This window comes from Streptomyces sp. NPDC050625 (assembly GCF_040654755.1).
Taxonomy (GTDB): domain Bacteria; phylum Actinomycetota; class Actinomycetes; order Streptomycetales; family Streptomycetaceae; genus Streptomyces.
Window position 1 is genome coordinate 57672 of the sequence record NZ_JBFAIQ010000021.1, and the last position, 56276, is coordinate 113947.

The following is a 56276-nucleotide window of genomic DNA, read 5'->3' on the forward strand; positions in this document are numbered from 1 at the left end:
GACCCCCGGATCGAGAACGTCCGCGAGCGCCTCTACGCGCCCGACAACCGCGGCTGGGTCCGCGCCCGCCTCACCGAGGCCTTCCTCACCCGGGACCGCGCCACCTGGCTGGCCGAACTGGCCGAGGCCGGGTGCCCGGTCAGCCCGGTCGGCGACCGGGACGACTGGCTGGACCATCCCCAGGTCGCGGCGCTGAACCAGCGTCTGGAACTCGACGATCCCCTGGTCGGCCCGGCCGTGGTCACCGGCGTCGGCGCCGACCTCTCGCGCGGCGCCCTCCGCAGTCACACCGCCCGGCAGTTCGCCGACGACGCCGTGTGGGCACCTCGCAGGTGCGAACAGCCCGAGCCGGTATACCCCGCAGGCACCGGCCCGCTGGCCGGCATCACCGTCGCCGACCTGGGCACCGTGCTGGCCGGCCCGTACGCGGGCATGCTGCTGGCCGCGCTCGGCGCCAATGTGCTCAAGGTGGAGACGGTCAAGGGCGACGAGCTGCGGCTGCGCGGCTACGGCATCGCCCGCGGGCAGCGCGGTCTGGGTATCGACCTGCGCCACCCCGACGGCTACGCCGCCTTCCTCCGTGTCGTCGCGAGCAGCGACGTCGTCCTGGACAACTACCGCCCCGGCGTCCTCGACCGTCTCAAGATCGACGACGCCACCCTCCGAAGCGTCAATCCGGAACTCGTGACGACGTCCATCACCGGCTACGGCGCGACCGGCCCACTCGGTGGCCACCCCGGCTACGACCCGGTGGTCCAGGCCCTGGCCGGGATCATGAAGGCCCAGGGCGGCCCCGACGAGCCGGTCTTCTCGACCCTGGCGATCAACGACGTCACCGTCGCCTGCCTTGCCGCCCTGGGTACTTGCGCCGCGCTCTACCAAAGGTCCGTCGGGCGGGGCGGGCAGCACGTCAGCACGTCGCTGGCCACCGCCGCGACCTTCATGCAGAGCGGCGAGCTCGTCCGCTACGCCGGCCGCCCCCCGGCCGAGACCGGCGGCCGCGACTTCCCCGGCCCGAGCCCGGCCTCCCGCTTCTACGCCTGCGCCGACGGCTGGGTCCGTGTCCACCGCATCAGCGATGAGCTCATCCCGAGGCTCGCCACTCTCACCTCGGACGAAGTGGTCAAGCTCGTCACCGAGGCCGGCGGCGCCGCCACCCGCGCCCGCGACTTCCGTGAGGTCGTGAGCGACCCGCAACTCCTCGGCGACGGCCATGTCGCCGAACTCGTCTGGCCCGACGGCAACTCGACGTTCCTGCCCCACCGTCTCGCCACGTTCAGCGCCCACGCACCGTACGAAGTCATGCGCGCGACCGGGCACGGCGAGTACTCCCGCGAACTGCTGGCCGAGGCCGGGCTGGAACCGCAGGAGATCGATCACCTGATCGACGCCGGAGCGGTCGTCGTAGGCGAGCCGATGCACTCTGTCGTGGGCGTCGGCTACCGCTGAGCGGGCACGGAGACGGTGGCGGTGCCCGGCGCCGAGACGACGCCGTCGCCGTCCTCCACCCACACCTCGAGATCGGCGAACACCCGCTCGGTCCCGGGCCGCACCGCGAGCACCCGCGCCTTCACGTCGAACACGGCGTTGCGGAGCGTCGGCGCCCGGAACCGCAGCGCCACCGCCTCGATCCTGCCCTCCGGCGGCAGCCACTCGCGCAGCAGCCGGTGCACATAGGACCACTGCAACCGGCCCATGATGATCGCGCCCGGGTAGCCCGCCGCGCGACCGGCATCGTCGTCCATGTGGATCGGGACGAACTCGTCGTTGACGGCGGCGAACCGGTTCCACTCCGGGAAGCCGCTGCTCCGCGGCCCGGCGGCCACCTCCTGGCCCACGCTGAACATCGCCGTCTCCCTCAGTAGCGAATGGCGGTCTGGTGCTCGACCTGCACGCGCTCGCCGTCCTGGTTGGTCCACACCGACTCGGTGACCGAGACGAGCATCGGGCCCATCCGGCCGGTCTTCTCGGCGTACGAGACCAGCCGGGTCTCGGAGCGGATCACGTCTCCCGGCCGGATCGGGACCCCGTAGCTCACCTCGGTGCCGCCGTTCACCTGGTTGTGCAGACCGGGACCGGCGATACCGATCGCCTTCTCCATCCGGTCGGTGTCCCTCAACTCCGGCACGACAAGCGGCTCCCGTTGCGACGCCACCGTCCACGCGAACGGATTGAACTCCTCGGGTGCGACGATGCCGCCCGGCGTCGTCTCGTCGCAGAACCGGCGCGGTGGCGGGTCGGGGTAGTGCACCGCGATCGCCCAGCGGCGGATGTCCGAGGCTGCGACCGGGTAGGAGACCTTCCAGTCGATGACGGACCCGACGGCGGCCGCCATCTCCGAGCTGACCAGGCTCATGACTACCGGTCCCGGTGATCGCTACGTCCGGCGACCTTGGGATGGGCGTACGGGTGGGCGGCGACGACGGTCGGCGGCTGCTCGGCCAGCAGTCCCGCGGTGGCCCGCCGGTAGGCCTCGACCACACGGTCCTCTTCCGCGTAGTCGAACGGGTCGACCAGATTCCCGGCGGCGCCCTCGTCCGGCGGATTGTCGAGGTACCAGCGCACGGTCTCGGCCAGCGCCCGGGCCGCCGGCACCGGCTCGACGTAACCGAGCAGGTCGGCTGCCTTGTGGCTGTTCACCAAGAGGTGGGCGTCGTGGGAGATCGGGAACAGCCCCCGCCCCGGGCCGGCCAGCTCGAACGGCATCGACACGGGCTGCAGCGAGCCGCCCGCCGCCGCCGCGCAGATCTCGACCCACTGCCGCACGGTGAACTGGTCCCGGTCGCCGACGTTGAAGATCTCCCCCGCCGCGGCCTCGGGCCGGTCGACCGCGGCCAGCAGGTGGGCCGCCGCGTTGACCGCCGCACAGCGCGTGGTGATGGTCAGCCCGGCGTCGGGGACGATGATCCGGTCCCGGCCGTCGCGCACCCGGCGCACCACCGACCACTCTCGTGGGTAGACCTGCCGCGGGCCGTAGATCGTGGGATAGCGGAACAGCGAGGCGCGGAAGGCGCCTTCGGCGTGCAACGCCATGACGTGCTGCTCGGTGGCCCTCACCTTGCGGGCGAACCCTTCGCCGGTGGTCTCCTCCACCGGCTCGGCCCGTCCGACGTCGGCCGTTTCTTCCCGGGCGAGCACCGGCATCCCGTGCGGCTGGAGCCGCCCCGGCTCGTGGTACCCGGCGTAGACGGGCAGGCCGCTGACGGCGACCAGGTCCCCGCAGCGCCCGGCCAGGGCGTCGGCCACCAGGCGCAGCCGGCCGTAGGTCGCGACAACGACGTCGAACGACCGCCCCGCCAGCGCTTCGTCCAGCGGCTCACGGAAGTGGGGGTCGGCGTGGACGTGCTCGTAGCCGTCCAGTTCGGGCGCCTCGTGGGTGCCGCGGTGCAGCAGGGTGACGGCGTACCCGCGCTCGGCCAGCCCGGCGGCGACGTGCGGGCCGGTGGGGCCGCTGCCGCCGACCAGCAGCGCGGTTTTCGCTTCCATTCTTGCAGCATAACTTAACTAAGACATAACTTGAACTGTATTGTGGCGCAGGCCTTCGACGGAGAGGACCAGCCGATGCGGATCGACCTCCAGGAACCGGGACTGTGGCGGGCCGACGGCTCGCCCTACGAGCAGTTCGCGTGGCTGCGGGAGAACGACCCGGTGCACTGGCACCGGGAGCGCGGTGAGGGCCCGGGGTACTGGGCGCTCACCCGGTACGCGGACATCAAGGCGCTGGAGACGGACTCCGAGACCTGGTCCTCGGCCGGGTCCACACTGATCGAGGACTACGAACCGGTCGGCCGTGACGGTTACCGGCTGCTGATCAACTCCGACCCGCCGGCCCACACGGTACGGCGGAGATTCGTCGGCCAGGAGCTCACCCCGATCGCGGTGAAGTCACAGGCCGCACACGTGGAGGACGTGGTGACCGACGTCCTCGACGAGGTGATCGAGCGGGGCGAGTGCGACCTCGTACCGGACATCTCCGGCCGCTTGGCCAGCTTCGTGATCGCCGACCTGCTCGGAATCCCTCGCAAGGACGCCCTGGAGCTGTTCTTCGCGGCCGAGATCCTGGTCCGCGGCTTCAGCGTCCACGAGAGCCCCGGGCTGGAGGCGGCGCAGACCGTGGCCCGGTTCGGCGCCGAACTCTGGGCGGACCGCTCCAGGAACCACACCCCGGACGTCCTCGGCCGCCTGGCCCACGGTGAGGTCGACGGGAAGCCCATGGACGAGGAGCAGTTCACCCTCGACTTCTTCCATCTGATCACCGCGGGAAGCGACACGTCCCGCAACGTCGTGTCGACCGGGATGATGGCGCTGTTCGCGCACACCGCCCAGCACCAAAAGCTCATCGACGACCCGTCGCTGGTACCTGGCGCGGTCGAGGAGATGCTGCGCTGGAACCCGCCGATCGTCTACCAACGCCGCACCGCCACCAAGGACACCGTGCTGGGCGGTCAGGAGATGCCCAAGGGCGCGAAGGCGGCGGGCTACTACGGAGCCGGCAACCGGGACCCACGGGTGTTCGAGAACCCTGAGACGTTCGACGTGACCCGCCGTCACAACCCGCACCTGACCTTCGGCGCCGGACGGCACTTCTGCCTCGGCTCGCACCTGGCCCGGCTGGAGCTCGTCACCATGTTCACCGGCCTGGTGACTCGGTTGCCGGACCTCGAGCCGACCGGCCCGGCCGTGTGGCACCCGCTGGAACACGCACCGACCGTGGTCGGGCCGGCCTCACTGCCGGTGCGGTTCACCCCGGGCCGGAAGGTCGGCGTCGCAGCCCGATGAGAACGGCCGGCCTCACAGCCCGGTGGGGCCGGCCGCCTCGACGGCACGGAACGACGCCCGGACCTCGTCGAGAAAGATGTCCGGCTCCTCCAGCGCGGCGAAGTGCCCGCCGCGGTCGGCCTTCGCGTAGTACCGCAGCTCGGGGAACCGAAGCCGGGCCCAGCGCTCGGAGGCGCCCAGGATCTCGGCCGGGAAGACCGAGTAACCGGCCGGGACCGTGACGGCCGAGTGGTCCGCCACCGCGGCGTTGGTGCTCTCCCAGTACAGACGGGCGGAAGAGGCCCCGAGATTGCCGAACCAGTAGAGCCCGATGTTGTCCAGGATCCGGTCGCGGGCGACGGCGTCTTCCGGGAGCCCGGAGTTGTCGGTCCAGCCGTGGAACTTCTCGACGATCCACGCCGCCTGCCCGATCGGGGTGTCGGCCAAGGCGTAGCCGATGGTCTGCGGCTTGCTCGACTGCAATATCGAGTAGGCCACCTCCTGCGACCACAGCTTGTGGGCCTTGGCCACGTAGCCGTGCTCTTCCTCGGTCAGCTCGCCGAACCCGGCCAGCTCGGCCGTCGGGTCGGCCCCGGAGACCCAGAAATTCAGGTGGATCGCCCGGACCTGCTCCGGGTGCTGCTTCGCCAGCGCCAGCGAGACGACGAACCCCATGTCACCGCCCTGGGCGTAGAACCGCTCGTAACCCAGCCGGCGCATCAGCTCGACCCAGGCCGTGGCGATCCGCTGGGCACCCCAGCCCGGCCCGGACGGCTTCCCGCTGAAACCGAACCCCGGCAGCGACGGGACGACGACGTGGAACGCGTCGGCCGGGTCGCCGCCGAACCGCTCCGGGTCCGCCAGTGGCTCGGCCACCTCCAGGAACTCCAGGTAGGAGCCGGGCCAGCCGTGGGTGAGGATCAGCGGACGGGCCGTGGGGACCGGCGAGGGCAGGTGGGCGAAGTGGATGTCGAGCCCGTCGATCGACGTCTTGTACTGGGGCAGCCGCTGCAGCCGCGAGTTGGCGGCGGTCCAGTCGTACCCGTCGGCCCAGTAGCCGACGAGGTCGCGCAGGTAGTCCTCCGGGACGCCCTGCTCCCAGCCGGCCACGGTCTGCGGCTCGGGCCAGCGCGCACCGGCCACGCGGCGCCGCAGATCCGCGACCGCCTCGGCGTCGAACTCCGGCGTGAACGGTCTGATCTCCATCAGCTCACCTGCTCGGTCGGTCGGACGATCACTTCGTTGACCGCCATCCGGGGCGGCCGGGTGACGACGAATTCGACGGCGCCCGCGATGTCGTCGACGTCGAGGTAGGGCGCCGGCGCCTCGCGGGTGTCCCGCCCGGCCCGGCGCGAGGCGAGCACCGCCGCCTCGGTGCGCACCGCACCGGGCAGGATCGTGCCGACCCGCACATGACGGGCGGTGACCTCCTGTCGCAGCGACTCGCTGAACGCCAGGACCGCCGCCTTGGTCGCGGCGTACACCCCCGCCCCGGCCTGCACCCGCCGCCCGGCGATCGAGGCGACCGACACGAGGTCGGCCACGCCTCGCGGCCCGCGCGCGGCGTCCAGCAGGTGCGGCAGTGCGGCCCAGGACAGGGCCATCGTCGCTTCGAGGTTGAGGTCGACCATCCGGGCCCAGTCCCCCCGGTCGGCCCCGACGATCGGCCCGACCCGGGCCTCGCCGGCGTTGTTGACCAGGACGTCGAGGCGGCCGCACTCGTCGATGACCCGCCGGACCACGTCATCGGCCGCCCCGGTCACGGTGAGGTCGGCCGGGACGCAGACGGCGCCGTCCGGGATCAGGGCCGCCACCTCGGCCAAGGCGTCAGGTCGCCGCGCGACCAGGGCGACCCGTGCCCCGGCCGTGGCCAACCGGAGCGCGATGGCCGCCCCGATTCCGGTCGAGGCCCCGCTGACGACGGCGACGCTGCCGCTCAGGCTGCCCATCACCACGACGGCCTCAACCCGCCAGCTCCTGCTTCTTGTCGACGTTGATCTGTGGGTCGAGGATCCCTTCGTTCATCGCCTTGATCAGCAGGGCGACGTGCTGCGAGTAGAACCGGGCCAGCCGCAGACCGGTGGCCATGAACCACAGCTTCTGGTGGCCGGAGTGGCGGAGCGTCGTCCGCAGCTCGCCGCGGTCGTCGACGTTCCACACCGTCGCCAGCTGATCGGTCACCTCGTCGCCGACGACAGGTCGGACGACCTCGCGCATGTTGCTGTAGCCGGTGCAGAACACGACCACGTCGGCGGCTTCCTCGGTGCCGTCGCGGTAGATCACACCGTGCGGGGTGAACCGTTCGATCTCGCCCGGCTGGATCCGGATGTCGCCGTCGATGATGAGGCGGCAGTTGCCCTTGTCGATGTAGACGGCGCCGCCGCCACGGGTGGTCAGATGCGCCTGCCCGGCGTCGCCCGGCCCGAGGGTGGTGCGGAAGCCGGCCTTCTCCAACCCGGCGATCAGATCGGCGTCGAGCTCGGCGATCCGACGGGTGACCGTCGGCGCGAGCTGCAGGCCGAGGGCAAGCGGGCTGGCCGCCGAGAGCAGGTCGGCGGTGGAGATCTCCGGGCCGTTCTCGTTGTAGAGAGCGCCGAACAGCAGCTTCAGCCCGTTGCGCTGAGAGAACACCAGCACCGGGCTGCGCTGCACCATCGTGATGGAGGCGGCCTCGTTCTCGTAGGCGTCCTGGGCGATGTCGTGCGCGCTCGCCCCGGCCCCGACGACGACCACGCGCTTCCCGCGCACCGATTCCCCGCCGGGGTGCTCGCTGGAGTGGGCGATCGTCCCCTCGAACAGCTCCTCGCCGTCGACCTCGGGGCGATGGGGGATGCCGTCCTTGCCGGTGGCGAACACGAGGTGCTGGGGGCGCAGCGTGCGACGCTCGCCGTCGTGGTCGAGCTCGACGGTCCAGCGGGCCTCGGCCTCGTCGTAGCTCGCGGAGTGGACGGTGGTGCTGGTCCACAGGTCCAGGTCGAGGAGGTTGACGTATGCCTCCATCCAGTCGGCGAGCATCTCCTTGGGCGTGAACAGCGGCCACGTCTTCGGGTAGGGCAGGTACGGGAACTCGGTGGACCATTTGAAGTCGTGCAGCTGCAGGCCGTTGTAGCGCAGCCGCCAGTTGTCACCGGCGCGCGCATAGCGGTCGACCAGGAGTGTCGGGACCCCGAGCCGGCCCAGCCGCGCGGCCAGGAACAGTCCGGAGTGGCCGGCTCCTACGATCAGGACGCTCGGGTCGGCGTCTCGGTACTGCCGTCGTTCGGCCCGGAGGTCGGTCAGCGACCGTCGGGCGCCGGGAGTGGACGGCGAGTTGTTGGCCTCGCTGGCGGCGTCGTCGACGGAGACCGCCGGCTCGGGGAAGTCGCGCAGCCCCTCCAGGCTGGTCGAGACAACCCACGAGCGCCACTCGCCGTCCGCCTCACGGACCAGGCGGATCACGCCGCGGCCGACCGACACACGAGTGGTGAAGTGGTAGATCGCCTCGATGTAGCGGCCGTTGAAGGCGACCGGCCACGTTTCGTCCAGTCTCAGGTCGCCGAAGCCGGTCTCGTCCAGGGCGGTGGCGAGCTGCTCGACGATGTCGTCGGCGCCGTGCATGCCGACCAGGTCCCAGGTGAGCGCGTAGATGTCGCGCCACCACGGGTCGGCCGACAGCAGTCCATGGACACCGGGGAGATCGCGCTCGGTCAAGGCGCGGTCCAGAGCGGTCAGCCACCGCTCGGCCACGGCGCGGTGGTCCACCGCCTCCTCGGTGATGACCGGACCGGTCTCGAGCTGGGTCATCGTCCCTCGTCCTCCTGGTTCAGCCGGGCGCGGAACCTCCGGACCTCATCGGGCGACGGCAGCGCGATGAGCTCCACCTGAGTGCCGTCGGGGTCCTCGCAGAGGAAGAGCGTCACCGGGCCGTAGTTCTTGACGATGGTCGTGGTGGGGTCGGAATAGACCTCGTAGCCCATCCGGACCAGCCGGGCGTGGATGACGCCGATGTGCTCGGCGTCGACCGGGAAGGACAGCTGGCCCATCCCGAAATCGCCGGGGCGCTTGGGGCGCCCCTCGTCGTTCTGGGGCAGGTCCCACTTCACCAGCTCGAGCTGGCCCACCCGGGAGTCACCCTGCACGAACACCGTGGTGCCGGTCGTGCCCTCGGGCAGTCGCATCAGCGCCGGCGTCAGGTCGCTGGTCGGCTTCTCCAGTGTCTTGCGCATGCCGAGGCCCTCGACGTAGAAGCGCAGCGACGCCTCCAGATCGCGGACACCGATGGCAACGTGGTTGAGGCTCCGGACCCCGACGCGGGTCTCCTCGGTCGCTGCGCTCACAGCACGAACCCCTCGTCCTTGAAGGGACCGTCGCGCCATTCGAGGGCGGCCTTCAGCCCGTCGCGCGCGGCCTTGGTCTGGAACTCGCCCGCTCCCGGCCGGAACGAGCGCGCGATGGCGTACCAGGGCACGACACTCTGCAGCGCGGCTCGGAACCCCATCGCCTCGTAGCTCTGGTTGAGGCTGAGCTTGTTGGCGGCGAGCATCGCCGGGTGCAGTTGCGCCATCGGCCGCAGCTCACGCATCACCTGCTCGTCCAGCTCCTCGGCCGGAAAGCTCTTGGCGATCCAGCCCATTTCCTCGGCCCGCTTCCCGGTGACCGAATTGCCGGTCAGCTGCAGGTACTTGGCCTGGGCCATCGACATCTTCCAGGGGAAGTACTCGATGTCCGGGGTGGACTGGGCGCGGGTGGGCGGATAGCCCATCACGCAGTCCTCGGCGGCGAACACGATGTCGCACATCGACATCAGCTCCGAGCCGCCCGCCAGCGCGTAGCCGTGCACCTTGGCCACCACTGGCTTGAGCAGGTCCCAGATGGTCAGCCAGTCCCGCAGGCAGCTGCGGGGGAACTGGCCGGTCCAGGACTCGAACAGCTCAGAGGCGTTCCAGCCGTCGGGGCGCTCGGGACGCTCCTCACCGCCCGCGTAGCTGTTCATGTCGTACCCGGCGCAGAAGGCCTTGCCGGCTCCCTGGACGAGGATCACAGTGACGTCGTCGTCGGCCTCGGCCGCCTTCAGGGCGTGGATCACCTCTCGTCGCAGCGCCGGGCTCAGGGCGTTGCGCTTCTCGGGGCGGTTGAGGGTGATCGTCGCGATCCGGTCGGCGACGTCGTACAGGATGTTCTCGTAGTCCACTCTGACTCTGCTCTCTTCGTCGGGGTCCCGGGGCGGGCGGAGGGTCAGCCCCCGGCGACCTGGTCGGCGCCCAGCGGTCGGGGCGGTGTGCGGATCGAACCGGGGGTCCGGCTCAAGCGGACCGGAACACCCAGCATCCGCAGGCCGTCGAGCTCGGTGACCATGCCGCGGGCAGCGACGTCCTCGGCGTCGAGCACGTGCGGCAAGGGCCGCACGAGTGTCGCGGGCACGCCCTCGGCGATCAGCGTCCGGGCCAGGTCGACATCCGGGTCGAGCGCGGCGATCAGCCGGGCCAGGACGGCGTTGAGCTCGTGCCGGTGGGCCAGGCGGTCGGCATTGCGGCGGAACCGCGGGTCGTCGGCGAGCTCTGGTGCGCCCAGGAAGCCGACCAACGCGGCGAACTGCCGGTCGCTGCCCGCGGCCACGTAGACCTCGCCGGCCGGCGAGGGAAACGTCTCGCAGGGGGCGATGTTCGGGTGCGCGCTGCCCAGCCGTCGCGGTGGGGCGCCGGTCATGAAGTAGTTGGCCGCCGCCGGGTGCAGCAGGCTCATCGCCCCGTCGACGAGGCTTATGTCGACCCGCTGGCCCCTGCCGGATTCCGCCCGCTCGTGCAGTGCCAGCAGGATGCCGGAGAGGGCCAGCAGCCCGGTGGTCAGGTCCACCACCGGCATCGGGACCCGAAGCGGCGGCCCTCCGGGCTCACCGTTGAGGTCCATGATCCCGGTGTAGGCCTGGATGACGGCGTCGTAGCCGGGCAGCCCGGCCATCGGCCCGTCAGGATCGAACGCCGAGATCCGGCAGTGCACCAGGCGTGGAAATCGCTCCGCCAGCATGTCCGGCGCCAAGCCCCAGCGGGTCATCGCCCCCGGCTTGAAGTTCTCGACGAGCACGTCGGCGTCGGCCAGGAGATCGAGCACCAGTTGCCGTCCCTCGGAGGTGGCGAGGTCCGCCGCGAGGTGACGCTTGTTGCGGTTCAACCCGGCGTAGTAGGCGCTGACGCCGTCCGGCCGGGAAGGGCCCCAGGAGCGGGTGAGGTCTCCGGTGACCGGCTCGACCTTGACCACGTCCGCGCCGTGGTCGCCTAGCGACTGGGCGCAGTAGGGGCCCGCCAGCACGCGCGAGAGGTCCACCACGCGGACGCCGGCGAGCGCGCCCCCGGTCATTCCGTCGCCCGCAGGACTTCTTTGGCGTCGGGGGCGCCGGCCATCCGGCGCTTGCGCATCTGGATCTTCCAACGCCCCTGCTCACGACGGAAGGCCCACTCGTTGAGGGAGGCGCTGAGCAACTTCAGGGTCGGGCCGTCCTGGTGGAAGATGAACGAGTAGCCGTTGGCCACCGCGTCGTCCCCGGTCACCTTCACCGCCAGGTTGTTGCCCTGGACATGGAAGCTGCGGCCGTAAAAGCCGTTGTCGTGCTGCGCGGTGCGCTCGCTCAGGAACCGGCGCATCTGGGCCAGGCCCTCCCAGCGGACGATCTCGTATGGGTCCTCGCCGCGGCCGGCGGAGACGTCCATGACGCAGTCCTCCGTGAACAGACCGAAGTACTCCTCGTCGAGGGGCGCGTCGGCGTAGTAGCCGTAGCGGGCGAGGAGCTCACGGATCTCCCGGTCGTCCTCGAGTTCGCGCAGCCGTGCCTCGAGAACCGCCAGCCTGTCCTCCACCGGGAACCACCTCTCCGAAATACCTTCGAACACAATAGTAACACCACTGTTAATAAGTGTGGACTCGCTGGTCGAACTGAAGAACGGTCCCGTCCGGGTCCTTCACGAACATCGCCCGCATCCTCTGGTCCGCCGACTCGCCGTAGCCGACGCCGACGGTGTCCTTGATCGACACGGGTTCATACCCGGCCGCGCGCAGCCGTTCGGCCAGGGCGGGGATGTCGTCCACCCAGAACCCGACGTGATGGATCCCGATGTGCTCCAGGGTGAGCGGCTGGTTGTCGGCCGGCTCGTCGGACTGGGAGATGGCCAGGAACACGCGGTCGCCGTACCCCTCCCCCTCGTTGCCCCCCATCCTCAGCATCACTTCACGACGGCGCGTCGAGCCGACGCCGGGGCCGTAGAGCGCGTCCATGGGCGGCTCGTTGGTGGCGTCACGGATCACCGTCATCCCGAGCACGTCGCGGTAGAAGGCGAGGGACCGCTCGAGATCGCGGACACCGATGGCAATGTGCGAGGCAAGCTTCATGGCACTCCTCCTACAGATCGAGGACCAGCAGTGGGGTCCGCGACCGCGAGCAACAGATCATCATCGTGTCGTTGGCGGCCTTCTCCTCTTCGGTCAGCAGGGAGTCCCGGTGGTCGGGAACGCCGTCGAGAACGGTGGTCTCGCACGTGCCGCAGGTTCCCTCCCGGCAAGAGGTCATGATGTCGACGCCGGCCGCCTCGACCACCTCGGCGATGTTCTGGTCGGGACCGACGTCGAGCGTCAGGCCCGAAGCGTCCAGGCGGACCTGAAACCCGGCGCGCTCCCCGTCCAGCGCCCCTTCGCGAGGCCGGAATCGTTCGACGTGCAGGGCTCCGGGCGGCCACTCGGCGCACCGTGCCTCCACCGCGTCGATCAGCGCGCCGGGTCCACAGCAGTAGACCTTGACGCCGTCGGCCGGTTCGCCGAGCACGGCCTCCAGATCAATCAGCCCGAGCTGGTCCTCCGGCCACACCGTGACACGGCTCCCGAGCTGGGCCAGGTCGTCGACGAAGGCCATCGAGTCCGCCCGACGCCCGCCGTAGACCAGGCGCCAATCCGCGCCGACGGCGTCCAGTGCTCGCACCATCGGCAGCAGCGGGGTGATGCCGATCCCGCCTGCGATGAACAGATACCGGGGGCTGGACTCGAGCGGGAACTCGTTGCGGGGACCGCGGACAGCCAAGGACGTGCCCTCGGTGACCTCGTCGTGCAGCCGCCGGGAGCCACCCCGGCTCTCGGGCTCCCGCAGCACCGCGATGGTCCAGGTCTTGTCGTCGGCCGGGTCGCCGCACAAGGAGTACTGGCGCTCGAGACCCTCCCCGATGACCACGTCGATATGAGCGCCTGGCGCCCACTGCGGGAACGGCTCGCCGTCCTCCCGTACCAGTTCGAAGGCGGCGACCCCCTCGGCCACCCGGTGCACCCCATGGACCTTCACAGTGATCAGGCCCTGCTCGTTCATCATAAGAACAAGACTAATACATAACTTGCTGTATTGGTTGACTGGATCGAGAGGGAGGATCCAGGCGACGTGTTCGGCCTAGGGGTCGGCGATGACGGTCTCGGGGGCCGCCGCTTCCGCCGCCACCGTTCGCCCGGCGCCGAAGCCCGCCTTCGGGATGGCGTATGCCGCGACGTGGGCCAGGAGGAACACACCGGCGAGCACCAGGAAGCCCACGGTGTAGCCCCGCTCGGCCGGATAGCCGGTGGCCGTGAGACGACCGGTCACGATCACACCCATGACCGTGGCCCCGACCGCGCCGCCGACCAGACGGATGTTGGCATTCATGCCACTGGCCACGCCGACCTGCCAGGGCGGCACCACCCGCACGACGACCAGGGCCGTGGCCGCCAGGACCGAGCCGGAGCCGGCGCCGTGCAAGGACATGGCCAGGTAGATCACCCAGGAAGCGGAGTGGAGGAAGGCGATCAGAAGCATCGCCGTTGCCATCAGCAACGTGGACGCGCAGATCACGATGCGGACCGACGTCGCGCGGATGATCCTGGTGGCGAGCATTCCGGCGGTGAACGAAGTCAGCGACCAAGGGATCAGAAAGCGCCCGGACTCGGTGACGGTGGCACCAAGGCCGTAGCCGGCGGCTTCCGGCGTCTGGAGCAGCTGAGGGAGGAATCCGAACAGGGCGAACATCGAGAACCCCGACAGCATCACGATGAGGTTCGTGGTCCAGACGCCGCGCAAGCGCATCATCTGCAGATCGATCAGCGGGGTGCGGGCGCGCCGCTCCAGGCGGACCCAGATCAGTACGAGCACAGCCGACGCGGCGAACATCCCCAGGACCCACGGTGACGTCCACCCCCAGGCGCCGCCACGGCTGACGCCGAGCAGGAACAGTCCCAGCCAGCCGCCGAGGGCCAGCGCGGGCAGCAGCGGTGGAGGGGCGGCCCGGGTGGAGGCCGACTCCGGGACCACCCACAGCACGGCCAGCGCGATGAGCGTTGCGAAGCCGGCCGGCAGCCAGAACAGCCAGCGCACCCCGAGAGTGTCGACCACTGGACCGGCCAGGACCAGCCCGAGGCCGAATCCCACCGCGGTGGTCGACGTCATCAGACTGACGCCGCTGGAAAGCCGCTCGGGACGGGAGACGTCGCGCAGGATCCCGAAGGACAACGGCAGCACTGCCCCCGCCGCCCCCTGCACCGCACGGGCCGCAAGGAGCCAGCCGATGCTCGGCGCCAGCGCGGCTCCGAGCGCCCCGGCCGCCATTCCTGCGAGGGCCAGGACGAACATCCGCTTCTTGCCCCAGGTGTCACCGGCTCGCCCGAGCAGCGGTGTCGCGACCGAAGCGGCGAGCAGGTAGACGGTCAGGACCCAGGTCACCGTGGCCTGATCGGTGGTGTACTCCACCTGGAGCCGGGAAAGCACCGGCGTCACGAAGCATTGCTGCAAGGTGAAGGACCCGACAGCCAGGGCGAGCACCAGCCGGACCAGACGATCCGGGCCACCGGGCACCGGCCCGGAACCCTGGTCCACCGCTGTGGCCGACGCACTCACCTGACCTCGTAGCCCTGGCCGGGGAGCAGGTCGATGCCGTAGAGCTTGCTTGCCGTGCCGCCGAGGACAGCGGCTCGCTGCTCCAACGAGAGGTTCGCCGGCACGGACGCGGGCTCGTCGAAGTCCCAATGCGGGTAGTCCGAGGCGTACATCAGATGGTCACCCAGCCCCATGTCGTAGAAGGCGTCGAAGACCTCGTCGAGATGGCGGCCCTCCTCCGGCTCCTCCATCGGCTGTGTGCCGAACCAGAAGTGGTCACGCAGGTACTCGGACGGCTTCTTCTGCAGGTGCGGCACCTCGTCGCCCAGCACGCGGTACGCGGCGTCCAGCCTCCAGGCCAGTGGGACCGCCCAGGACCAGCCCAGTTCGATGAGGACGATCTTCAGGTCCGGGAACCGGTCCAGGACACCTTCGAAGATGTAGCTCGCGACCAGCGGGAAGTTCATGGCCGCGTAGTCGTTGTGCTCCTCGAGGTAGTAGCTCGGGCCGCCGGAAGGCGTCGGGCGGTTGCCGGTCTGCACGTGGAAGGTCACCGGCAGGCCGTACTCGACGCAGGCTTCGTAGATCGGCCAGTACGTCGGGTGGCCGGGCGGGCGAAGGTTGTCCGGCGCCAGCATGATCTGCTTGAACCTCGCGGAGTACCCGTCGAACTGCGTCATGCCGAACTCGATCTCCTCGACGGCGAGATCCGGGAGTTCGTAGGGGACGTTCAGGGCGGCGTACCAGCGCGGATCCTGCTTGAGCCAGCTGTCCACGCGGTGCTCGTTGAGCGCCCGGCAGTACGCGGCCGAGAACCCGGCCGGCTGCCCCTTCAGCCCGGCCGACTGGAACGCCCCCAGGTCGTTCAGCAGCCCGGCACTGATCTCGTACTTGTCCAGCAGCTGCTCGGCGGCGAAAACCGGGTCGCTGCCCGGCGGGCCGCCACTTGGCGTCTCGGTGTCCCACCGCTGGCCGTACTCGCGCGGCCGCGGCCGGTCTCCGCCGGCCCATCCGCCACGCTGGACGCCGGCCACCGACGCATGCCGCTGCCAGCGTTCCGGCAGGTAGGACAGCACCCCGGCACCGCGCTGCTGATGCTCCCGCAGCTTCAGGGGGTGCACGTCGCAATCGATGATGCCGAGCTTCAGCGGTCCGGCGGCCACCTGAGGGTCGGGCACGGTCAGGGTCATCGCTTCTCCTCCAACCTGCTTCTATCCGAGCTACTATCATGCAACAGTTATGTTCGGAAGGGAGCGGGTGTGCCCAGCAAGCGCTTCGTGGTCGGCCGCGCCGCCGACCTCGCCGACGGCGAGAAGATGGCGGTCGACGTCAACGGCCGCAGCATCGCGATCTTCAACGTCAAGGGGGAGTTCTACGGGCTGCTCAACCGCTGCCCGCACCGCGGTGCCGACCTGTGCGCCGGCCGCTTCCTGCCGCTCGTCTCGGCCGAGCGCCCTGGGAAGTACGTCTACGACACCGATCACCAGCTGCTCGCCTGCCCCTGGCACGGCTGGGAGTTCGACGTCACCACCGGGCAGTCCTATTTCGACCCGGTCGGGATGCGCGGCCGTCCCTACGCCGTCGACGTCGAGAAGGGCTCCCTGGTCGCCACCGAGGTCGAGTCCGGCGCTGTCTCGATGACCCCGGCCCAGTACGCCGCCGCGACCGCCGGCCAGAACACCGGCGACGGCAAGCAACCCGGCCCGTACAAGGCCGAGACCGTGACCATCGAGGTCGAGGACGACTACCTCGTCGTCGACCTCCGTCCTCGGCGCCCGGAAAGGCGGACCGCCTCGTGACCACCTCGCTCCTCGGCACCACCCCGCGCGAGTCGGTATGGACCGGCCCGGTCGTCGACGCCGATGTCCACGCCCAAGTACCGTCCGCGTCGGCCCTGTTCCCCTACCTCGCCCAGCAGTGGATCGACTGGTGCACCGAGCGGAATTGGAGGACGCCGCCGGGTCCGGGCCAGCACTTCCCGCCGCAGTCGCCTCGTACCTGCCGCCCGGAGTGGCGCCCCGGCGACGGCCGCGTCCCGGCCTCCGAACTCGCCCTCCTCCAGGAGCACGTCCTCGACCCATGGAGGGTCGACGCCGCGATCCTCAACTGCTACTACGGCATCGACAGCATCCGGCAGCCGGACTGGGTCAACGCGATGGCCTCGGCGGTCAACGACTGGCTGGTCCACGAGTGGCTGGCCAGGGACGCAAGGCTGTACGGCTCGCTCGTCCTCCCGGTGCGCGACCCCGAGGCGATGGTCCGCGAGATCCACCGCCTGGGCGACCACCCGCAGATCAAGCAGGTCCTGCTCCCCGCCCGCAGCGACCTGCTCTGGGGCCGCCGGATCCACCTCCCGGTCTTCCGGGCGGCCGTCGAGCACGACCTCGTCGTCGGGCTGCACTACGGCGGCACCGCCGACGGCGTCCCCTCGACCACGGGCTACCCCTCGTACTTCATCGAGGAGTACGCCGCCGAATGGCAGTCGTTCGCCACGCAGGTCACCAGCATGGTGGTCGAGGGGCTGTTCCAGGAGCTGCCCGACCTGCGGGTCTCGGTCATCGAGGGCGGCTTCCTGTGGCTGCCGGCCTGGGGATGGCGGATGAACAAGGACTGGAAGGGCCTGCGCCGCGAGGTGCCGTGGCTCTCCGAGCCGCCGATGGACGTGATCCGCCGGCACTTCCGGTTCTCCGCGGCGCCCGCCGAGCTGGGCCCACCCGAAGCCGCCCGCCACCTGCGGAACGCACTCGGCTGGCTGCGCAGCGACGACCTTCTGATGTTCGCCACCGACTACCCCCGCGGCCATGACGACGACGTCGATCGCCTCCTGGCCGGCCTCCCCGACCCGGCCCGGCCCAAGCTCATGGCCGAGACCGCCCGCGCCTGGTACCGGCTCCCGTGACCGCCATGATGCCGCTGCTGGGCGGAGCCCCCACCCGCCGGACCGTCTGGGACGGGCCCGTGATCGACGTCGACGTCCACGCGAACGCGCCACTCGCGCGCGAGCTGTTCCCCTTCCTGTCCCGGCAGTGGGTCGACTGGTGCCTGGAGCGGAACTGGCAAGTGCCGCCGGGCGTGGCCACGCACTACCCGCCCAACTCGCCGCGGACCTGCCGCCCGGAGTGGCGCCCCGCCGACGGCCGCGCGCCGGCGTCGGACCTGTCGCTGCTGCGCGAGCACGTGCTCGACCCGTGGGAGGTCGATCACGCCATCGTCAACTGCTACTACGGCATCGACAGCATCCGGCAGCCGGACTGGCACAACGCCATGGCCAGCGCCGTGAACGACTGGCTGATCGCCACCTATCTCGATCAGGACCCACGCCTTCGCGCGTCGATGATCCTCCCGGCCCGCGACCCGGAGGCGATGCTGGCCGAACTGCGACGCGTCGGTGACCACCCCGGCTTCGTCCAGGTACTGCTGCCGGTCCGTACCGACGCCCTCTGGGGACGGCGGATGTTCTTCCCGGTGTTCGAGGCGATGTCCGAGCGCGGCCTCGTCGCCGGGCTGCACTACGGCGGCACCGCCGACGGCGTCCCCTCGACCACGGGCTACCCCTCGTACTTCATCGAGGAGTACGCCGCCGAATGGCAGGCCTTCGGCGCCCAGTTGGTCAGCATGCTGGCCGAAGGGCTGTTCCAAGCCGTGCCCGATCTTCGGGTGGCCTCGCTGGAGGGCGGCTTCCAGTGGCTGCCGGCCTGGGGATGGCGGATGAACAAGGACTGGAAGGGCCTGCGCCGCGAAGTACCGTGGCTGTCCGAGCCGCCGTTCGACACCCTGCGCGACCACCTGCGGTTGTCGACGGCACCCACCGACGCGACCTCGCAGCGCGTCCTGGCCGCGTCCATCGCCTGGCTCGGCCGCGAGGACCTGCTGATGTTCGCGACCGACTACCCGCACACCCACGACGACGACCTGGCCCAGCTGCTGGGCGCGATGCCGGCGTCGATGCGCGCGGCGACCATGGCCGGCAACGCACGGGAGTGGTACCGCCTTTAGTTCCCCTGCGCGATCAGACCTCGTAGCCCTAACCGGGAATCAGGTCGATGCCGTAGAGCCGGCTGGCGCTGCCGCCGAGGATCGAGGCTCGGCGCTCCAATGAGAGGTTGGCCGGCAGCACCGAAGGCTCGTCGAAGTCCCAGTGGGCGTAGTCGGAGGAGAACATCAGCTTGTCGCCCAGGCCCTCGTCGAACATGAGGTCCAGGAGCTCGTCGAGCTGCTCCGGCTTCTCGGGCTCCTCCATCGGCTGCGTGGAGAACCAGAAGTTGTCCCGCAGGTACTCCGACGGCTTTTTCTGCAGGTGCCGCACCTCCGAGCCCAAAGTGCGCGCCACGGCGTCGAGCCTCGATCCGAACTGCAGCACCCAGGACCAGCCCTGCTCGATCAGGGCGATCTTGAGATTCGGGAACCGGTCGAAGACGCCCTCGAAGATGTAGCTGGCCACCAGCGGGAAGTTGTAGGCCACGTAGTAGGCGTGGTGCTCGTAGTAGTAGTTCGACGAGCCGGAGGGCGAAGCCCGGTTGCCGGTCAGGATGTGGAACGCGACCGGCAGGTCGTGGTGCTCGCAGGCCTCGTAGATCGGCCAGTACGACGGGTGCCCGGGCGGGCGCAGGTTGTCGGGCGCGAACAGCACCTGGCGGAAGCGGTCGCCGTACTCGCCCATCCCGGTCCTGCAGTGCTCGATCTCCTTCACCGCGAGGTCGGGCAGCTCGTAGGAGAGACTGATCGATGAGTACCAACGCGAGTCCGCGGCCAGCCAGGTGTCGCGGCGGTGTTCGTTGAGCGCACGGCAGTAGGCGGCCGAGAAGCCGGTCGGCTGGTGCTTCAGCCCGGTCGAGCCGAAGGCGCCCAGATCGTTGAGGATCGCCGCGCTGATCTCGTACGTGTCGAGGAGCTGCTCGGCGGCGAAGCCGGGATCGCTGCCGGGCGGGTTGCCATCAGGGGTGACGGCGTCGCCGCGGGCCTGGAACTCGGTGAGCCGGACCCGCTCGCCCCCCGCCCACGGGTCCCTGACGACGCCCAGCTCCTCGACCCGCTCCTGCCAGCGCCGCGGCAGGTAGGACAGCACGCCGGAGCCGCGCTGGTGCCGCTCGCGCAGCTTGAGCGGGTGGACATCGGTGTCGATGATGCCCAGCTTGGTGCTGGTGTCCACAACGGTCACGGCCGGCTCCTTCAGTGCTTGGCGATCATCAGCCGCTCCGGCCCGCGGAACTGGTACTCGCGGCGGTAGCGGAACGGCCCGGCGACCCGCAGGTCCGGGTAGCGCTCGTACAGCACCCGCAGCCCGACCTCGATGTCCAGCCGGGCCAGCCACTGCCCGAGGCAGGTGTGGATGCCGAAGCCGAAGTCGAGCTGGTGCTGGGCGTCCTTGCGCGTGATGTCGAGGCGGTCGGGGTCGGCGAACCGGGCCGGGTCGTGGTTGGCCGACGCGACCACCAGCCGCACGGTCTCCCCGGCCCGGACCGGGAACCCGGCGATCTCCTGGTCGCCCACCGCGACCCGGTGAACCCCGTGCGCCGACGGGCAGAACCGCAGGAACTCCTCGATCGCCGGGCGCAACAGGGCCGGGTCCTGGCGCAGCAGTTCTTTCTGGTCCGGGCGCTCGTCCAGCGCGATCACCGCGTTGGAGATCATGTCGTTGGCATTGCCGGTGGTCAGCATGACCGCGAACATCGCGACCAGCTCCGCGTCGGTCAGCGGGGCGGTGCCCTCGGCGTCCTCGGCCACCAGGTTGCCGACCAGATCGTCACCGTCGCCGACGCCCCGGGCCCGCCGCTCCCGGATCAGCTCCAGGACGTAGGCCTCCAGACGCTGCGTGGCGTCGAACGCGGCGTCGAGGTTGTCGTAGTTGGTGCCCAGGCCGCGACGGATCTCCAGGGCCCACGAGCGGAAGGTCGCGATCTCGGCGTCGGGCACCTCGAGCATCGAGCAGACCACCAGGAAGGGCAGCCGCCAGGACAGCGTGGCCAGATCGAACGGATCGTCACCGGAGGCGTCGATCTCGTCGCACAGGTCGTTGGCGATCCCGGTGGCACGCTCCCGCAGCTTCTCGATCGCCCGCCGGGAGAACGCCTGGCTGACGAACTTCCGCAGCCGCGTGTGGTTGGGCCGGTCGTTCTGGCCGATGTGGTTGACGTCGAGGCGGATCAGATAGTCGTACTTCTCGACCTCGTCCGGCGCGAGCGACGCCCGGCGCTGTGTGACCCGGCTGCCGGTCCAACGCTTGTTGGAGAAGCCGTCGGTGTTCCGGAACAGCTCCTTGACGTCGTCGTACCGGGTCACGACGACGGCCGGCCCGACCCGCAGGACCGGCGCGTGCTCCCGCAGGTCCGCGTAGAGCGTCCATGGGTCACGCAGGAGTTCCTCGTCAAGGCCGTAGAACCGCTCCGCCCGCTCCGCCAGCTTCAAGGCCGACCTCCATAAGGTCACAACTCAACTTGACATCCAAAGTAACATTATTATAGCAAGCGAGGGAGATTACACGGCGAAACGAGGGGACGGTCGTCATGGCGCCACGCTTCAACCGCAACGCCCTGCAGCTCAGGCTGCTGCGCTGGGGCCACGAGTTCGGCGAGCTGCTCTACCCGATCGCGAAGAAGACGCTCCCCTACCGCCCGAAGATGTGGTGGATCCCCCGGCTGCCGATCTGGGCGCATCGCCGCCGAGCGCCGCACACGCGGCCCTGGACGACGCCGGTGCCCGCCCCGGCCGAGGCCCTGCGCACCGGCCCCGGCATCGAACTGCTCCCCGAGCGCCAGCAGGAGGCGTTCGACGAGGCGCCGCTGCACGACTTCATCCGACTGCACCCGGAGATGCGCGGACAGAACAGCCCCACCGGGCACATGTGGATCTCGCTGCTGTCGACGTCGCCGCGTGTCCAGGGCGCGGCCCGGAGGCGGGCGAAGTCGAACCGTGAACCCGGCGCGACGGCGGCGGCCAAACCGGTCACGCCCGAGGAACTGACCCGCGCCATGAAGCAGGAAGCGGCCCGGCTCGGGCTCTCGGGCGTCGGCGTCACCGCGTACGACATCAAGTGGAACTACGCCGAGTACCACGGCTTGGGCGTCGGCGAGACCATCGTCGTCGGGATCATCGAGCAGAACTTCGACTCGACCCAGATGTCTCCGTCGCTGCGGGCCGAGAAGGCCGCCCTCTCGGCCTACGCCGGGCTGGAGGACCGCATGCGCCTGCTGGCCGAGTGGATCCGTGCGCAGGGCTACGACGCGCGCCCCGAGGGCTTCGTCGGCGAGTCGATGGTGATCCCGTACGCCGTGGCCGCCGGCCTGGGGCAGCTCGGCCTCAACGGCCAGCTGCTGACACCGCACGCGGGCTCGCGCTGCCGGATCCACGTGATGTCGACCAACGCCCCGTTCGTGCACGATCAGCCGGTCGACTACGGCTTGGAGGGCGTCTGCAACGAGTGCCAGATCTGCGTGCGCCGCTGCCCGGCGGGCGCGATCCCGGCCAATCGCAAGGAGAGCCGCGGCGTCGTCAAGGCCAAGCTCAACACCAAGCGCTGCCTCCCGGTGATGGGCAAGACGGCCGGCTGCTCGGTCTGCATGAAGGTCTGCCCGGTGCAGCGCTTCGGACTGCCCGCCGTCCTGGAGGAGTTCGACCGCAGCGGCAAGATCCTCGGCAAGAACACCGACGACCTCGAAGGCTTCGACTGGCCCCTGGACGGCAAGCACTACGGCCCGGGCGACCGTCCGCGGCTGCCGCTGGAGGTGTTCGAGACGCCGGGCTTCGAGTTCGACCCGAACCGCAAGGAGCCGATCGGCTGGGTGAAGCCCGAAGACAAGCCGGACGAGACCGACGGCGACCATGTCGAGGCGCTGGGGTACTGAGGCCTCAGGAACGGACGCGCGGCCCGGGCGTGAACGCCGCCGGCATCACGGCCGGGCCGAGCACCGACGGAGCGATCGGTGACTGCCGGTAGCGCCAGGGCGCCGTCGGGCGCAGGTCCGCCAGCCGCGTGACGATGGCCTCGAACATGAGCGCCAACTCCAGGCGGGCAAGGTGCGAGCCCAGGCAGAAGTGCCGCCCGGCGCCGAAGGCGACGTGCGGATTCGGGGCTCTGGTGATGTCGAAGCGGTCCGGATCGGCGAACACCTCCGGATCACGGTTCGCGGCCACGTACCACGAGACCACCTTCTGCCCCCGCGTGATCGGTGTCCCGGCGATCTCGGTGTCCCTGGTCGCGGTACGACGCTGATAGGTGATCGGCGTGGCGATCCGCAGGACCTCCTCGACCGCTGCGGGCAGCAGCGAGGTGTCTTCCTTGAGCATGTGCCACTGCTCGGGATTCTCGAAGAACGCGGCCATGCCGGCGGCGACGACATTGCGTGTGGTGTCGCTGCCGGCGGTGACCAGGAGCAGGAAGTCCATGGAGAACTGCACCTGGTCCACGGGCACGCCGAGGATCTCGGCGCAGGCGATGCGGCCGAGCATGTCGTCGGTCCGGTGCGCCTTACGGTCCTCCCACGCCACTGCCGCGTGGCGGAACATCGTCCGGGTGGCCGCCAGGCCGGGCCCTTCCTCCTTGCTCCCGCCACGAGTGAGGATGTCGGCCGCGTGGCACAACTCCACCGCCTCCGGGCGCGAGATGCCGAGCAGGTCGGCCGTCACGTAGGACGCCAGCTTGCCGCCGAGGTCGGCGACGACGTCGCACTCCCCCGTCTCCACGATCTCGTCGACCACCTCGTCCACGACGGTCTGCAACTGGTCCCGCATGCCGCGCACGACGATCGGGGCGAGTTCCTCGCCCAGCACCTTGCGGTGCGCGGTGTGGTGCGGCGGGTCGGACATCAGCAGGTGCTTGGCGGTGCCCGTCGTCATCGAGACGGTGTCGACGATGACCGTGGAGGGTTCGGAGGAGAACGTGGCCGAGTCGGCCTCGACCGCCTTGACGTCGCGGTAGCGAGTCAGGGCCCAGAACCCGGGGCCGTCGCCCGGTTCCTCGTGCCAGTGCACGGGGTCGTGCTGACGCAGCCAGGCCAGCTCGGCGTAGGGGACCCCGTCGGCGTAGAGCGTCGGATCGAGCAGGTCAGGAGCCTGACTCTGAGCGGGGACAGTGGTCATCTACAGCTCCGATTCACAGTTGTCTGGTGCATGTTGACGCCCGACGCCGCGTCCTGCGGCACCCTAGTTTCTATGGTGTTCTAGTTGTCTGCTTATCGTGCCGTCAGGTACAACTGACGTCAATGGCGACCATGCCGAGCTCCAGGCGACTTCCCCTGGTGACGGCCGCCCGCGAAGGAGATTCAGCATGAAGTTCGCCGTCGACCTGGAACAGTGCGAGAACCACGGCCAGTGCACGTTCGCCGCACCCGGCCTGTTCGCCCTCGACGACGAAGGACAGCTCTCCTACCGAGGTGAGGCCTCGGACGAGTACACCTCGGCCGAGCTCGACGGCGCCGACGAGGACGCCGTCTCCTCGGCCGTCGACATGTGCCCGATGCAGGCGATCCGGCTGGTCGGCTGAGTGCGCCGGTTCGAAGGTCGCGTCGTCCTGGTCACCGGGGCGACGAGCGGGCTCGGTGAGGCCGTGGCCCTGCGGCTGGCGTCGGAAGGGGCGCACCTGGTCCTGACCGGGCGTCGACGCGATCGCTGCGAGGCGGTCGCCGCGGCGGCACGCGGGCACGGGGTCGAGGCGCTGGCCGTCCCCGGGGACCTGGCCGATGCCGCGGTGCCGGCGAGGCTGGTGGCGGCGGCCGTGGACCGCTGGGGGCGACTCGACGGGGCGGTGAACAACGCGGGGGTGAGCCCGCCGCCGCAACCGTCGTCGGGGTACGACGAGGAGTTGTGGCTCTCGACGCTCGAACTGAACCTCAACGCGGTGTTCCGGTGTCAGCGGGCGGAACTGGCGGTGATGGTGCCGGCCGGGCGGGGCGCCGTCGTGAACGTCGCGTCGTACACGAGCACGACGGTCCAATCGGCCGGGGTGACGTCGTACGCGGCGGCCAAGCACGGCGTCCTCGGGCTGACCCGGGCCGCGGCACGGGATCACGCCCGGGACGGCGTCCGGGTCAACGCGGTGGGACCGGGGCACATGCGCACGGCGATGATCGACCGCCTCCTGGACGAGCCCGACAAGCAGGCGCGTCTGCTGGACCGGATCCCGATGGGGCGGGTGGCCGAGCCGGCCGAGGTGGCCGGCGTCGTCGCGTTCCTGCTGTCGGACGACGCCTCGTTCGTGACCGGCCAGATCCTGGTAGCCGACGGCGGGCTCTCGATCTGAGCGGCGAGCCGGCCGTCGGCCCTCCTCGGGCCTCAGCCGGCGGAGGTCTTGGACTCCGGGTTCTCCGGCCACTTGAGCCGCTTGTAGAGCGGGTCGGTCTTGTCGCGGGTGCCGCGGAAGTGGCCGCCGGGGACGGCGTTCTCGGCGACGAGCGTGCCGTCCCACTCCATGACGACGCGGCGGTAGGTGATCCGCCAGCCGTCGTCGGCGCGCTCGAAGTAGTCGAGGTAGCGGCCGATCGACTGGTAGAGCCGGTCCTCGGAGGTCTGCATCCAGTAGGCGAAGTAGGACTCGCCGTAGGCCTCGTCGCCCTCGATCTCGAAGATCGACTGGCCCATCAGGTGGTAGATGAACTTCGAGGCCGTGGTGAAGCCGGGGTTGTTGCAGATGAACTCCGCGAACTCCTCGCCGCTGCCGCGCCAGCGGCCGTGGTCGTCGAAGGACTTCTGCGAGTAGCACGCGAGGATCCCCTCGCGGTCCTTACGGTCCACCGCCTGCTCCAGTCGGGCGACCAGCTCGGTGAGGGCCAGCTTGTCGGCCAGCGTCTCCAGGTCCGGAACCACACCCATGGGTACTCCTCGCTTCGCTCTATTGATTTGCTGTTGTGTTAAGGGCACCCTACTTGCACCCGTCCTCCCCGGGCCAGACCTGCGGAGCCGACTGGCGACGCACATCTCTATTCGATTTCTAACCATGCACGACCAATGGACAAGTAATGCTCTACCCGTCTAAGTTCTGCGCGCAGGGAGCCCGTCACCGAGACGGGAGAGCTGATCACCATTAGGAGTCTCTAGTGCCACGCAGGATCCTCACCCGGACGCGGGCCCTGAAGTTCGGAGCCGTCCTGGCTGTCGGCTGTTTGGCGCTCAGCGCTTGCAGCAGCAGCGACGACAACGCGTCGACGTCGAACGACACATCGGACAAGGCGGCACCGGCGCTGACCGGCGAACCGATCAAGATCGGCTACGGCGCGTCCCTGTCCGGCCCTCAGGCCACCAACGGCCTCGGCGCCCAGGCCGTGGCCCACGCCTGGCAGGAGTACACGAACTCGCACGGCGGTGTGAACGGCCACCCCGTCGAGATCAAGGTCGTCGACACGAAGAACACCGTGCCCGGCGCCACCTCGGTGGCCAAGCAGTTCCTCAACGACGACTCCGTCGACGCCATCTTCCTCACGGACCTGGTGGCCGAAGGCGCGATGACGAAGCTGTTCACGAACACTCCGGTCGCGATCATCTCCGGCGGCGGCTCGAGCGACCTCCTCTGGTCCGCCCTCCCCGGCGTGTTCCAGGACGTCTCCGGCTCGGACTACACCGTCAAGGCGTACGCCGACCAGGCCAAGGCGGCCGGCGGCAAGAACTTCGGCTGGGCCGCGTGCGCCGAGGTCGCCGTGTGCCAGGAGAACGGCGGCAAGGCGATGAACTACGCCAAGTCGATCGGCATGAAGGGGGTCGGCACGCAGCTGATCTCCTCCTCGGCCTCCTCCTACACGGCCGAGTGCCTCTCCTTCATCCGTGACGGCGCCGACGCGATCGCCTTCAACATCGGCTTCGCCACCGGCACGCGCTTCGCCGCGGACTGCCTCCAGCAGGGTTACACCGGCGTCTTCTCGGTTATCAACTCCGGCTTCGACCAGAAGGCCTTCGGCAAGGTCCCGGGCTTCCGTTCCGCGGGCGGCAGCAACGGCTTCCCGTGGTGGTCCAAGGCCGAGCCGGTCAAGACCTACCGCGACGCCATGGCCAAGTACTCCCCCGACGGCATCTGGACCTCGGGCAACTCCACCGCCGTCTGGTCCTCCTTCGAGCTGCTGAAGAAGGCCCTGGCGACGGCCAAGCCGTCGGAGATCACGCGTAAGACCGTCATGGACGCCATGTACACGGTCAAGAACGAGACCCTGGACGGCCTGCTTCCCGAGCCGATCACCTTCACGAAGGGCAAGCCCTCGAAGCCGGTCGGGTGCAGCTGGCTCTTCAAGTTCGACGCCGGCAAGGACAACCCCGAGAGCATCGAGCCGAACAAGTCCGGCAACGGTGCCAAGGGAGACCTCGCCAGCACCTGCATCGGCTACTGAACCGTTCCCGCAGCACTAGCGGCACGAAGCCCGCGCCCCCCTTGGGGCGCGGGCTTCGTGCCGTGATCGGACGTGTCCTCACGGTCGCTGCGAGCGAACTCATCGACTGCGAGCGGCTCATCGACGGGGCGATGGAGCGGTCGCCTGCACGATGCTCGGCGAGGCCATGGCGCCGGCCGTCGCGGCGAGGAGGTTCCGTTCGACCGAGGGGCGAGGCTTGTGCCCATCCGGGTCTCGGGCTGCACCGCGCCCCGGAGGCTCGACGGACTGAGCCTGCCGGTCGAACGGCGCCTGCCGGTCGAACGGCGACAGCTCGTCCAGCGCGCCAACACGCCACTGCCCCGGACGGGGACCGCGAGTGCGGGTCCCCATCCGGGGCAGCCAGGTGGAACGAACGCGACGCCTGATCAGGCCGCGCCCTCGCCGATGTACTTCTCGAACATGTTGCCCTGGAGCAGGCCGGCGGCGTCGCCGTCGTAGGCGATCTCGCCACGCCGCAGCACGTAGGCGTGGTCGGCGATGGCCAGTGTGCGCAGGGCGTACTGGTCGACCAGCAGGAGGGCGACGTCCTTCTCACGCAGGGTCTTCAGGAAGTCGAAGACCAGGTCCACGATGATCGGCGCGAGGCCCAACGACGGCTCGTCGACGAGAACGAGCTTGGGATTGGCCACGTACGCCGCCGACAGAGCGAGCATCTGCTGCTCGCCCCCGGAGAGGGTGCCCGCCTTCTGGGTCAGACGCTCTCCCAGCCGGGGAAAGACCGAGGCGGCGATCTCGATCGTCTCCTTGGGGCTTGTGGAGGTGGCCTGCATCAGCAGGTTCTCGCGCACCGTCAGGTTCCGGTAGACGCCGCGCCCTTCAGGGACGTGGCACATGCCGCCCTTGGCCCGGCGGGCGGCGGACGACTTCGTGACGTCCACCCCGTCGACGAGCACCTGGCCGCCGGTGGGTCGCATCAGCCCGGAGGCCACACGCAGCGACGTGGTCTTGCCGGCGCCGTTGGGGCCGATCAGAGCGGTCACCGAGCCGGGGGCCACGCTCAGCGAGACATCCCTGAGCACGGCTGTGGTGCCGTAGCTGGCGTTGACGTTCCGCAGTTCCAGAGCGGGGACTTCCGATGCGGGCGCGGCGGCACCGTTCGCCCCGGCCCGGGTGAGCTGGTCGGTCATCGGACCGCCTCCTCGATCTCGTCGATCAGGTCGTCTCGGGACTCGGTCTCCGAGCCGAGGTAGGCCGCCTGCACGATGGGGCTGGTTCGGACCTCCTCCGGGGTGCCGTGGAACAGCAGCTTGCCGAAGTCCAGGACATAGATGTCGGCGCAGATCCGCAGCACCAGGGCCATGTCGTGCTCGACCAGGAGGATGCCGCAGCCGCGGGTCTGGACCACCCGGGTCAGCGTCTCCCCGAACTTCTCGGTCTCCATCGGGTCGAGGCCGGAGGACGGCTCGTCCAGCAGCAGTGTGTCGAACGGGCCGCTGAGGCAGCGGGCCAGCTCGACCAGACGCCTCTGGCCGGTCGAGAGCTGCCCTGCGTTCACGTTGCGCAGGTCGCTGATGCCGCACAGCTCCATGGCGTACTCGGCCGCCTCGAGCGTCTCCCGGCGCTCCGACCGTGTGGCCAGGATCTGGCCGCGCAGGTTGGAGCCGGCCAGGCCGGACTCCACCCCGAGGGCGACGTTCTGACCCACCGTGAGCGAATCGGCCAGCTGCATCAACTGGAACGTCCGCCCCAGACCGCGACGACCACGCGCCGCAGCGTTGAGACCGGTGACGTCCTGGCCCTGTAGCAGCACCGACCCGGTGGCGGGGGTGAGCAGGCCGCTGGCCGCGTTGAACATCGTCGTCTTACCGGCGCCGTTGGGGCCGATCAGACCGGTGATCTGGCCGACCGGGGCCTTCAGGCTGACCTTGTCCACGGCGGTGCGGCCGCCGTACCGGATGGTCAGATCGCGGATCTCCAGGCCACTGGCGTCGGACGGCATCGACCAGGGGTCGGACTCGACCGCCTCCAGCGGGCCGGTGTCCTGCTTCCGGCCGAACCGCCGGTCGATCCAGTCGCGGGCCTTCTGCGGCAGCGTGTCGGCACCGCCCTGGGTGGCGATGAGGATGGCGAAGAAGCCGAACATCACGTTCAGCCACGGCTGGGCGTTGGGGCTGTGCCAGAACGCCGGGATCAGGGCGGAGACCACGGCCACCACCGCGTACCAGGGCTCCCGGAACGGCATCAGCGCGAGCGTCGCCACCAGCACCAGCGAGTAGTAGGCCGCGTAGTACTGGTCCCCCAGCACGACGTAGTTCACCGTGCTGCCGTAGAGGATCCCGCCGACACCGGCGATGTACCCGGCGATGCAGAACACGATCAGCTTGAGCAGGTTCGTGTTCAGGCCCAGGGTGCGAACCGCGAGCGGCGCCTCGGACAGGCCCCGCAGCGTACGGCCCAGCCGACTCGTGTGGATCACCACCATCAGCAGGGCGGTCACCACGAAGAAGGCCAGCACGACGTAGTACCAGCGCTCGTCGGATTCCATGCCGCCCGGGCGCGGCATCGGGCGCCCGGTGCCGGTGGTGCCGAAGAACCAGTCCTGCTGGTACGCCCAGGCCTCCATCGAGAGACCGAAGCCCAGCGTGGCCAGGGCCAGGAACAGGCCCTGCAGCCGGATCGCCGGGAGCGCCAGGACTGCCGCCACCGGCACCACGATCAGCGCCGAGAGCAGAACGCCGACCAGCCAGGGCAGGCCCCAGGCCTCGGCGACCTGGGCGAAGGTGACGGCGCCTATCGCGGCGAACACCGCCTGGCACAGGGAGACCATGCCGGCCGTGCGGACCAGGAGGCCGAGCGAGAACAGCACGATGGCCTGGGTCAGGCCGACGGACAGGTAGGTCAGCTGGCCGCTGAACAGGTTCGGCGCGATCAGCAGGAACACCAGGACCAGGCCACCGGCGATCAGTCGCGTGCTGGTCGGCCCGTGGTAGGGGATCTTCGGTGGCTGCTCGGAGCGCGAGGGCAGATCGAGCTTGCGCTTGGGGATGACCATGAGCGCGACCAGGAGCAGGATGAACGGCAGCGCGGTGTTCAGACCGCGCAGCGCGGGCGCGTCGATGGAGAACTTGGTGATGACGTTGGAGACCATGCCGACCGCCAGCGCACCGACGTAGGTCAGCGGGATGTTCGAGAAGGCGCCGACTGCCGCGGCGCCGAACGCCTGGACCACCAGGAAGGTCATGGTCACCGAGTCGATGCCCATGGTCGGGGCGATCAGGACGCCGGACATCGCCGCGAACGAGGAGCCGATGCTCCAGGAGAGCCGCTGCACCGCCTGCGGGCTGGTGCCGTGCAGGGCGACCAGGTCGGGGTCGTTGACCACGGCCCGCATCGCCAGGCCGGTCCGGCTGACCCGGAAGAAGTAGTAGAGCAACGCCACGGCGACCAGCGAGATCGCCATGATGGTGAGCTGGGCGTACGTGATGTTGACGCCGCCGATCCGGACCATCTCTGCCGCCTTGGGCAGGAACGGCATTGGCCGGAGGGCGTTGAAGCCGTACTTGACTGTGGCCAGCCCCTGGACCAGGAGCACGATGCCTACCGTGGCGACGGCCTTGAGTGCCGGCCGCTGGTTGCTCAGCTTGAGACTCACCGCGGACATCACCAGGCCGCACAGCGGCCCGAACACGAAGACGGCGATGAATCCGGCCAGCCACCAGCTGAGCTCGTGGTCGACGTGAAGCCAGTAGAAGACGAACGCGGCAGCGGCAGCGATCGCCCCGTGGCCGATGTTGAAGATGCCGGACGTCTTATAGGTCAGGACCAGGCCGGTGCCGGCAAGGCCCAGGACCGAGCCGGTCACCAGACCGGCAACGATGAAGGGCAAGAAGGTGTCCACGGCTTACCTCGGGTCGGGCGACGCATCGTCGCGGGCCGGACGGCTGGCGGCTCTAATAGTGTTCTAGCAAAGGACTAGCCGTCTTATAATGGTTTCGCAATCATGCTTGGACCCAGGGGTGACGTCAACCACTCCGGCGCGGTTTCAGTGCCGGGTTCTTGCGGAAGTCCCAGCTCACCAGCCGGGTGGGGCTCATCCGGAGCCAGGTGTGCCTGCCGTCGGCCACAAAATCGGGCGTGCCGGAGTACTTCTCCGCGTAACGACGCTCGACGCCGGCGAGCTCCGGTCGCGGCTCGGACGTCCGGGGCACTTCCGAGGCCACCTCGACCTCACCGGACAGCTCGACGCCGCGCAGCTCGTGGAACTCCTCCCCGGCGTCGACGACCACGGAGACCCGAGGGTCCCGCTGCAGGTCGGCCCACCGCTGGCTGCGGAAGACGGAGTTCAGCCACAGGGCGGAGCCGTCCCAGACGAACCAGAGCGGCACCACGTGCGGGTGCCCGCCGGCGCTGATCGTGGCCACCCGGCAGACCCGCTCGGCGGCCAGGAAGGCGTCCACCTCCTCGGGCGTCATCGCGATCGACCGGCCGCGTCGCTGCTCCCTCACCCGAGCACCATCCTTCGCACGTCGTCGTCGGGGACCCAGCGCGGAGCCCGGCGCTCGACGAAGGCGGCGTTGCCTTCGGTGCGGTCGTCCGAACTCAGCAGTGTGGTCATCGCGGTGTGTGTGGCCGCCCAGCCGGCCTCGTCACCGGCGGCCGCCACCGCGTGCAGCCCGGAGAACAGCTCGGCCACCGCCTCCGGCGCTCCGGCACATGTGGCCAGGGCCAGGTCCAGCGCCTCGGCGAGCACGTCCTTCGGCTCGGTCAGCCGGTTGGCCAGCCCGAGTTGATGGGCCCGCTCCGCCCCGAGCCTTCCGGCGGTGAGCATCAGCTCGACGGCGACGTTGCGCGGCAGCCGGTCCGGCGCCCGGAACAGGCCCCCGGCCGCGGGCACGCGCCCGCGCGTGGTCTCGGGCAGCGCGAACCAGGCGTCGCGGGCGGCCACCACCAGGTCGGCCGCGAGCACCAGCTCGAACCCGCCGCCCACCGCCGGTCCGCCGACCGCGGCCACCAGCGGCTTGAGCCGCCGGCGGCGGATCACGCCGTACATCCCGCCCCGTTCGGTGTGCGGGCCGGCACCGGTCCGCAGGTCGGTGCCGGCGCAGAAGAACGGCCCCTCGGCCGCGAGCACCCCGACCCGCAGCGCGGGGTCGTCGTCGAGCCGGTCGAACGCGGCATCGAGGGCGAGGGTCATCTCGGCGTTCATCGCGTTGCGCTTCTCCGGGCGGTCCAGCGTGACCAGCAGGACCGGGCCTCGCGATTCGATCCGCACGAAGTCACTCACCGAGCGCCTCGCTCCAACCGAGCCATCCGGCCAGCCCGCGGCCGCAGACGAGCGCCCGCTCGGCATCGGACAGCCCGGGCAGGTGGTTCACGAAGACGTCGACGAGGTCGGCGTAGGGCACCGGCAACCGGGACAGGTCGGAGCCGAAGAACACCCGCTCGGCGCCGAACGCCTCGACCAGGCGGTACACGGCCTCGGTGATCGACGGGTACGGGCGCGCCTCCGCGGCCAGGTCGAGGAAGCAGGGCAGCGCCGAGGCCTTGACCGCGAGGTTCGGGTACTTGGCCAGCCCGGCCAGCGGCGCGACCGCCTCGGCCAGGGGGAGATCGGACGTCTCGACCGCGGCGTGGTCGACCGCGATCTTCAGGCCGGGGTACTCCTCGGCGAGGTCGCGGTAGAGGTCGTACCGGCCGGGAGCGTAGATGCTGAGGGGCACGCCGAACCGCTCGGCCGCGGCGAAGAAGCCGCTGCGCCGGGCCGCGGTCAGGACGCCGAGGACGTCGCCACGGTTGAGCGACATCCGGATCGCCCGCATCCCGGCGATCGAGCGCCAGTCGGCCAGCCGCTCGGCCTCGGCGGGACTGCCGGTGGCCCAGCGGCAGATCGCGCCGAACCGGGAGGGGTCGGCGGCCGCCGTGGCCAGCACGTAGTCGTTGCGCGACCCCTCCCAGGTCGGGCCGAGCAGCAGGGCTCCGAAGACGCCCGCGCGGGTCAGCTCGCCGGCCACCTCAGGCACTTCCAGCGGCACCGGACGCTGCGGCTCGATGGCGTCGGCCGGCCAGGGGCGCTGCGGCGTGGACGCCTTCCAGACATGGATCTGCGCGTCGAGGATCAGCATCGCGTCAGAAGTCCCGGCCGACCCAGGCCTCGCGGGCCTGCGCCCACGGATCGGTCACCGTCTCGCTCGGTGCCCCGAAGCGGCGGACCGTCCCGGCCACGCCGTGGACCGGCCACCCCGGGTCGCCGTCGCGGACGAACGCCACCCAGGCGGCGTGCACCTCGTCGGCCACGGCCTGCGGGGCGTCGGTCCCTCGCAGCTCGATGCCCCAGGGATCGTCGAGGGTGTCGAAGACGAACGGGATCTCGAGGGTGTGGCAGGCGCCGACGCGGCCGTCGTACGTCGAGGGCCGCCAGGCGAACTGGTAGGCGTGCGTGTCCTCCCGGCGCGCGGCGACGAGCCGCTCGGTGGGGGCGACGCAGAACCAGTCGGACTGGATCGCGACGAACAGCTCCGCCGGGCTCGCGTCCGGACGCCGGGCGCGGTAGGTCGCGATCACCGCGTCGGGGTCGGGGCAGATCCGTGCGGTGGTGGCCCGCAGGGCGTCCTCGGTCAGCTTGTCCCACATCCCGGTGGGGGCGACGAAGAGGCCGTACTCCTCGGTGTTGGCGCCGATCAGCAGGTCGACGTCGGGGCTCGCGCCGGCGGCTATGGCCGGGAAGGGGTGCTCGGGGAGGATGTCGCCGTCGACGACCGGCTGGAAGGTCAGCCGCGTGAAGCCGGCGAACCGCGGGTCCTGGCCGGAGGTCAGCCGGTTCATCACGACGTTGGTCGCCGCGTGCAGCCGGTCTTCCGGCACCGCGGCCATCGCCTCGGCCGTCGGCTTGGTCCCCAGCTCGCCGGCCAGCTCGGCCGCCACCAGTTGCGCCCGCTCGACGGTGTGGACATGGTGGGCGGTGCCGCTCTGCGAGATCGCCCGGCGGAACAGCCCCCGGGCCCGCGGCACGGCCAGCAGGGTGCAGACGGCCATCGCGCCCGCCGATTCCCCGGAGAGCGTCACCCGGGCCGGGTCGCCCCCGAAGGCCGCGATCTCGGCCTGGACCCACTCAAGGGCGGCGACGATGTCGAGCAGACCCCGGTTGGGGACGGCGTCCGGGAAGAACCCGAAACCCTCGGCGGCCAGGCGGTAGTTGATCGTCACCGCGACGACGCCGTCCCGGGCGAACGCCGTACCGTCGAAGGCGGTGGTCGAGCCGGCTCCGGTGGCGAATCCACCGCCGTGCACGAAGACCAGGACCGGCGCCTTGCCCGTGACGTCCGGGGTCCACACGTTCAGGTTCAGACCGTTGCGCCCGGGACGTCTCGGGTCCGGCAGAAGGGCGTCCAGCACAGCCGATCGCTGCGGCGGGGTGGAGACCGTGGCGCCGTACTCCGTCGCGTCGGCCACGCCCTCGTGCGGCTCCGGCGGGTGGGGCGCTGCGAACCGGGCCTGGCCGACGGGGGCGGCCGCGTACGGGATCCCCTTGAAGGACCAGCCGCTGCTCGTCGGTGCGCCACGGAAGGTGCCCTGCCGGGTGATCACATCCACTATTGCACTCCTCAACAAGCTTCAACTTGTGTTGTTATTATGCAACACCATTGCAGACGCGCGAAAGGTAGTGCCCCATGTCCTTGGACGAGGTCTCCCGGCTCCGGATCCTGACCGCGCCCGGCGGAGCGTTCCCGCTGGCCCAGGTCGACCTCGGCCACGGCCCCTTGGAGGTGTTCGACCGGGATCCCCGCACCATGCGGGACGCGTTCCTGGCCACCGCCGCGCATGCCGACCGGATCGCTCTCGTGTACCAGGACCGCCGCTGGACCTACCAGGACCAGTGGGACACGGTGGTCGCCCTCGCCCACGCGCTCCAAGGGCTGGGGGTCGTCAAGGGCGACCGCGTCGGGATCGCGATGCGCAACTACCCCGAGTTCGTCTTCACGTTCTGGGCCGCCCAGCTGATCGGCGCCGTGATCGTGCCCTACAACGGCTGGCTGCGGACCCGGGAACTGGCCGAGGTCGTCGCGGAGTCCCGGCCGGTGGTGCTGGTGGCCGACCGCGAGCGGATCGCTCTGCTGGCCGAGGAGGATCTGGCCGCCAGCGGCGTGCGGACCGTGGTCGCGGTGCGCTGCGACGAGACGCCCGCGGCTCGGGTGGACGTGGTGGACTTCGACGCCCTGGTGGCGGGTGCCGGCGACGTGGCCGCCCCGCCTGACGTCGAGGTCGCCCCCGGGGACCCGTCGACAATCATGTTCACGTCCGGGACCACGGCCAAGCCCAAGGGCGCGATGCACACGCACCGCAACCACTCGGCGTCGCTGCTCAACAAGCTGATCCGGGCGATGCGGATCGAACCGGCCACCCCCGACGGCCCGCACGAGATCCTGCCGCCGGCGCCCTCGACCAAGGTCGTGACCTTCCCGTTCTTCCACATCGCGGGCCTGAACACCCTCTACACGGCCGCGTACTCCGGGCACTGCCTGGTGCTCATGTACAAGTGGAACGCCGACGAGGCGGTCCGCCTGGTGGAGACGGAACGGGCCAACGAGCTGGCCGGGCCTCCGTTCGTGATCCAGACCTTCCTGGAAGCCGCGGTCGGGCACGACCTGGACAGTCTGCGGGTGATCGGGATGGGCGGGTCGGCCGCGCCGACCAAGGTGATCGCCGCAGTGGCCGAGCGGTTCGGTGACCGGGTCACCCCACGCACGGGCTACGGGCTGACCGAGACGACGTCGGGCGTGATCTCGATCTCGGCGGCCGACTTCGCCAGGCACCCGGACAGTGTGGGGCGCCCGCTGCCCACCGCCGAAGTGGCGATCCTGGGCGAGGAGGGGCAGCGGCTCGGCGTCGACGAGGAGGGCGAGATCGCGATCCGCGGCCCCCAGGTGGTGGCCGGCTACCTCGGGATGCCCGACGCGGCGGACTTCCGCGACGGCTGGTTCCGCACGGGCGACCTCGGCAAGATCGACGACGCCGGTCTGATCTACATCGTCGGGCGGCTCAAGGACACCGTGATCCGCGGCGGAGAGAACATCCAATGCGCCGAGGTCGAGGCCGTGCTCAACGCCCACCCCGACGTCGTCGAGGCAGCCGCGCTGGGAGCGCCGCACCCGAAGCTGGGCGAGGAACTCGTCGCCGTCGTCCGGCTCCGGCCCGGCAGCAGGCTCGACGCCGAAGAGCTGCGCGGCTTCGCCGCCGGTCACCTGGCCGCGTTCAAGGTGCCGGTCCGGATCGCTCTGATCGACGACGCCCTCCCCCGCACCTCCACCGGCAAGGTGGTCAAGCGGGACATCCCGAAAACGCTGTCGCTGGGCGACCTGCTGCAGCCGACCGCAGGCTGACCCGATGAGCGAGCTGCGCTGGAGCGTCCGCACCAGCTTCTTCCAGTACCTCGCCGGGCTGCGCGACGGTCGCGCCTCGGTCTCCGACGGCGCGACCCTCACTGCCGACGACCCGCAGCTCGTGATCTACCCGGCCGACCCCGACCGAAGCGACGACGGCGTACTGGCCTTCCGCGGCGACCTCCGGCTGGGCGGCCACGGCGGCCTGCTGTTCGTCCGCCTGGCGAACCCGCGCATCAGGCTCGGGCCCCCTGCCGTCCTCTCGGTCGACGACCCGCTGACGGAGGACGGCAGCGGTCCACGGCTGGACCTGGTCACGCTGCGGTTGGCCCCCGACGAGGAGGGCGGCTGGTCCGGCACCGACGTACAGCTCACCGAGGCCGGCGTCGGCCTGTTCAACCACGTCTACGCCGCGGGCGACGCCTTCGACCCCCTGACCGTGCGTTGACGGCAGCGCTGACGGAGGACGGCAGCGGTCCACGGCTGGACCTGGTCACGCTGCGGTTGGCCCCCGACGAGGAGGGCGGCTGGTCCGGCACCGACGTACAGCTCACCGAGGCCGGCGTCGGCCTGTTCAACCACGTCTACGCCGCGGGCGACGCCTTCGACCCCCTGACCGTGCGTTGACGGCAGTGATGGTCGATGGCGTCCGACCCGCGGTCGTCGCCCGTCTCAGGCCTTGCGCTCCGGCTCGGGTGAGCTGACGTTGAACAGCACGTGGTTGCCTCCGTCGACGACGATCGACTCGCCGGTGACGTGCCCGGAGAGCGGCGAGAGCAGGAACAGCAGCACACTGGCGATGTCCGACGGGTAGGCCAGCTTGCCCAGCGGCGTCTTGTCGATGTTGGCCTGCACGAGCTCAGGGGTCCAGCGCGGGTTGGCCTGCTGGCGCGGCGTCCGGATGGTGCCCGGCGCCACCGCGTTGACCCGGACCCCGAGCGGGCCCAGCTCCACCGCTGACGTCCGGACCAAGGACATGAGTGCCGCCTTCATCGCCCCGTACGCGGCCAGCTTGGGAGAGCTGCCAAGCCCGGCCACCGATGCGACGAAGGCCATCGAGCCTCCGGTGCCGGTGCGCTCCCAGAACTTCGCGGCACAGCTGATCGCCAGGTACGCGTGCTTGAGCACGATGTCGAGGTGGAACAGCCAGTCGTCGTCGGACAGGTCCTGGACCTGCTTGTAGATCGACAGGCCGACGATGTCGACGACGCCGTCGAGGCGCCCGCACCGCTCTTCCACGAAGTCGAACAGGGCCGCCATCGAGTCACGGTCGGTGATGTCGCCCGTCCAGGCAATGCCGCCGACCTCGGCCGCCACCTTCTCGGCCCGCTCCTGGTCACGGTCGACGCACACCGCCGTGGCGCCGAAGGCGGACAGCGCGTGCGCCGTCTGCCGCCCGATGCCGAAGCCGGCGCCGAGGACCACGTGCACCTGGCCGTCGAGCCGCATCAGGCTCGCGTAGTCGGGCGTCCAGTCGGCGTCCCGATCCGTCCACTGCTCCTTCACCGGGCCACCTCCGCCGCCACGGGGTCCTGGTCGGGCTTGGCCGATGCGGCCCCCTTGCGCCAGTCCACGGCCCCGTCCTCGATCGTCGCGTGCGCCACCCGCCCGCCGTGGATCTCGGCCCAGTGCGCGTGGTTGATCTGGTGCAGGCTGAAGCAGGCCTGCAGCGAGTTGTAGAAGCCCATGTTGTCCTGGGTCTGGTTGACCGCCTCCTTGATCATCAAGGCGGTCATGGTCGGCCGCTTGGCGATCTCGCGGGCGTACTCCAAGGTCCGCTCGACCAGCTCGTCGGCCGGGAAGATCTGGCTGACCATGCCGATCCGATGGGCCTCGTCGATGCTGACGTCACCGCCGGTGAGCATCAGCTCCTTGGTCCGCCGCAGGCCGAACTCCCACGGGTGGGCGAAGTACTCGACACCGCACATGCCCAGCCGCGTGCCGACGGGGTCGGAGAACGTCGTGCCCTCGGCACCGACGATCAGGTCGCAGGACCACGCGAAGGTCAAGCCGGCCGCGTGGACAGGCCCTTGCACCGAGCAGACGGTGATCTTGCGCAGATTCCGCCACCGCAGCGAGTTCTGGTAGTAGTAATGCCACTCCTGGACCATGCGCTTCTCGGCGCTGACCTTGGTGGCCCCGTTCAGCCGGAACGTCGGGTGCTGCTCCGGTCCCTCGGCCCGCTCCACCGCCCGCTCCGGCGTGCCCATGTCGTGGCCGGAGGAGAACGTCATGCCGTTGCCGGCGAGGATCACCACGCGCACCGTGTCGTCCGCCTCCGCCCGGAGCATCGCCTCGTCCAGCTCGACGAGCAGGCTGCGGCTCTGGGCGTTGCGGTAGCGCGGCCGGTTCAGCGTGATCCGGGCGATGGTCCCCTCGTCCAGCAATTCGTAGGTGATGAACCGGTAGTCCGGCATGGTGGTCCTTCCTCGGGGATCGGTCACTTGACGGCGATCGGGTTGAGCGGCGATCCGACCGCTCCGGTCACGGTGAGCGGCTGCGCGCTCAGGAGGAACTCGTAGACGCCGTCGGCGGCACAGTCCGCGGCCAGTTCCTCGAGGTCCCAGATCTCCCCGATCAGCACACCGGCGTTGACCAGGAAGATCACGTGCAGGGCGAACTTGGCCTCGGGCAGCGACTCGCTCGGCACGCTCTCGAGGCCCCAGGTGTCACCCGCGACCGCGGCGATCTCCCGCGGCAGCAGGTAGTCGGCGCTGCTGACACCGAGGCCGGGTGCGGGACCGGCGGCGTAGTCGCCCCAGTGCTCCTGCCCCTCGCCCCTCCGCCGGAGCATGTGTCCGGTGCGGATCAGGACGATGTCGCCCGGGCCGATCTCGACGCCCTGGGCCTTCGCGCAGGCCTCCAGGTCGACGTCCTGGATGGCGTCCTCGGGCTCCAGCCAGTCGACGCCGTAGAACCGTGGGAAGTCGAGCAGGACACCGCGGCCGACCACCCGGTCGGCCACCTGGGCGATGCTGTTGTGGACCGCACCTTGGCTGGTCACGCTCTCGGGACCGTGCCCGTTGTAGGTGACGCCGTCGTAGAAGACGTGGCAGAAGGCGTCCCATTGGGTGGCGCACTGCAACGGCATGTAGATGCCGTCGTCGGTGGACTGCATGCCGTGCCGGGCGTTCTCCCAGTCGGCCAGCAGGTCACCCCCGTGCTTGTACATCTGGTGCTGAGGGTTCACGCGTGCTGTCCGGGAGGGCATGGGGCCGTTGCGGTCGAGCGGGATGGCCAGGGAGAACGTCTTGCCCGTGCGTACGAGCGCGGCCGCCGCTGCCACCCGTTCGGGAGTGATGTGGTTGAGCGCGCCGGCCTCGTCGTCCGCCCCCCACTTGCCCCAGGTGCGGTAGCGGAGCGCGAGCGCGTCGAGTTCGGGCTTGGTGTACCGGCGACGCGGTGAGACGGTGCGGCGGGTGCTGATCGGAACGCTCCTCGGTGCGGTGGGTCTGCGGGTGCAAGGGGATGGAGCCGGCCCGCCCGGCCCGACTCGTCGGTGAGCCGGGCGGGCCGGGTTCAGGCGGGGAAGCCGTACGTCTTGAGGTTCGCGAACATGTCGATGCCGGTACGGCCGCCCAGCTCGCGACCGACGCCGGAGCGCTTGGTGCCTCCGAACGGCGCCTCGGTCGGCGAGCCCAGGAAGGTGTTCACCCCGACGCCGCCGGTGTCGATCCGGCCGGCCACCGCCAGCGCCTCCTCGGCCTCACCGAAGACGGCACCGCCGAGGCCGTAGGGGCTGTCGTTGGCGAGCCGCACCGCGGCCTCGGTGTCGGCCACTCGGTAGACCACGCCGAGCGGGCCGAACGCCTCCTCGCGGTAGAGCCTCATCTCGGGGGTGACGCCGGTGATCACCGCGGGCTTGAAGAACGACCCCGGCCCGTCCACCTTGCCGCCCTCCAGCAGCACCGTGGCGCCCTTGGCGACGGCGTCGTCGAGCTGCTCCTGCAGCAGGTCGGCCGCGGCCTGGCTGGACATCGGGCCGACGGTCACGTTCTCGTCGAACGGGTCGCCCACCACCTGCGAAGCGAACGCGGCGACGTACTTCTCGGTGAAGTCGTCGGCGATGCCCTCGGTGGCGATGACCCGCTTGGGCAGGGCGCACGCCTGCCCACCCAGCACGAGACGGCAGGTGGCGGCGGTGCCGGCGGCGAGGTCGACGTCGGCCGAGTCCAGCACGATGAAGGCGTCGGAGCCGCCCAGTTCCAGGACCACCGGCTTGATGTGCCGGCCGGCCTGCTCGCCGACGGCCGAGCCCGCGCGGTCGGAGCCGGTGAGCGTCACGGCGCGTACACGGTCGTCGGCGATCAGCGTCGAAACCTGGTCGGTCGAGGCCAGGAGGGTCTGGTAGCAGCCCTCGGGAAAGCCGGCCTCGCGGAAGATCTCGTCGAACATCAGCGTCGAGCCGGGGCAGATCTCGGCCGGCTTCACCATCACGGTGTTACCGAGGATCAGGTTGGGGGCAGTGGCCCGCATCGCCTGGTAGAGCGGCGCGTTCCACGGCTCGATCCCGAGGACGACGCCGACCGGCTCGCGGCGCAGCACCAGCTTCGAGAAGCCGGCCGACTCGATCACCTCGTCGGCGAGCTGGGCCTCGCCGTGCTCGGCGTAGTAGCGGAACATGCTCACCGCGCCGGAGCCCTCGCCCAGGGAGTAGGGGAGGGTCTTGCCCATCTCCAGCGTGGCCTGCCGGGCCAGCTCCGGGAGCTTGGCCTCGATCAGGTCGGCCACCTTGACGAACAGCGCGACGCGCTCGGCGATCGGCACCTCGCGCCAGGTCAGATAGGCCTGGTGGGCCAGCGCCAGCTTGGCCTCGAGCTCGTCGTCGCTCAGGAACGGGTACTCGCGCAGCGTCTCACCGGTGGCGGGGTTGTGTGTCCGGTAGGTACGTGTCGTGGGGATCGTTGCGGTCACCGGAGTCCTCCAGGCGGGCACGTCGCTGTAATGGTCCAGGGAAGCTCTATTCGGTTCGAACAATAATGCAGCCTTCCCTTGTGGCCAAGACCAAGATGGTTACAGGATAAGTAGAACCACAATTGGCTCGCGTCCGACCCACCATCCGAGGTGCCGCATGGAGATCGACCTGCTCGACCCCGCCCACTACGTCGAGGGTCAGCCCTATGAGCTATACAAGTGGCTGCGCGAGAACGACCCGGTGCACTGGCACGCGGAGCACGACGGCGGCCCCGGCTTCTACGCCCTCACCCGGTACGCGGACGTCAAGGCGCTGGAGACGGAGTCGGACACCTATGGCAACGCCCCGACCACACTCATCAGCGACACGGCCGTGCAGGGGGACGCGACCCACCAGCACCTGATCTTCTCCGACCCGCCGCACCACACCCCGCACCGCAAGCTGCTCAGCCCGGAACTGAGCGTGATGGCGGTCCGGTCCCAGCAGGACGTGCTGGAAGGGCTGGTCAACGACATCATCGACCGCGTCATCGAGAAGGGTGAGTGCAACTTCGTCGACGACATCGCGGGCCGGATGGCCAGCTTCGTCATGGCGGACCTGATCGGCCTCCCGCGCGAGCAGTCGCTGGTGATGTTCGACGCCGCGGCCACCCTGGCACGGGGCACCGACCCGTCCTACGGCATCGGTGCCGAGGCCATCTCGACGCTCTACTCCTGGGCCAGCGACGCCTACCGGGAGCGGATCTCCGAGCCCCGCGAGGACATGCTGACCAAGATCGCCCACGCGGAGGTACTGGACATTCCGTTCGACGAGCACCAGTTCCAGCTGGACTTCCAGCTGCTGGTCTCGGCCGGCAGCGACACCTCGCGCAACGTGCTCGCCACCGGCATGAACCGGCTGTTCCAGCACCCCGAGGCGCACCGCGCACTCGTCGAGGACCCGTCGCTGGTGCCCCAGGCGGTGGAGGAGATGCTTCGGTTCGACCCGCCCATCGTGTTCCAGCGCCGCACCGCCACCCGCGACGCCGAATTCGCCGGTGTCGCCGTGACCAAGGGGACCAAGCTGGTCAGCTACTACGGCGCGGCCAACCGGGACCCGGAGATGTTCGCCGACCCGGACACCTTCGACATCCACCGTTCTCCCAACCCGCACCTCGCGTTCGGCGCCGGGCGGCACTTCTGCCTCGGCTCGCACCTGGCCCGGGCCGAACTGGTGGCCATGTTCACGGCGCTGGTCACCCGGCTGCCCGACCTGCGCCCGGCCGGCGAGGTGGCGTGGCACCAGCACCCGCAGACCCCCTCGGTGGTGGGGCCGTTCGAGATCCCGGTCCGTTTCACCCCGGGCGAGCGGGTCGGGGACGCCGTGCTCGCCTGAATCGAGCCAGTAATGCTCATGTTATGTTGAAGTCATTCATCGACTTCACCCTTGTTGCTGCCTAGGAGCCCGATGACCGCATCGCCGACGACCACACCCGACGCCGAGCTGGTCGAGGCCACCGCCCGCCGGGTGGTGGCCGAGCACCCGCCCGCCTCGACTCCACTCCCGGAGCTGATGGGCGCCTGGTACGACGCCGGGCTGACCTGGGTCCACTTCCCGGTCGGGCTCGGCGGCCTGGACGCACCCCGCGCCCTGCAGCCGCTGGCCAACCGGGTGATGCGGGAGGCCGGCGGGCCCGAGCCCCGGACGGTGAACACCATCGGCTACGGCATCGTGGCCGGCACGATCCGCCGCTACGCGGACCGGGAGTTCGCCGCCCGCCGACTGCGCCCGCTGGCCACCGGCGAGGAGAAGTGGTGCCAGCTGTTCAGCGAGCCGGGCGCGGGGTCCGACCTGGCCGGCCTGGCCACCCGTGCGGTCCGCGAGGGCGACGGCTGGCGGGTGAACGGCCAGAAGGTCTGGAACAGCCTGGCCCACCTCTCCCGTTGGGCGATCCTGCTGGCCCGCACCGATCCCGACGTGCCGAAGCACAAGGGCCTGACCTATTTCGTGGTCGACATGCAGTCTCCGGGAATCACCGTGCGGCCGCTGCGCCAGATCACCGGGCGGGCCGCGTTCAACGAGGTGTTCCTCGACGACGTGTTCATCCCTGACAGCCAGCGGTTCGGCGAGGTCGGCGAGGGCTGGATCGTCGCCAACAGCACCCTCGGCGACGAACGGACCTCGCTCGGCGACCGCGTGGCGGCCCGCGGCAGCGGCGTGATCGCCGACGCCCTGGCCCTGTGGGCGGCTCACCCCGAGCGCCACGACCCGGTGCTGCGGGACCGACTGGTCCGGCTCTGGGTCCGGGCGGAGACGCAGCGCCTGACCGGCGACCGGGCCCGGGTGGCGGCCAGCAAGGGGGTGGTCGGTGCCGAGAGCGCGATCATCAAGCTGCTCAACTCCGAACTGGCCCAGGCGGTCTACGAGTTCTGTCTGGAACTGCTCGGCCCCGAGGGCACCCTGATCGACACCTACTCGCTCGATGCTCCGGACGACGAGTCCGGCCCGACCGCGATCCAGCGCAAGTACCTGCGTTCGCGCGCCACGACGCTCGAGGGCGGCACCTCGGAGATCATGCGCAACGTGATCGGCGAACGCGTGCTCAAGCTGCCGCAGGAACTGCGCGCCGACAAGGGCGTCGCCTGGAAGGACATCCCCCGATGACGCAGGAGTTCGAGTTCGACGACGAGATCGTCGAGCTGCGCTCGATGGTGCGCGAGTTCTGCGCTGAGGTCTCTCCCGAGGCCCTGGTCCGCGAGCACATGGAGTCCGAACTCGGCCACGACCCGGCGCTCTGGCGCCGGCTGGGCACCGATATCGGCGTCCTCGGCCTGGCGGTCCCCGAGGCCTACGGCGGCGACGGCGTCGGACTGGTCGCCCAGGCCGTCGTCGTCGACGAGCTCGGCGCGGCCCTGGTCTGCGGTCCGGTGCTCGGCACCCTCGCCCTGGCCATGCCGGCGCTGGTGGCGCTTTCCGACGAGGACGCCAAGCGCGAGCTGCTGCCGCCGCTGTGCGCTGGCGAGCGCGTGGCCACGCTGGTCGCGCCGCTCGCCACCGGGGTCCTGGACGAGGATGCCGTCACCGTCGAGGCCACCGAGAACGGCGGCTGGCGGCTCACCGGCGACGTGGCCCAGGTCCCCGACGGCGCCGCCGCGGACACACTGCTGGTGCTGGCCCGTACCTCGGACGGCCCGGCGCTGTTCGCCGTGGCGGGGGACGCCGAGGGTCTGACCCGCACCGCGCTGACCACACTCGACCTCACGCGCCGGCAGGCCGCGGTCTCCTTCGCCGCGACGCCGGCACGGCTGCTGGCCTCCGGCACGGAGGCGGTCGGCGCCGTCGAGCGGGCCGCGCTGGTGGCCTCGGTGCTGCTGGCCGTCGATTCGGTCGGCGGGTCGCAACGGATGCTCGACGTCACCGTTGCGCACGTCAGCACGCGCAAGCAGTTCGGCCAGCCGGTCGGCGCGTTCCAGGCGGTCAAGCACCGCTGCGCGAACCTGCTGATCGCGGTCGAGACCGCCCGGTCGGCGGCCTACCACGGCGCCTGGGCACTGCAGGACGGCACCGACGACCCGCAGCTCGCGGCCGGGCTGGCCAAGGCCGTGGCGAGCGAGTCCTACCAAGCGGTCAGCGCCGGGGCGATCCAACTCCACGGCGGCCTCGGCTTCACCTGGGAGGGCTCGCCCCACCTGTACTTCAAGCGGGCCGGCACCAACGGTCTGACCCTGGGCACCGCCACGCAGCACCTCGACCGGGTCGCAGCCCTGACCCTCGACGCGGTCTCGGCCTGAGTTCGGAGGAACCATGGAGTTCGACTACGTCATCATCGGCTCCGGCGCGGGCGGCTCGGTCCTGGCCGAGCGGATCTCGGCCGGGTCCCGGGCCACCGTTCTGGTGATCGAGGCCGGCGGGCACGACCGCAACCCGATGCACCTGGTGCCCAAGGGCTTCTTCTTCACCATGCACTCCGACCGCTACGCGAAGAAGTTCACCGCCGGGCCGTTCGGGCCCGAGAACGCCACCGACGCCTGGTGGCGCGGCCGCGTCGTCGGCGGTTCGACCACCATCAACGGTCTGGTCTGGAACCGCGGCTGGGCCGGCGACTTCGACCGCCTGGTCGAGGAGGGGAACCCCGGCTGGGGCTGGGACACCTTCCTGGACGCCTACAAGCACTTGGAGTCCTTCCAGCTCGGCGCCTCCGATCTGCACGGCGGCAGCGGCCCGGTGAGCGTCGAGCTCACCGCACCGACCGAGCCGGTCTCCGAGGCGTTCATGGCCTCTTGCGCCGCGGCCGGAGTGAAGCGCGTGCTCGACATCAACGGCTCCGACGACGAGCGCACCGGCTACACGCAGTTCTCCACCAGGCGCGGGCTGCGGGTCACCGCCGCCGGCGCCTTCCTGCGGCCCGCGCTCAAACGCGGCAACGTCACGCTGGCCACCGGAACGGAGGTGGGGCGGATCCGCTTCGACGGCACCCGCGCGGTCGGCGTACTCGCCCGGCACAAGGGGCGGCAGATCGAGATCCGGGCCCGTAAGGAGGTCCTGGTCTGCGGCGGCTCGCTGGACACCCCGACGCTCCTGGAGCGCTCCGGTGTCGGGCAGGCGGACGTGCTCGGGCGGGCCGGCGTGAAGCTCGTCGTGGACAGCCCGAACGTCGGCGAGAAGCTCAACGAACACCGCGGACTGCGTTTCATGTACAAGATCCGGCCGGGCGCCGCCGGCGGGTTCAACCCGCTCGTGAACACCCAGGCCAAACGGATGTACCAGGGGGCGAAGTACCTGGTCCGCCGGGACGGGATCATCGCCGCCGGCTCAGCCACCTGCCTGGTCTACTTCAAGGCCGACCCCGCGTCCGACCGCCCGGACACCTGCGGCTTCTTCAATCCCCTCTCGATGAAGGGGAAGACGATGCACAACGACAAGCTCGCCGTCGACGACGAGCCGGGCCTGATGCTGGCCGCATACCCGCTTCGTCCGACCAGCCGCGGCCACATCCACATCACCGGCCCGGACCCCGAGGACCCGGTGGCGATCCAGCCCAACTTCCTCGACACCGAGGCGGACCGGCGCATCCTGTCCAAGGTCGGCGGGCGCGTACGCGAGCTGTTCGGCAGCGGCCCGGTGGCCGACCTGATCACCGAGGAGCGGATCCCCGGCCCCGGCGTTCGGACCGAGGCCGACTTCGAGCAGGTCGGCCTGTTCCAGGGCGCCTCCGGCTACCACCCGCTGGGTAGCTGCGCGATGGGCCCGGGCTCCGACGACGTCGTCGACGAGCGCCTGCGCGTGCGGGGCACGACCGGGCTACGGGTGGTCGACGCGTCGGTTTTCCCCCACCAGCCCTCGGGCAACACCTCGGCGCCGACGCAGGCACTGGCCTGGCACGCGGCGTCGCTGATCCTGGAGGACGCATGAAGGCGGTCCGCGGTCCCTACGTCGACGAGCTGCGGATCGGACAGGTCTTCGACGACGCCCCGGCCCTCACGCTGACCGACGGCCTGGTCGCCGCGCACCGCGCGATCGTGGGGAACCGGCTGCGGATCAGCCTCGACCGGGAACTGGCCGTGGCCGTGGCGGGCGTCCCCGCGCCGGCGCCCCCGGCCCTGGTGTGGGACGTCTCGATCGGGCAGTCCACGGCCGTGACGCAGCACGTCAAGGCCAACCTGTTCTACCGGGGGCTGTGTTTCCGCCGGTTCCCCTCCGTGGGCGACACCCTGTCCACGGTGACCACGGTCGAGGGGCTGCGGGAGAACCGCCGTCGCGAGGGGCGGCCGCCCACCGGCGTCGCCGCTCTGCACATCGTCACCACCGACCAGGCCGGCCGTACGGTGCTCGACTACTGGCGCTGCGCGATGCTGCCGCTCTCCTCGGCCGACGCCCGGGTCGAGCGCCAGGACGACCTCGACTCCGTCGGGCGGACGCCGTCCCGCGCCGAACTGGGCGCGCCCGTGGCCGACTGGAAGATGGCGGTCTTCCGCGAGCGCGTGCCGGGGCCGCACTTCGCCGACCTGGAACCGGGCGCCAGCTGGACGGTCGAGGGGCGCGACGTCGTCTCCAGCGCGCCCGAGCTGGCCCGGCTGACCGGCAATCTGGCTGCGGTGCACCACGACGCCGCGGCCGCCGGCGGGCGGCGGCTGGTCTACGGCGGGCACACCATCGGGCTGGCGCTGCATCAGGTGACGCGGGCACTGCCGGCGCTGGTCACCGTGACCGGCTGGGAAGGCTGTGACCACGTCGGCCCGGTGTACGAGGACGACGCGCTCGCAGCCACGGTGTCCGTCACCGGCCTGGAGCCGCTGCCGGGCGGCGGCGGGCTGGCCGACCTGCGCTGCCTGGTGGACTCCCGCGGCCCCAGCGGCGAGGTCCGGCCGGTGCTCGACTGGCGGTTCACGGCGGTGCTGGCTTGAACGCCGGGTCGGCCCGCAGCTTCCTGTTCGTGCCGGGCGACCGGCCGGAGCGGTTCGCCAAGGCCGCGGCGAGCGGGGCGGACGCAGTCGTGCTGGACCTGGAGGACGCCGTCGCGCCCGCGGTCAAGGCGGAAGCGCTGGAGCACGTCGTCGCATGGCTGGGCGCGGGGAACGCCGCCGTCGTCCGCGTGAACGCCGCCGGCACTCCGACCCATGACACCGAGCTGGCCGCTCTGGCCGGCACCGGCGCCGTCGTCATGCTGCCCAAGACCGACTCGGCCGCCCAGGTTGCCGCGGTCCGTGCTCACGTCGGCGAGGTGCTGGCCCTGGTGGAGACACCGCGGGGCGTGACCGCGGCCGACGAGATCGCCGCCGCGGGTGTGGTCCGGCTGGCGCTCGGGACCGTCGACCTGGCTGCCGAACTGGGCGTGGACCCGGCCTCGCCGTCGGCGTTCGCCTACAGCCGCGGCCGGCTGGTGATGGCCTCGGCCGCCGCGGGCCTGCCCGGCCCGGTCGACGGCGTCACCGTCCGCCTCGACGACCCGACGGTGCTCGACGTCGATCTCGCCCACGCCCGGGAGCTGGGCCTGGGCGCCAAGCTGTGCATCCACCCCAAGCAGGTCGCCGCCGTCAACGCCGCGTTCTCGCCCTCGGCCGCCGAACTGGCCTGGGCCGAGCGGATCGTCCTCGCGGCCGAGGCCTCGTCCTCGGGCGTTGTCGTCGTCGACGGCGCGATGGTCGACGCGCCCGTGGTGACACGGGCGCGTCGCATCCTCAGTCGCGTTTGACCTCGTCCTTCACCGTGTAGGTGTGCTTCCACTTGAGGAACACGCGGCGCTCGGTGATGCGCCACCCCTCGGAGGTGCGGGCCAGGGCGTCCTCGTAGGAGCCGCCGCCGGAGACCCGCGTGACCATGCCGTCCTCGGCGCGTCGGCCGGTCTCCATCTGGAAGTGGGAGAACGCCGTCGCGGTGTCGCCGTGGATGGTGACGACCGTGTTGTAGAGCGGGTGTTGCGCGAACAGCCAGGCCGGGTCGGGCTTGCTCAGCCGCTCCCGCATCTGGTCGCGGGTCTCTCGCTTGCCCCCCATCGGAGTGAAGTCGATGATTCCGTCCGCGGTGAACGCGAGATCCCACTCCTCCCACTTGCGCTCGTCAAGACCGACGGCGTAGTGCCGCATTGCCTTCTCGATGTCGAGCCGGTCCTGGACTTCGTTGCTCATCGCTCTCCTCAGTCGCGCCAGTCGATGGTGAAGTACTGGGTCTCGAGGAACTCCTCGAGACCGGCCCGGGCTCCTTCACGGCCCAAGCCGCTCTGCTTCATGCCGCCGAACGGAGCGGAGGGATCGGAGACCAGGCCCCGGTTGATCCCGACCATGCCCGCGTCGATGCGCTCGGCCAGGCGCATCGCCCGGCCGAGTTCGCCGGCCACCACGTAGGCCGCCAACCCCATCTCGGTGTCGTTGACCATCCGCAGCAAGTGCGCTTCGTCGCTCCACGTCACCAGCGGGGCGACCGGGCCGAAGATCTCGCTCCGGATGATCTCGGCGTCCGGGGCGACGTTCGTCAGCACGGTCGGGGCGAAGTAGAAGCCTCCGCCCTGAGGAACCGGGGCCTGGTGAGTGATGGTCGCGCCCGCCAGGACGGCCCTCTCCACCAGCGAGCCGACCTCCTCCACGGCGCGGGCCGAGATCAGGGGACCGATCTCATGACCCTCGGCGGCCGCTCCCACGCTGAGCTTCTCGACCTCGGCACCGAAGCGGTCGGTGAACGCTCCGGCCACGTCCTCGTGCACGTAGAAGCGGTTCGCCGCGGTACATGCCTGCCCTCCGCCACGGAACTTGGCGAGCATCGCTGCCTCCACGGCAACGTCCAGGTCCGCGTCGGCGGTGATCACGAACGGCGCGTTGCCGCCCAGCTCCATCGAGGCGTTGACGACTCGGTCCGCGGCCTGCTTCAGCAGCACTCGGCCGACTTCCGTGGAGCCGGTGAACGAGATCTTCCGGACGCGGGGGTCGGCCAGCCAGGCCGACACCAGCGGGCTGGACCGTTTGGTGGGCACGACGTTGACCACGCCGTCGGGAAGACCGGCTTCGACCAGCAGGCGGGTGATGGCCAGCGTGGTCAGCGGAGTCTCCGAGGCCGGCTTGAGCACCGTGGTGCATCCGGCCGCGAGCGCCGGGGCGAGCTTGCGGGTGGCCATGGCGGCCGGGAAGTTCCAGGGCGTGACCAGGGCGGCGACGCCGACCGGCTTGTGGGTCACCACGGTCCGGGTGCCTCCCGCAGGGGCCGGCCCGAAATCACCGCCGGTGCGCACCGCTTCTTCGGCGAACCAGCGGAAGAACTCCGCGGCATAGGTGACCTCGCCGCGAGCGTCGGCCAGCGCCTTGCCGTTCTCGGCGCTGATCAGGGCGGCCAATTGCTCACGGTCGCGCAGCATCAGCTCGAAGGTGCGGCGCAGCAGCTCGGAGCGCTCCCGCGGAGCGGTCGCGGCCCAGCCCGGGAAGGCCGCGACGGCGGCATCCACCGCGGCGACACCGTCGGCCTCGGTCCCGTCCGAGACCCGGGAGACGACGGCTCCCGTGGCCGGGTCCAGGACATCGAACTCACCGGCGGCACCAGGACGCCAGCGGCCGCCGACGAAGACGTCGGCTCGCTCGTTACTATGTTTGGAGGTCATAAGAACATTATTACGAACATGATTCGGGTCGTCCAGGCTCAACCGCTGAGGGTGAGGCCGAGAAGGGCTAGGTTGAGCGTCACGATGACCACGGCCACGGCGGCCGCAGCCGCTGTCGTCAGCGGGTGGTTGCGGTGCGGGCCCATCACCGGGCGGCTGGCGGTGAACCCGACCAACGGCACCAGCGCGAACGGGATCCCCATGGACAGCACCACCTGGGAGATCACCAGGGCCCGGGTGGGGTCGACGCCGAAGGCCAGGACGGTTACCGCGGGCACCAGAGTCACCAGTCGGCGCACGGTCGGCGCGACGCGCAACCCGGTCAGGCTGCGCATGATCTCGGCCCCGGCGGCGCTCCCGACGGACGTCGAGGCCAGCCCGGACCCGAGCAGCGCGACGGCGAACAGCAGCGCCACCCCGGTTCCGAGCTCCGCGGTCACCACGGCATGAGCACCCTCCAAGGTGTCCGTACTCGGCCGGTCGGCCAGACTGGTCGCGGCCACCAGGAGGAGCGAGAGGTTGAGCACCCCGGCCAACAGCAACGCCAGTACGACGTCCACGCGGGTGGCCCGCAGCAGCACAGCCATCGGACGCTGGGCCCGGGCCACCGCGTGGCGCTCAGTGGTGAGGCTGGAATGCAGGTAGATGGCGTGCGGCATGACCGTCGCGCCGACGATCCCGGACGCCAGGAGCACGCTTTCGGCGCCTGCGAAGGACGGGACGAGCCCGGCCGTGACCTCGGCCCCGCCGGGCGGCTCGACCACCAGCCCGGCCAGGAATCCGACCGCGATCAGGGCCAGGAAGGAGAGGACGACTCGCTCCAGGGCAGACTGGCCGCGCTGGTCGCCGATGCGCAGCACGGCGAGCGCCACCACTGCGGTCAGCACCGCGCCGAGCGCCAGAGGCAGGTCGAACAGCAGGTGCAGAGCGACGGCGCCGCCGATCACCTCGGCCAGGTCGGTGGCCACGGCCACGCCCTCGGCCTGCAGCCAGTAGGCGATCCGCGCCGGGCGGGGCAGCCGCTGCGCGACGTGTCCGGCCAGCGAGGTTCCGGTGACCAGTCCGAGCTTGGCGGACAAATACTGGACCAGCACAGCCATCAGGTTGGCCAGGACCACGACCCACACCAGGGTGAAGCCGAAACGGGCGCCCGCGGTGACGTTGGTGGCCACATTGCCGGGGTCGACATAAGCCACAGCCGTCACGAAGGCCGGCCCGAGCAGAGCGAGGCCCCGGGGCGAACGGTCGTGTCCCGGACGGCCAAGGATCTTGTCGTCGCCCCGCATGAGGGCGATCCTAGGCTTTACCAAGAGAGCAAGACAACTACAACATGACAACAAGCAAAGAGCCGGGACACCGACATTCGCAATAGGATGGGCGTCTATGCAGAACACTCGTGACGAGTCGATCTCGATCGCGCTCGAACGACTCGCCCTCACCCTCGGGGAGAGCGGGGCCGTCCCCGTGCCCGAACTGGTGCGCGCCCTGGAGCGCGCCGCCGAGCGGCTCCGGACCAAGACCGTCTCCGACGAACTGCCGGCCGACCTGGTGACACAGGCCGAAGCCGCACGAGCAGTCGCCGTCAGCCGTCAGGCCGTGAACCAGTGGGTCCGTAACGGGGTCGTCCGCTCCTACGCCGGGTCCGGCTCCAGCAGCCGCTACGGACCGCAGGTGTCGTTGGCCGAGATCGCGATCGCCGCCAACCGCCGCTCTCGCGACGTACCGTTCGCGAGCGGCCGGCGGCGCGAGGTCCTGGACTTCCTGGAGCTCGTCGAGCGCGACGCCAACGGTCTGGCCCGAGAGGTCCGCCGTGCGGTGGTGGACGACAACTACGACAGCCACACACCGGAACAGATCCGCGTGCTGGGTGAGTTCGTCGTGGCGTCGATGGGTCTCGGGGACGAACAGCGCGAGTTCACCCCGGAGGGGCTGACACTGCTGTCCGAGCTGGAGCCGTCGATCACCGTCGACACCGCCACGCCGTTCGGCGGTCTGGTGGACTCGCTCGGCCTTCTGGTCCGGTCGGCTCAGGGCAACGCCGGCTTCGACTCCCCCGCCACCGCGCTGCTGGCACTGTTCGGCAGCGCCACCGTCGGGGCGCTCTACACCGACGAGCGGGGCGACGTCGGCCGCAGCCTGCGAGGCGCGGCGCGCGAGGTGTGGGGCGAGGACTGGGTCGAGCGGCTGCTGGACGCGGTGTTCCACGTGGGGAAGCTGCGACCGTCGCCGCTGACGCGCTTCACGGCGTCGCTGACCTATCTCGACAACAACCGCTTCCTGCGCGGGGCGCAGGCAGCCGGGGTGAGCATCGCCTATTCGCGAGGACCGGGCCCACTGCTGCCACAGCATTTCTACGGCGCCCCGATCCTGCGCGACATGATGCGCGACGCCGCGCGCCCGCCGGAGCCGTGGGCGTTCACCCCCGAGTCCGGCGCCGACGCCTGGCCGGTCCAACTGGAGAGCGGCGCCAACCCGTTCCGTGTCCTCAACTACGAGTACGGCCTGCTGGACCCGGAGATCCACGGCATCCGCCGGTACTGTTTCTCGGCCCCCGACGCCCGGCGGGATCTGCGCGCCTACGCCGCCTCGCTGTCCGGGCGCGACCGGCACCGGTACGTCGAGTACTCCGTCGAGGTGCTGACCCGCACCCTGCTGCAACAGAACATCGAGTTGAGCGCGATCGACTCCGAGCCCGACTTCGATTGGTGGAAGGACCACATCATCCGCTCCTCCCAGCCGGAGGTGCTGCTGGGTCTTCGTGACGAGCGGGCTCGCAAGGTGGCGCACGCCCTGCTGGTCTCCACCAGCCTGCTGCCCAGGGTGGTCGAGGCCGCGCAGACCGACGGCTCGCTGCGCGACCGGCTGCGGATCTACATCAAGAATCTGGAGTTCGACGTCATCGACGCCCGCTACCGCGACGACGCCCGACGAGGCGTGAGCCGCGTCCTGAAGACCGGCGGTGTGGCCCTGGGCGAGGCCGAGGCCCGGGAGCTCGCGGAGCGGGAGATCCACTCGATGCTGGCCTGACCGGCGCCTGAGGTACTCAGAGGGTGGGATCCGCCCCCACCCGCACCAGGCGCTTGCCCAGGTGCTCGCCGGCCAGCATCCCGAGGAACGCGGCCGAGGCCCGGTCCAGCCCGGTCACGACCTCCTCGTGATGCACCAGCTCGCCGGCGCGGAGGCCGGCCGACACCTCGGCCTCGAACTGCGGCCGCAGGTGGGCGAACTCGTGGAAGACGAAGCCGCGGATCGTGATGCTCCGCGTCACGAGGTGCGACAGGAGTGCGGACATGTCGCCGCCGGTACTCCGGCCGGTGGCGCTGTAGGCCGACGCGACCCCGCAGACCGGAACCCGTGCGTGGCGGTTCAACCGCGGCCACACCTCGTCCCAGACCTTTCCGCCGACGTTCTCGAAATAGACGTCGATGCCGTCCGGGGTGGCCGCGGCGAGTTGCTCGGCGAAGTCGGGCGCCCGATGGTCGACGGCGGCGTCGAAGCCGGCGTCGCGCAGCCAGGCGACCTTCCCCGGCCCACCCGCGATGCCGACCGCCCGGGCGCCCCGCCGCCTCGCGATCTGCCCGACCAGGGACCCGACGACGCCGGTCGCCGCAGCGACCACGACGGTCTCCCCCGCCTGGGGTCTCCCGATCTCGACGAGGCCGGTCCAGCCGGTCAGGCCGGGCATCCCCAGGATGCCCAGGGCGGTCGAGACCGGGGCCTGCACGGGGTCGAGCCGGCGCAGCGCCGTGGCGGGCTGTACGGCGTACTCCTGCCAGCCGGAATTCCCGGCCACCAGGTCGCCCGGCCCGAACCCGTCGGCTGCCGAGAGCACCACCTCGCCGACCGTCCCGCCCTCCATCACCCCGCCCAGCGGCACCACCGGCGTCGAGGAGGAGTGCGTGGCCGATGAGCCCATCCGGCCCCGCAGGTAAGGGTCCAGAGACAAGTAGACGGTCCGGACCAGCACCTCGCCGTCGGCCGGGGTGGGCACAGGGCCGGCGCTCATCGCGAAGTCGGAAAGGCGTGGCGCCCCCTGCGGGCGGGCGACCAGGGTGACGCGCTGCTGGGTGCTCGGGACGGTCCGGTCCACGGTGCTCCGCCTCTCTCGGTGTCCGGGGCGGCGGACCGTGACCCGGGTGTCAGTCGGTGGTGCGCCCGGCCGCCGCGTCGTCGCCGCGCAGGCCGACGCTGATCGGCTGGCCCAGCAACTCGTCGAGCTGGGCGCGTGCCAGCTCCAGCCGGCGGGCGTACTCGTCACGCTCGGCCTGGAGCTTGTCCTCGTCCACCGAGGACACGGCGGCCTGGGCCTCCTGCGCCGCCGCGGTCGTCACGAGCAGCTCGCGGATCAAGGCCTGGGCAAGCAACTTGTAATCGATCTCGATGGACGGCTGACCGGGGACGGCGACGGTGGCCTTCGCGCCGGCCGGCTCGGCCGGGGCGAGCGCGCCGGCCGAGGGCGTGGGCGGCACGCCCAACCCCTCGATCTTGTACGTCCGCTTGCCGCGAATCTCCCGCGCGATCTCGCCCTCACGGTCCATCGTTGCGATGAGTTGGATGAACGCGACCGAGCTACCGGAATAGCCGATGGCGTCCTTCAGCACTCCCGTGGCGTACCCGGACGGGTCCACGACAGGGCCCGACGTGGCCAGGAACTGGCGGATACGCAAGCGTGCGGTGCGGTCCCGAACCATCTCGTCCTCCAGTGACACATCGCCTGATTGCAGCACGATAACACATCGAGAGGAGGGCGACTTGTCTCACGACTTCCGGGCGAGTACCTCCAGTCCGACGTCGAGCGTTCTCAGTCCGGTCACCGAGGCCAGCTGGAGCACTTCGAGAACGGCCTCCGGGGTGACGCCGATCGCCAGCGCCTCCCGAAGGTGCTTGCGAAGCCCGTCCACGTAGTGCTGAGGGCTGACCGCGTCGATCGCGATCGACAGCAGATGCTTCACCTGCGGGTCGAGCACGTCCTCGCGTTCCCACGGCAGGTCGATGAACCGCACCCGGGCTTCGAAGTACCCCGGGTCCATCCGCAGGATGCCGGCGTAGATCGGGTTGAGCGCACGCGGCCGGGGACCGGTGGTCTCCAGTCGCTGCTGAAGTTCACGGTGGCGAGGGGTCTCCTCGGGCAGGGCGAGCCCGGCCCGCTCCATCTCCTCCAGCAGGACGGGAAGGCCGACGGAGACCGTGTGCAGACCGATCGAGCAGGCGATCTCGAAGGTGCACAAGATTTCCGCAGGGGTGGCGCCGTCGGCGAGCGCGGCATCCACGGCCGCCTCTATCCGGGGTTCGTCGGCCTCCGGGATCACCGACTCGACCGCGAGTACCACCAAGGCGCGCACCGCCGGCGCCAGGACGCCACCCCGGTAGGGGTGGCCGACCAGAGCCTCGGTGGCGGCGGCGAACCCGGGATCCAGCGTTTCCAGCACCTCGGCGGTACGCATGTGACGGGAGAGGTGACCCGACCGCCGGACGACCGTGCTCATCGGTGATCACCTACCCCCTCGCAACGTATTCCCACAGCATGAAGGTTCGCTGGAAAGTTGTCAATGGCATCGCTTGACGTTCATCCATGGAGCGCCATAGCGTGTGTGACGGCCGTTACAGCTACATCCCGGGAGGCGACGTGGCCGACGAGATTGCGATGGCGGTTGCCCGGCGGGCAGCCGAACTGTTGCCCGAACCACCTGCGGCGCATGACAGCTTCGGCTACCTGGCCTGGGAGGACCTCGTCCTCTCCACCGCGCGCCGCCTGCAGCGCCTGCTGGACGACGCCACGCTCATGACGCGACCGCAGGCCGCGCCGCTGGTGCTCTCCCCCGTGACCGGCCGCCTGGACGGCACGTCGCTCCTGGCCCTGGCCGCGCACCTTGCCCACGAGGACGGCATCCACTGCGCGGACCTTCTCGCCACCGCAATGACCGAATGCGACGCCGGCCTCGCCAACGCCTGATCGCCGGGTCTTCCTGACCCACGCGGCAACGCAGCTCCTTCCACCGGTTCGTCAATAGCATCGCTTGACATTGAT

Annotated in this window: 54 protein-coding genes (1 of these 54 only partly in view); 20 read left to right on the forward strand and 34 right to left on the reverse strand. The window is 70.4% G+C overall.

The features are described from left to right. Positions 1-1449 carry the 3' portion of a CoA transferase gene (locus AB0I54_RS34000; protein ID WP_363300096.1) on the forward strand. It extends 756 nt beyond the left edge of the window, so the window shows 1449 of its 2205 coding nt (coding positions 757-2205); the start codon falls outside the window, past its left edge; the stop codon is at positions 1447-1449. Here the strand turns inward: AB0I54_RS34000 and AB0I54_RS34005 are convergent. The 3 genes from AB0I54_RS34005 to AB0I54_RS34015 are packed head-to-tail and all read right to left on the reverse strand — an operon-like array spanning position 1440 to position 3486. Further along, the gene (locus tag AB0I54_RS34005) at positions 1440-1847 is read right to left on the reverse strand and encodes a MaoC/PaaZ C-terminal domain-containing protein (protein WP_363300097.1); all 408 of its coding nucleotides are present in this window, start codon (positions 1845-1847) and stop codon (positions 1440-1442) included. The two genes, AB0I54_RS34000 and AB0I54_RS34005, sit on opposite strands and share 10 nt — an antisense overlap. Positions 1848-1858: 11 nt before the next feature. Beyond that, entirely contained in the window at positions 1859-2356 is a 498-nt protein-coding gene (locus AB0I54_RS34010) for a MaoC family dehydratase N-terminal domain-containing protein (protein ID WP_363300098.1), read from the reverse strand. 2 nt (positions 2357-2358) lie between these two features. Next, on the reverse strand, positions 2359-3486 hold the full coding sequence (locus AB0I54_RS34015; RefSeq protein WP_363300099.1) for an NAD-dependent epimerase/dehydratase family protein: 1128 nt from the start codon (positions 3484-3486) through the stop codon (positions 2359-2361). A 75-nt stretch (positions 3487-3561) separates the two neighbouring features. Between AB0I54_RS34015 and AB0I54_RS34020 the strand changes: the two genes are divergently transcribed. Further along, entirely contained in the window at positions 3562-4779 is a 1218-nt protein-coding gene (locus AB0I54_RS34020) for a cytochrome P450 (protein ID WP_363300100.1), read from the forward strand. A gap of 12 nt (positions 4780-4791) precedes the next feature. On the opposite strand, the gene AB0I54_RS34025 is transcribed toward AB0I54_RS34020, so the two are convergent. From AB0I54_RS34025 to AB0I54_RS34075, 11 genes are all read right to left on the reverse strand, one after another. Then, complete coding sequence (locus AB0I54_RS34025) at positions 4792-5964, reverse strand: epoxide hydrolase (RefSeq protein WP_363300101.1); 1173 nt, start codon at positions 5962-5964, stop codon at positions 4792-4794. Continuing rightward, the gene (locus tag AB0I54_RS34030) at positions 5964-6707 is read right to left on the reverse strand and encodes an SDR family oxidoreductase (RefSeq protein ID WP_363300194.1); all 744 of its coding nucleotides are present in this window, start codon (positions 6705-6707) and stop codon (positions 5964-5966) included. Before AB0I54_RS34030 ends, AB0I54_RS34025 begins: the two co-directional genes overlap by 1 nt. Before the next feature lie 13 nt (positions 6708-6720). Then, positions 6721-8541: an NAD(P)/FAD-dependent oxidoreductase gene (locus AB0I54_RS34035; protein WP_363300102.1), complete on the reverse strand. Its 1821-nt coding sequence runs from the start codon at positions 8539-8541 to the stop codon at positions 6721-6723. Beyond that, on the reverse strand, positions 8538-9074 hold the full coding sequence (locus tag AB0I54_RS34040) for a VOC family protein (RefSeq protein WP_363300103.1): 537 nt from the start codon (positions 9072-9074) through the stop codon (positions 8538-8540). The genes AB0I54_RS34035 and AB0I54_RS34040 overlap by 4 nt, the downstream gene beginning before the upstream one ends. Next, complete coding sequence (locus AB0I54_RS34045) at positions 9071-9928, reverse strand: enoyl-CoA hydratase-related protein (RefSeq protein ID WP_363300104.1); 858 nt, start codon at positions 9926-9928, stop codon at positions 9071-9073. Before AB0I54_RS34045 ends, AB0I54_RS34040 begins: the two co-directional genes overlap by 4 nt. A gap of 44 nt (positions 9929-9972) precedes the next feature. Beyond that, the gene (locus tag AB0I54_RS34050) at positions 9973-11091 is read right to left on the reverse strand and encodes a CoA transferase (protein WP_363300105.1); all 1119 of its coding nucleotides are present in this window, start codon (positions 11089-11091) and stop codon (positions 9973-9975) included. Beyond that, positions 11088-11588 carry a nuclear transport factor 2 family protein gene (locus tag AB0I54_RS34055; RefSeq protein WP_363300106.1) on the reverse strand — a complete coding sequence of 167 codons (501 nt, stop codon included), beginning with the start codon at positions 11586-11588 and terminating at the stop codon, positions 11088-11090. The genes AB0I54_RS34050 and AB0I54_RS34055 overlap by 4 nt, the downstream gene beginning before the upstream one ends. A 49-nt stretch (positions 11589-11637) precedes the next feature. After that, a complete protein-coding gene (locus tag AB0I54_RS34060) occupies positions 11638-12117 on the reverse strand; it encodes a VOC family protein (RefSeq protein ID WP_363300107.1) in 480 nt (159 codons plus the stop codon). A 10-nt stretch (positions 12118-12127) separates the two neighbouring features. Further along, positions 12128-13078: a PDR/VanB family oxidoreductase gene (locus AB0I54_RS34065; protein ID WP_363300195.1), complete on the reverse strand. Its 951-nt coding sequence runs from the start codon at positions 13076-13078 to the stop codon at positions 12128-12130. Between the two features lie 78 nt (positions 13079-13156). After that, complete coding sequence (locus tag AB0I54_RS34070; RefSeq protein WP_363300108.1) at positions 13157-14629, reverse strand: MFS transporter; 1473 nt, start codon at positions 14627-14629, stop codon at positions 13157-13159. Next, entirely contained in the window at positions 14626-15798 is a 1173-nt protein-coding gene (locus AB0I54_RS34075) for an amidohydrolase family protein (protein ID WP_363300109.1), read from the reverse strand. Before AB0I54_RS34075 ends, AB0I54_RS34070 begins: the two co-directional genes overlap by 4 nt. 69 nt (positions 15799-15867) lie before the next feature. Between AB0I54_RS34075 and AB0I54_RS34080 the strand changes: the two genes are divergently transcribed. From AB0I54_RS34080 to AB0I54_RS34090, 3 genes are read left to right on the forward strand one after another with little or no spacing between them, the layout of a single operon-like run. Further along, positions 15868-16407 carry a Rieske (2Fe-2S) protein gene (locus tag AB0I54_RS34080; RefSeq protein WP_363300110.1) on the forward strand — a complete coding sequence of 180 codons (540 nt, stop codon included), beginning with the start codon at positions 15868-15870 and terminating at the stop codon, positions 16405-16407. After that, positions 16404-17507: an amidohydrolase family protein gene (locus AB0I54_RS34085; protein WP_363300111.1), complete on the forward strand. Its 1104-nt coding sequence runs from the start codon at positions 16404-16406 to the stop codon at positions 17505-17507. The genes AB0I54_RS34080 and AB0I54_RS34085 overlap by 4 nt, the downstream gene beginning before the upstream one ends. A gap of 5 nt (positions 17508-17512) precedes the next feature. Continuing rightward, positions 17513-18604, forward strand: coding sequence for an amidohydrolase family protein (locus tag AB0I54_RS34090; RefSeq protein WP_363300196.1), 1092 nt, complete (start codon positions 17513-17515; stop codon positions 18602-18604). Between the two features lie 28 nt (positions 18605-18632). Here AB0I54_RS34090 and AB0I54_RS34095 read toward each other — a convergent pair whose 3' ends face one another. Then, positions 18633-19766, reverse strand: a complete 1134-nt coding sequence (locus AB0I54_RS34095) for an amidohydrolase family protein (protein ID WP_363300112.1) — start codon at positions 19764-19766, stop codon at positions 18633-18635. 11 nt (positions 19767-19777) lie between these two features. Continuing rightward, positions 19778-21013 carry a cytochrome P450 gene (locus AB0I54_RS34100; RefSeq protein ID WP_363300113.1) on the reverse strand — a complete coding sequence of 412 codons (1236 nt, stop codon included), beginning with the start codon at positions 21011-21013 and terminating at the stop codon, positions 19778-19780. 98 nt (positions 21014-21111) lie between these two features. Here AB0I54_RS34100 and AB0I54_RS34105 point away from each other — a divergent pair, with 98 nt between their 5' ends. Continuing rightward, entirely contained in the window at positions 21112-22449 is a 1338-nt protein-coding gene (locus AB0I54_RS34105) for a 4Fe-4S dicluster domain-containing protein (protein ID WP_363300114.1), read from the forward strand. Between the two features lie 4 nt (positions 22450-22453). Here AB0I54_RS34105 and AB0I54_RS34110 read toward each other — a convergent pair whose 3' ends face one another. Further along, complete coding sequence (locus tag AB0I54_RS34110; protein ID WP_363300115.1) at positions 22454-23683, reverse strand: cytochrome P450; 1230 nt, start codon at positions 23681-23683, stop codon at positions 22454-22456. A 187-nt stretch (positions 23684-23870) separates the two neighbouring features. Here AB0I54_RS34110 and AB0I54_RS34115 point away from each other — a divergent pair, with 187 nt between their 5' ends. Further along, entirely contained in the window at positions 23871-24086 is a 216-nt protein-coding gene (locus tag AB0I54_RS34115) for a ferredoxin (RefSeq protein WP_363300116.1), read from the forward strand. Further along, positions 24087-24842 carry an SDR family NAD(P)-dependent oxidoreductase gene (locus tag AB0I54_RS34120; RefSeq protein ID WP_363300117.1) on the forward strand — a complete coding sequence of 252 codons (756 nt, stop codon included), beginning with the start codon at positions 24087-24089 and terminating at the stop codon, positions 24840-24842. It abuts the gene before it with no gap. Positions 24843-24874: 32 nt separating this feature from the next. Here the strand turns inward: AB0I54_RS34120 and AB0I54_RS34125 are convergent, their stop codons facing one another. Further along, positions 24875-25411 (reverse strand): nuclear transport factor 2 family protein, encoded by a 537-nt coding sequence (locus tag AB0I54_RS34125; RefSeq protein ID WP_363300118.1) that lies wholly within the window; start codon positions 25409-25411, stop codon positions 24875-24877. 224 nt (positions 25412-25635) lie between these two features. Between AB0I54_RS34125 and AB0I54_RS34130 the strand changes: the two genes are divergently transcribed. Next, the gene (locus AB0I54_RS34130) at positions 25636-26913 is read left to right on the forward strand and encodes an ABC transporter substrate-binding protein (protein WP_363300119.1); all 1278 of its coding nucleotides are present in this window, start codon (positions 25636-25638) and stop codon (positions 26911-26913) included. Positions 26914-27320: 407 nt separating this feature from the next. Here the strand turns inward: AB0I54_RS34130 and AB0I54_RS34135 are convergent, their stop codons facing one another. The 6 genes from AB0I54_RS34135 to AB0I54_RS34160 form a co-directional block, all read right to left on the reverse strand. Further along, positions 27321-28082 carry an ABC transporter ATP-binding protein gene (locus AB0I54_RS34135; RefSeq protein WP_363300120.1) on the reverse strand — a complete coding sequence of 254 codons (762 nt, stop codon included), beginning with the start codon at positions 28080-28082 and terminating at the stop codon, positions 27321-27323. Beyond that, positions 28079-30793 carry a branched-chain amino acid ABC transporter permease/ATP-binding protein gene (locus AB0I54_RS34140; protein ID WP_363300121.1) on the reverse strand — a complete coding sequence of 905 codons (2715 nt, stop codon included), beginning with the start codon at positions 30791-30793 and terminating at the stop codon, positions 28079-28081. The genes AB0I54_RS34135 and AB0I54_RS34140 overlap by 4 nt, the downstream gene beginning before the upstream one ends. Positions 30794-30917: 124 nt before the next feature. Then, positions 30918-31367: a pyridoxamine 5'-phosphate oxidase family protein gene (locus tag AB0I54_RS34145; RefSeq protein WP_363300197.1), complete on the reverse strand. Its 450-nt coding sequence runs from the start codon at positions 31365-31367 to the stop codon at positions 30918-30920. Between the two features lie 29 nt (positions 31368-31396). Beyond that, complete coding sequence (locus AB0I54_RS34150; RefSeq protein ID WP_363300122.1) at positions 31397-32179, reverse strand: enoyl-CoA hydratase-related protein; 783 nt, start codon at positions 32177-32179, stop codon at positions 31397-31399. Next, a complete protein-coding gene (locus tag AB0I54_RS34155) occupies positions 32172-33017 on the reverse strand; it encodes an amidohydrolase family protein (protein ID WP_363300123.1) in 846 nt (281 codons plus the stop codon). Before AB0I54_RS34155 ends, AB0I54_RS34150 begins: the two co-directional genes overlap by 8 nt. Before the next feature lie 4 nt (positions 33018-33021). Further along, on the reverse strand, positions 33022-34485 hold the full coding sequence (locus AB0I54_RS34160; protein WP_363300124.1) for a carboxylesterase family protein: 1464 nt from the start codon (positions 34483-34485) through the stop codon (positions 33022-33024). Positions 34486-34562: 77 nt separating this feature from the next. On the opposite strand from AB0I54_RS34160, the gene AB0I54_RS34165 reads away from it, so the two are divergent. The 3 genes from AB0I54_RS34165 to AB0I54_RS34175 are packed head-to-tail and all read left to right on the forward strand — an operon-like array spanning position 34563 to position 36899. Further along, positions 34563-36272, forward strand: coding sequence for a class I adenylate-forming enzyme family protein (locus tag AB0I54_RS34165; RefSeq protein WP_363300125.1), 1710 nt, complete (start codon positions 34563-34565; stop codon positions 36270-36272). A gap of 4 nt (positions 36273-36276) precedes the next feature. Next, a complete protein-coding gene (locus AB0I54_RS34170; RefSeq protein ID WP_363300126.1) occupies positions 36277-36720 on the forward strand; it encodes an HtaA domain-containing protein in 444 nt (147 codons plus the stop codon). Then, positions 36717-36899, forward strand: coding sequence for an HtaA domain-containing protein (locus tag AB0I54_RS34175; RefSeq protein WP_363300127.1), 183 nt, complete (start codon positions 36717-36719; stop codon positions 36897-36899). Before AB0I54_RS34170 ends, AB0I54_RS34175 begins: the two co-directional genes overlap by 4 nt. 45 nt (positions 36900-36944) lie before the next feature. Here the strand turns inward: AB0I54_RS34175 and AB0I54_RS34180 are convergent, their stop codons facing one another. The 4 genes from AB0I54_RS34180 to AB0I54_RS34195 form a co-directional block, all read right to left on the reverse strand. Next, positions 36945-37778, reverse strand: a complete 834-nt coding sequence (locus AB0I54_RS34180; protein WP_363300128.1) for an SDR family oxidoreductase — start codon at positions 37776-37778, stop codon at positions 36945-36947. Further along, positions 37775-38689 (reverse strand): enoyl-CoA hydratase, encoded by a 915-nt coding sequence (locus tag AB0I54_RS34185; protein ID WP_363300129.1) that lies wholly within the window; start codon positions 38687-38689, stop codon positions 37775-37777. Before AB0I54_RS34185 ends, AB0I54_RS34180 begins: the two co-directional genes overlap by 4 nt. A gap of 23 nt (positions 38690-38712) precedes the next feature. Next, on the reverse strand, positions 38713-39558 hold the full coding sequence (locus AB0I54_RS34190) for a cyclase family protein (protein ID WP_363300130.1): 846 nt from the start codon (positions 39556-39558) through the stop codon (positions 38713-38715). Positions 39559-39791: 233 nt separating this feature from the next. After that, a complete protein-coding gene (locus AB0I54_RS34195; protein WP_363300131.1) occupies positions 39792-41186 on the reverse strand; it encodes an aldehyde dehydrogenase family protein in 1395 nt (464 codons plus the stop codon). A gap of 157 nt (positions 41187-41343) precedes the next feature. Here AB0I54_RS34195 and AB0I54_RS34200 point away from each other — a divergent pair, with 157 nt between their 5' ends. From AB0I54_RS34200 to AB0I54_RS34225, 6 genes are all read left to right on the forward strand, one after another. After that, positions 41344-42561 carry a cytochrome P450 gene (locus AB0I54_RS34200; protein ID WP_363300132.1) on the forward strand — a complete coding sequence of 406 codons (1218 nt, stop codon included), beginning with the start codon at positions 41344-41346 and terminating at the stop codon, positions 42559-42561. Positions 42562-42633: 72 nt separating this feature from the next. Further along, complete coding sequence (locus AB0I54_RS34205; protein ID WP_363300133.1) at positions 42634-43830, forward strand: acyl-CoA dehydrogenase family protein; 1197 nt, start codon at positions 42634-42636, stop codon at positions 43828-43830. Then, a complete protein-coding gene (locus AB0I54_RS34210) occupies positions 43827-44957 on the forward strand; it encodes an acyl-CoA dehydrogenase family protein (protein ID WP_363300134.1) in 1131 nt (376 codons plus the stop codon). Before AB0I54_RS34205 ends, AB0I54_RS34210 begins: the two co-directional genes overlap by 4 nt. A gap of 13 nt (positions 44958-44970) precedes the next feature. Then, positions 44971-46578: a GMC family oxidoreductase gene (locus tag AB0I54_RS34215; RefSeq protein ID WP_363300135.1), complete on the forward strand. Its 1608-nt coding sequence runs from the start codon at positions 44971-44973 to the stop codon at positions 46576-46578. Next, a complete protein-coding gene (locus AB0I54_RS34220; RefSeq protein ID WP_363300136.1) occupies positions 46575-47570 on the forward strand; it encodes a hypothetical protein in 996 nt (331 codons plus the stop codon). Before AB0I54_RS34215 ends, AB0I54_RS34220 begins: the two co-directional genes overlap by 4 nt. Continuing rightward, the gene (locus AB0I54_RS34225; RefSeq protein ID WP_363300137.1) at positions 47567-48358 is read left to right on the forward strand and encodes a CoA ester lyase; all 792 of its coding nucleotides are present in this window, start codon (positions 47567-47569) and stop codon (positions 48356-48358) included. The genes AB0I54_RS34220 and AB0I54_RS34225 overlap by 4 nt, the downstream gene beginning before the upstream one ends. Here AB0I54_RS34225 and AB0I54_RS34230 read toward each other — a convergent pair. The 3 genes from AB0I54_RS34230 to AB0I54_RS34240 are packed head-to-tail and all read right to left on the reverse strand — an operon-like array spanning position 48345 to position 51534. Beyond that, a complete protein-coding gene (locus AB0I54_RS34230) occupies positions 48345-48791 on the reverse strand; it encodes a nuclear transport factor 2 family protein (protein WP_363300138.1) in 447 nt (148 codons plus the stop codon). The two genes, AB0I54_RS34225 and AB0I54_RS34230, sit on opposite strands and share 14 nt — an antisense overlap. Before the next feature lie 8 nt (positions 48792-48799). Next, the gene (locus AB0I54_RS34235; RefSeq protein ID WP_363300139.1) at positions 48800-50248 is read right to left on the reverse strand and encodes an NAD-dependent succinate-semialdehyde dehydrogenase; all 1449 of its coding nucleotides are present in this window, start codon (positions 50246-50248) and stop codon (positions 48800-48802) included. Between the two features lie 38 nt (positions 50249-50286). After that, complete coding sequence (locus AB0I54_RS34240; RefSeq protein WP_363300140.1) at positions 50287-51534, reverse strand: Nramp family divalent metal transporter; 1248 nt, start codon at positions 51532-51534, stop codon at positions 50287-50289. Positions 51535-51631: 97 nt separating this feature from the next. Between AB0I54_RS34240 and AB0I54_RS34245 the strand changes: the two genes are divergently transcribed. Then, positions 51632-53275 (forward strand): hypothetical protein, encoded by a 1644-nt coding sequence (locus AB0I54_RS34245; RefSeq protein ID WP_363300141.1) that lies wholly within the window; start codon positions 51632-51634, stop codon positions 53273-53275. A gap of 16 nt (positions 53276-53291) precedes the next feature. Here AB0I54_RS34245 and AB0I54_RS34250 read toward each other — a convergent pair whose 3' ends face one another. Genes AB0I54_RS34250 through AB0I54_RS34260 form a run of 3 tightly spaced genes read right to left on the reverse strand, consistent with a single transcriptional unit; the run spans position 53292 to position 55734 of the window. Continuing rightward, complete coding sequence (locus AB0I54_RS34250; RefSeq protein ID WP_363300142.1) at positions 53292-54338, reverse strand: NADP-dependent oxidoreductase; 1047 nt, start codon at positions 54336-54338, stop codon at positions 53292-53294. Between the two features lie 49 nt (positions 54339-54387). Next, positions 54388-54975, reverse strand: coding sequence for a hypothetical protein (locus tag AB0I54_RS34255; protein WP_363300143.1), 588 nt, complete (start codon positions 54973-54975; stop codon positions 54388-54390). A gap of 30 nt (positions 54976-55005) precedes the next feature. Continuing rightward, entirely contained in the window at positions 55006-55734 is a 729-nt protein-coding gene (locus AB0I54_RS34260) for a carboxymuconolactone decarboxylase family protein (protein WP_363300144.1), read from the reverse strand. Positions 55735-55874: 140 nt separating this feature from the next. On the opposite strand from AB0I54_RS34260, the gene AB0I54_RS34265 reads away from it, so the two are divergent. Beyond that, entirely contained in the window at positions 55875-56201 is a 327-nt protein-coding gene (locus AB0I54_RS34265; protein WP_363300145.1) for a hypothetical protein, read from the forward strand. The last annotated feature ends 75 nt before the right edge of the window (positions 56202-56276 follow it).

Excerpts from the sequence above, each read along its gene's own strand:
- AB0I54_RS34065 (WP_363300195.1), bottom strand. The coding sequence starts at position 13,078 with ATGAACGAGCAGGGCCTGATCACTGTGAAGGTCCATGGGGTGCACCGG.
- AB0I54_RS34210 (WP_363300134.1), top strand. The coding sequence starts at position 43,827 with ATGACGCAGGAGTTCGAGTTCGACGACGAGATCGTCGAGCTGCGCTCG.
- AB0I54_RS34260 (WP_363300144.1), bottom strand. The coding sequence starts at position 55,734 with ATGAGCACGGTCGTCCGGCGGTCGGGTCACCTCTCCCGTCACATGCGT.
- AB0I54_RS34090 (WP_363300196.1), top strand. The coding sequence starts at position 17,513 with ATGATGCCGCTGCTGGGCGGAGCCCCCACCCGCCGGACCGTCTGGGAC.
- AB0I54_RS34200 (WP_363300132.1), top strand. The coding sequence starts at position 41,344 with ATGGAGATCGACCTGCTCGACCCCGCCCACTACGTCGAGGGTCAGCCC.
- AB0I54_RS34050 (WP_363300105.1), bottom strand. The coding sequence starts at position 11,091 with ATGACCGGGGGCGCGCTCGCCGGCGTCCGCGTGGTGGACCTCTCGCGC.
- AB0I54_RS34075 (WP_363300109.1), bottom strand. The coding sequence starts at position 15,798 with ATGACCCTGACCGTGCCCGACCCTCAGGTGGCCGCCGGACCGCTGAAG.
- AB0I54_RS34205 (WP_363300133.1), top strand. The coding sequence starts at position 42,634 with ATGACCGCATCGCCGACGACCACACCCGACGCCGAGCTGGTCGAGGCC.
- AB0I54_RS34135 (WP_363300120.1), bottom strand. The coding sequence starts at position 28,082 with ATGACCGACCAGCTCACCCGGGCCGGGGCGAACGGTGCCGCCGCGCCC.
- AB0I54_RS34020 (WP_363300100.1), top strand. The coding sequence starts at position 3,562 with ATGCGGATCGACCTCCAGGAACCGGGACTGTGGCGGGCCGACGGCTCG.
- AB0I54_RS34005 (WP_363300097.1), bottom strand. The coding sequence starts at position 1,847 with ATGTTCAGCGTGGGCCAGGAGGTGGCCGCCGGGCCGCGGAGCAGCGGC.
- AB0I54_RS34240 (WP_363300140.1), bottom strand. The coding sequence starts at position 51,534 with ATGCGGGGCGACGACAAGATCCTTGGCCGTCCGGGACACGACCGTTCG.
- AB0I54_RS34115 (WP_363300116.1), top strand. The coding sequence starts at position 23,871 with ATGAAGTTCGCCGTCGACCTGGAACAGTGCGAGAACCACGGCCAGTGC.
- AB0I54_RS34165 (WP_363300125.1), top strand. The coding sequence starts at position 34,563 with ATGTCCTTGGACGAGGTCTCCCGGCTCCGGATCCTGACCGCGCCCGGC.
- AB0I54_RS34145 (WP_363300197.1), bottom strand. The coding sequence starts at position 31,367 with ATGACGCCCGAGGAGGTGGACGCCTTCCTGGCCGCCGAGCGGGTCTGC.
- AB0I54_RS34155 (WP_363300123.1), bottom strand. The coding sequence starts at position 33,017 with ATGCTGATCCTCGACGCGCAGATCCATGTCTGGAAGGCGTCCACGCCG.
- AB0I54_RS34060 (WP_363300107.1), bottom strand. The coding sequence starts at position 12,117 with ATGAAGCTTGCCTCGCACATTGCCATCGGTGTCCGCGATCTCGAGCGG.
- AB0I54_RS34105 (WP_363300114.1), top strand. The coding sequence starts at position 21,112 with ATGGCGCCACGCTTCAACCGCAACGCCCTGCAGCTCAGGCTGCTGCGC.
- AB0I54_RS34010 (WP_363300098.1), bottom strand. The coding sequence starts at position 2,356 with ATGAGCCTGGTCAGCTCGGAGATGGCGGCCGCCGTCGGGTCCGTCATC.
- AB0I54_RS34245 (WP_363300141.1), top strand. The coding sequence starts at position 51,632 with ATGCAGAACACTCGTGACGAGTCGATCTCGATCGCGCTCGAACGACTC.
- AB0I54_RS34230 (WP_363300138.1), bottom strand. The coding sequence starts at position 48,791 with ATGAGCAACGAAGTCCAGGACCGGCTCGACATCGAGAAGGCAATGCGG.
- AB0I54_RS34035 (WP_363300102.1), bottom strand. The coding sequence starts at position 8,541 with ATGACCCAGCTCGAGACCGGTCCGGTCATCACCGAGGAGGCGGTGGAC.
- AB0I54_RS34215 (WP_363300135.1), top strand. The coding sequence starts at position 44,971 with ATGGAGTTCGACTACGTCATCATCGGCTCCGGCGCGGGCGGCTCGGTC.
- AB0I54_RS34015 (WP_363300099.1), bottom strand. The coding sequence starts at position 3,486 with ATGGAAGCGAAAACCGCGCTGCTGGTCGGCGGCAGCGGCCCCACCGGC.
- AB0I54_RS34025 (WP_363300101.1), bottom strand. The coding sequence starts at position 5,964 with ATGGAGATCAGACCGTTCACGCCGGAGTTCGACGCCGAGGCGGTCGCG.
- AB0I54_RS34185 (WP_363300129.1), bottom strand. The coding sequence starts at position 38,689 with ATGCCGGACTACCGGTTCATCACCTACGAATTGCTGGACGAGGGGACC.
- AB0I54_RS34170 (WP_363300126.1), top strand. The coding sequence starts at position 36,277 with ATGAGCGAGCTGCGCTGGAGCGTCCGCACCAGCTTCTTCCAGTACCTC.
- AB0I54_RS34220 (WP_363300136.1), top strand. The coding sequence starts at position 46,575 with ATGAAGGCGGTCCGCGGTCCCTACGTCGACGAGCTGCGGATCGGACAG.
- AB0I54_RS34030 (WP_363300194.1), bottom strand. The coding sequence starts at position 6,707 with ATGGGCAGCCTGAGCGGCAGCGTCGCCGTCGTCAGCGGGGCCTCGACC.
- AB0I54_RS34125 (WP_363300118.1), bottom strand. The coding sequence starts at position 25,411 with ATGGGTGTGGTTCCGGACCTGGAGACGCTGGCCGACAAGCTGGCCCTC.
- AB0I54_RS34110 (WP_363300115.1), bottom strand. The coding sequence starts at position 23,683 with ATGACCACTGTCCCCGCTCAGAGTCAGGCTCCTGACCTGCTCGATCCG.
- AB0I54_RS34235 (WP_363300139.1), bottom strand. The coding sequence starts at position 50,248 with ATGACCTCCAAACATAGTAACGAGCGAGCCGACGTCTTCGTCGGCGGC.